Source organism: Kitasatospora sp. NPDC058162 (genome assembly GCF_042884005.1).
In the GTDB taxonomy this organism is placed as follows: domain Bacteria; phylum Actinomycetota; class Actinomycetes; order Streptomycetales; family Streptomycetaceae; genus Kitasatospora.
Genome location: NZ_JBHVUS010000010.1, coordinates 194,389 through 250,576 on the forward strand (window position 1 = coordinate 194,389; position 56,188 = coordinate 250,576).

General features: G+C 73.0%; 52 protein-coding genes (1 of these 52 cut by a window edge). 10 read left to right on the forward strand and 42 right to left on the reverse strand.

Annotation, left to right across the window (positions count from 1 at the left end):
- Positions 1–113: 113 nt before the first annotated feature.
- Positions 114–920 carry a TrmH family RNA methyltransferase gene (locus ACFVXG_RS21670; RefSeq protein ID WP_387929755.1) on the reverse strand — a complete coding sequence of 269 codons (807 nt, stop codon included), beginning with the start codon at positions 918–920 and terminating at the stop codon, positions 114–116.
- Between the two features lie 89 nt (positions 921–1,009).
- Between ACFVXG_RS21670 and ACFVXG_RS21675 the strand changes: the two genes are divergently transcribed.
- Positions 1,010–3,751, forward strand: coding sequence for a SpoIIE family protein phosphatase (locus tag ACFVXG_RS21675; protein ID WP_387929757.1), 2,742 nt, complete (start codon positions 1,010–1,012; stop codon positions 3,749–3,751).
- Positions 3,752–3,963: 212 nt separating this feature from the next.
- Here ACFVXG_RS21675 and cobA read toward each other — a convergent pair whose 3' ends face one another.
- From cobA to ACFVXG_RS21755, 16 genes are all read right to left on the reverse strand, one after another.
- Positions 3,964–5,211: a uroporphyrinogen-III C-methyltransferase gene (gene cobA, locus ACFVXG_RS21680; protein WP_387929758.1), complete on the reverse strand. Its 1,248-nt coding sequence runs from the start codon at positions 5,209–5,211 to the stop codon at positions 3,964–3,966.
- 113 nt (positions 5,212–5,324) lie between these two features.
- A complete protein-coding gene (gene cobT, locus ACFVXG_RS21685; protein WP_387929760.1) occupies positions 5,325–9,296 on the reverse strand; it encodes a nicotinate-nucleotide--dimethylbenzimidazole phosphoribosyltransferase in 3,972 nt (1,323 codons plus the stop codon).
- 483 nt (positions 9,297–9,779) lie between these two features.
- The gene (cbiE, locus tag ACFVXG_RS21690; RefSeq protein ID WP_387929761.1) at positions 9,780–11,036 is read right to left on the reverse strand and encodes a precorrin-6y C5,15-methyltransferase (decarboxylating) subunit CbiE; all 1,257 of its coding nucleotides are present in this window, start codon (positions 11,034–11,036) and stop codon (positions 9,780–9,782) included.
- Positions 11,037–11,199: 163 nt separating this feature from the next.
- Entirely contained in the window at positions 11,200–11,835 is a 636-nt protein-coding gene (locus ACFVXG_RS21695; protein ID WP_387929762.1) for a GNAT family N-acetyltransferase, read from the reverse strand.
- A 208-nt stretch (positions 11,836–12,043) separates the two neighbouring features.
- On the reverse strand, positions 12,044–12,868 hold the full coding sequence (locus ACFVXG_RS21700; RefSeq protein ID WP_387929764.1) for a MetQ/NlpA family ABC transporter substrate-binding protein: 825 nt from the start codon (positions 12,866–12,868) through the stop codon (positions 12,044–12,046).
- A 58-nt stretch (positions 12,869–12,926) separates the two neighbouring features.
- The gene (locus ACFVXG_RS21705; RefSeq protein ID WP_387929848.1) at positions 12,927–13,655 is read right to left on the reverse strand and encodes a methionine ABC transporter permease; all 729 of its coding nucleotides are present in this window, start codon (positions 13,653–13,655) and stop codon (positions 12,927–12,929) included.
- A 5-nt stretch (positions 13,656–13,660) separates the two neighbouring features.
- Positions 13,661–14,716 carry a methionine ABC transporter ATP-binding protein gene (locus ACFVXG_RS21710; protein ID WP_387929766.1) on the reverse strand — a complete coding sequence of 352 codons (1,056 nt, stop codon included), beginning with the start codon at positions 14,714–14,716 and terminating at the stop codon, positions 13,661–13,663.
- A gap of 561 nt (positions 14,717–15,277) precedes the next feature.
- Positions 15,278–15,796 (reverse strand): GNAT family N-acetyltransferase, encoded by a 519-nt coding sequence (locus ACFVXG_RS21715; RefSeq protein ID WP_387929768.1) that lies wholly within the window; start codon positions 15,794–15,796, stop codon positions 15,278–15,280.
- 239 nt (positions 15,797–16,035) lie between these two features.
- A complete protein-coding gene (locus tag ACFVXG_RS21720; protein ID WP_387929770.1) occupies positions 16,036–16,293 on the reverse strand; it encodes a hypothetical protein in 258 nt (85 codons plus the stop codon).
- Between the two features lie 108 nt (positions 16,294–16,401).
- The gene (argH, locus tag ACFVXG_RS21725) at positions 16,402–17,832 is read right to left on the reverse strand and encodes an argininosuccinate lyase (protein ID WP_387929772.1); all 1,431 of its coding nucleotides are present in this window, start codon (positions 17,830–17,832) and stop codon (positions 16,402–16,404) included.
- 129 nt (positions 17,833–17,961) lie between these two features.
- A complete protein-coding gene (locus tag ACFVXG_RS21730) occupies positions 17,962–18,510 on the reverse strand; it encodes an arginine repressor (protein WP_270148298.1) in 549 nt (182 codons plus the stop codon).
- A gap of 23 nt (positions 18,511–18,533) precedes the next feature.
- The gene (locus tag ACFVXG_RS21735; RefSeq protein WP_387929774.1) at positions 18,534–19,739 is read right to left on the reverse strand and encodes an acetylornithine transaminase; all 1,206 of its coding nucleotides are present in this window, start codon (positions 19,737–19,739) and stop codon (positions 18,534–18,536) included.
- Complete coding sequence (gene argB, locus ACFVXG_RS21740) at positions 19,736–20,611, reverse strand: acetylglutamate kinase (RefSeq protein ID WP_350507188.1); 876 nt, start codon at positions 20,609–20,611, stop codon at positions 19,736–19,738. The genes ACFVXG_RS21735 and argB overlap by 4 nt, the downstream gene beginning before the upstream one ends.
- A 155-nt stretch (positions 20,612–20,766) precedes the next feature.
- Entirely contained in the window at positions 20,767–21,921 is a 1,155-nt protein-coding gene (gene argJ / locus ACFVXG_RS21745) for a bifunctional glutamate N-acetyltransferase/amino-acid acetyltransferase ArgJ (RefSeq protein ID WP_387929850.1), read from the reverse strand.
- Positions 21,922–21,932: 11 nt separating this feature from the next.
- Positions 21,933–22,961 (reverse strand): N-acetyl-gamma-glutamyl-phosphate reductase, encoded by a 1,029-nt coding sequence (gene argC / locus ACFVXG_RS21750; RefSeq protein WP_387929776.1) that lies wholly within the window; start codon positions 22,959–22,961, stop codon positions 21,933–21,935.
- Between the two features lie 133 nt (positions 22,962–23,094).
- Complete coding sequence (locus ACFVXG_RS21755) at positions 23,095–24,303, reverse strand: methyltransferase (protein WP_387929778.1); 1,209 nt, start codon at positions 24,301–24,303, stop codon at positions 23,095–23,097.
- A gap of 83 nt (positions 24,304–24,386) precedes the next feature.
- Here ACFVXG_RS21755 and ACFVXG_RS21760 point away from each other — a divergent pair, with 83 nt between their 5' ends.
- Positions 24,387–24,791, forward strand: coding sequence for a VOC family protein (locus tag ACFVXG_RS21760; protein ID WP_387929780.1), 405 nt, complete (start codon positions 24,387–24,389; stop codon positions 24,789–24,791).
- Positions 24,792–24,828: 37 nt separating this feature from the next.
- Positions 24,829–25,206, forward strand: coding sequence for an RNA-binding S4 domain-containing protein (locus tag ACFVXG_RS21765; RefSeq protein ID WP_387929782.1), 378 nt, complete (start codon positions 24,829–24,831; stop codon positions 25,204–25,206).
- An 8-nt stretch (positions 25,207–25,214) separates the two neighbouring features.
- Here ACFVXG_RS21765 and ACFVXG_RS21770 read toward each other — a convergent pair whose 3' ends face one another.
- The 3 genes from ACFVXG_RS21770 to ACFVXG_RS21780 all read right to left on the reverse strand — a co-directional run bounded on the left by ACFVXG_RS21770 (position 25,215) and on the right by ACFVXG_RS21780 (position 27,303).
- Positions 25,215–25,721 (reverse strand): FBP domain-containing protein, encoded by a 507-nt coding sequence (locus ACFVXG_RS21770; RefSeq protein ID WP_387929784.1) that lies wholly within the window; start codon positions 25,719–25,721, stop codon positions 25,215–25,217.
- A gap of 38 nt (positions 25,722–25,759) precedes the next feature.
- A complete protein-coding gene (locus tag ACFVXG_RS21775) occupies positions 25,760–26,317 on the reverse strand; it encodes an HD domain-containing protein (protein ID WP_387929786.1) in 558 nt (185 codons plus the stop codon).
- A gap of 98 nt (positions 26,318–26,415) precedes the next feature.
- Positions 26,416–27,303: an SAM-dependent methyltransferase gene (locus ACFVXG_RS21780; protein WP_387929788.1), complete on the reverse strand. Its 888-nt coding sequence runs from the start codon at positions 27,301–27,303 to the stop codon at positions 26,416–26,418.
- A gap of 219 nt (positions 27,304–27,522) precedes the next feature.
- Here ACFVXG_RS21780 and ACFVXG_RS21785 point away from each other — a divergent pair, with 219 nt between their 5' ends.
- Positions 27,523–28,449 carry a polysaccharide deacetylase family protein gene (locus ACFVXG_RS21785; RefSeq protein ID WP_387929790.1) on the forward strand — a complete coding sequence of 309 codons (927 nt, stop codon included), beginning with the start codon at positions 27,523–27,525 and terminating at the stop codon, positions 28,447–28,449.
- A gap of 43 nt (positions 28,450–28,492) precedes the next feature.
- On the opposite strand, the gene ACFVXG_RS21790 is transcribed toward ACFVXG_RS21785, so the two are convergent.
- Positions 28,493–29,311, reverse strand: coding sequence for an SDR family NAD(P)-dependent oxidoreductase (locus tag ACFVXG_RS21790; protein ID WP_387929792.1), 819 nt, complete (start codon positions 29,309–29,311; stop codon positions 28,493–28,495).
- A gap of 285 nt (positions 29,312–29,596) precedes the next feature.
- Between ACFVXG_RS21790 and ACFVXG_RS21795 the strand changes: the two genes are divergently transcribed.
- Positions 29,597–30,466, forward strand: a complete 870-nt coding sequence (locus ACFVXG_RS21795) for a 3-hydroxybutyryl-CoA dehydrogenase (RefSeq protein WP_387929794.1) — start codon at positions 29,597–29,599, stop codon at positions 30,464–30,466.
- Positions 30,467–30,542: 76 nt separating this feature from the next.
- On the opposite strand, the gene ACFVXG_RS21800 is transcribed toward ACFVXG_RS21795, so the two are convergent.
- From ACFVXG_RS21800 to infC, 12 genes are all read right to left on the reverse strand, one after another.
- Positions 30,543–31,637 (reverse strand): sugar ABC transporter substrate-binding protein, encoded by a 1,095-nt coding sequence (locus ACFVXG_RS21800; RefSeq protein ID WP_387929796.1) that lies wholly within the window; start codon positions 31,635–31,637, stop codon positions 30,543–30,545.
- Positions 31,638–31,921: 284 nt separating this feature from the next.
- Positions 31,922–32,764 (reverse strand): chitosanase, encoded by an 843-nt coding sequence (locus ACFVXG_RS21805; RefSeq protein WP_387929798.1) that lies wholly within the window; start codon positions 32,762–32,764, stop codon positions 31,922–31,924.
- 119 nt (positions 32,765–32,883) lie between these two features.
- Positions 32,884–33,849, reverse strand: a complete 966-nt coding sequence (locus tag ACFVXG_RS21810; RefSeq protein WP_387929800.1) for a hypothetical protein — start codon at positions 33,847–33,849, stop codon at positions 32,884–32,886.
- A complete protein-coding gene (locus ACFVXG_RS21815) occupies positions 33,846–34,769 on the reverse strand; it encodes an ATP-binding cassette domain-containing protein (protein WP_387929802.1) in 924 nt (307 codons plus the stop codon). The genes ACFVXG_RS21810 and ACFVXG_RS21815 overlap by 4 nt, the downstream gene beginning before the upstream one ends.
- The gene (locus ACFVXG_RS21820) at positions 34,769–35,206 is read right to left on the reverse strand and encodes a GntR family transcriptional regulator (RefSeq protein ID WP_387929804.1); all 438 of its coding nucleotides are present in this window, start codon (positions 35,204–35,206) and stop codon (positions 34,769–34,771) included. The genes ACFVXG_RS21815 and ACFVXG_RS21820 overlap by 1 nt, the downstream gene beginning before the upstream one ends.
- 108 nt (positions 35,207–35,314) lie before the next feature.
- Entirely contained in the window at positions 35,315–37,816 is a 2,502-nt protein-coding gene (pheT, locus tag ACFVXG_RS21825; RefSeq protein ID WP_387929806.1) for a phenylalanine--tRNA ligase subunit beta, read from the reverse strand.
- The gene (pheS, locus tag ACFVXG_RS21830; RefSeq protein WP_350507140.1) at positions 37,816–38,937 is read right to left on the reverse strand and encodes a phenylalanine--tRNA ligase subunit alpha; all 1,122 of its coding nucleotides are present in this window, start codon (positions 38,935–38,937) and stop codon (positions 37,816–37,818) included. Before pheS ends, pheT begins: the two co-directional genes overlap by 1 nt.
- Positions 38,938–39,160: 223 nt before the next feature.
- Positions 39,161–40,264, reverse strand: coding sequence for an ATP-binding protein (locus tag ACFVXG_RS21835; RefSeq protein WP_387929808.1), 1,104 nt, complete (start codon positions 40,262–40,264; stop codon positions 39,161–39,163).
- A 116-nt stretch (positions 40,265–40,380) separates the two neighbouring features.
- Entirely contained in the window at positions 40,381–41,247 is an 867-nt protein-coding gene (locus ACFVXG_RS21840; protein WP_387929810.1) for a TrmH family RNA methyltransferase, read from the reverse strand.
- A gap of 134 nt (positions 41,248–41,381) precedes the next feature.
- Positions 41,382–41,777 carry a 50S ribosomal protein L20 gene (rplT, locus tag ACFVXG_RS21845; RefSeq protein WP_030055649.1) on the reverse strand — a complete coding sequence of 132 codons (396 nt, stop codon included), beginning with the start codon at positions 41,775–41,777 and terminating at the stop codon, positions 41,382–41,384.
- 109 nt (positions 41,778–41,886) lie between these two features.
- Positions 41,887–42,081, reverse strand: coding sequence for a 50S ribosomal protein L35 (rpmI, locus tag ACFVXG_RS21850; protein WP_030055648.1), 195 nt, complete (start codon positions 42,079–42,081; stop codon positions 41,887–41,889).
- Positions 42,082–42,218: 137 nt separating this feature from the next.
- Positions 42,219–42,995: a translation initiation factor IF-3 gene (infC, locus tag ACFVXG_RS21855; RefSeq protein WP_387929852.1), complete on the reverse strand. Its 777-nt coding sequence runs from the start codon at positions 42,993–42,995 to the stop codon at positions 42,219–42,221.
- Positions 42,996–43,509: 514 nt separating this feature from the next.
- Here infC and ACFVXG_RS21860 point away from each other — a divergent pair.
- A complete protein-coding gene (locus ACFVXG_RS21860) occupies positions 43,510–43,887 on the forward strand; it encodes a DUF1844 domain-containing protein (RefSeq protein WP_350507137.1) in 378 nt (125 codons plus the stop codon).
- 59 nt (positions 43,888–43,946) lie between these two features.
- On the opposite strand, the gene ACFVXG_RS21865 is transcribed toward ACFVXG_RS21860, so the two are convergent.
- On the reverse strand, positions 43,947–44,720 hold the full coding sequence (locus ACFVXG_RS21865) for an SseB family protein (RefSeq protein ID WP_387929812.1): 774 nt from the start codon (positions 44,718–44,720) through the stop codon (positions 43,947–43,949).
- A gap of 254 nt (positions 44,721–44,974) precedes the next feature.
- Here ACFVXG_RS21865 and ACFVXG_RS21870 point away from each other — a divergent pair, with 254 nt between their 5' ends.
- From ACFVXG_RS21870 to ACFVXG_RS21880, 3 genes are all read left to right on the forward strand, one after another.
- A complete protein-coding gene (locus ACFVXG_RS21870; RefSeq protein WP_387929814.1) occupies positions 44,975–46,186 on the forward strand; it encodes an amino acid deaminase/aldolase in 1,212 nt (403 codons plus the stop codon).
- 59 nt (positions 46,187–46,245) lie between these two features.
- Positions 46,246–46,650 (forward strand): hypothetical protein, encoded by a 405-nt coding sequence (locus tag ACFVXG_RS21875; RefSeq protein WP_387929816.1) that lies wholly within the window; start codon positions 46,246–46,248, stop codon positions 46,648–46,650.
- Positions 46,651–46,893: 243 nt separating this feature from the next.
- On the forward strand, positions 46,894–47,817 hold the full coding sequence (locus tag ACFVXG_RS21880) for a lytic polysaccharide monooxygenase (RefSeq protein WP_387929818.1): 924 nt from the start codon (positions 46,894–46,896) through the stop codon (positions 47,815–47,817).
- A 151-nt stretch (positions 47,818–47,968) separates the two neighbouring features.
- Here the strand turns inward: ACFVXG_RS21880 and ACFVXG_RS21885 are convergent, their stop codons facing one another.
- From ACFVXG_RS21885 to ACFVXG_RS21900, 4 genes are all read right to left on the reverse strand, one after another.
- Entirely contained in the window at positions 47,969–49,141 is a 1,173-nt protein-coding gene (locus ACFVXG_RS21885; RefSeq protein WP_387929819.1) for a DUF2510 domain-containing protein, read from the reverse strand.
- Positions 49,142–49,284: 143 nt separating this feature from the next.
- Positions 49,285–50,073: a 3-oxoacyl-ACP reductase gene (locus ACFVXG_RS21890; RefSeq protein ID WP_387929821.1), complete on the reverse strand. Its 789-nt coding sequence runs from the start codon at positions 50,071–50,073 to the stop codon at positions 49,285–49,287.
- A 7-nt stretch (positions 50,074–50,080) separates the two neighbouring features.
- On the reverse strand, positions 50,081–50,209 hold the full coding sequence (locus ACFVXG_RS21895; RefSeq protein ID WP_387929823.1) for a hypothetical protein: 129 nt from the start codon (positions 50,207–50,209) through the stop codon (positions 50,081–50,083).
- A 3-nt stretch (positions 50,210–50,212) separates the two neighbouring features.
- A complete protein-coding gene (locus ACFVXG_RS21900; protein WP_387929825.1) occupies positions 50,213–51,613 on the reverse strand; it encodes a glutamine synthetase family protein in 1,401 nt (466 codons plus the stop codon).
- Positions 51,614–51,768: 155 nt separating this feature from the next.
- Here ACFVXG_RS21900 and ACFVXG_RS21905 point away from each other — a divergent pair, with 155 nt between their 5' ends.
- A complete protein-coding gene (locus tag ACFVXG_RS21905; RefSeq protein WP_387929827.1) occupies positions 51,769–52,497 on the forward strand; it encodes a gamma-glutamyl-gamma-aminobutyrate hydrolase family protein in 729 nt (242 codons plus the stop codon).
- Positions 52,498–53,433: 936 nt separating this feature from the next.
- On the opposite strand, the gene ACFVXG_RS21910 is transcribed toward ACFVXG_RS21905, so the two are convergent.
- From ACFVXG_RS21910 to ACFVXG_RS21925, 4 genes are all read right to left on the reverse strand, one after another.
- The gene (locus ACFVXG_RS21910; protein WP_387929828.1) at positions 53,434–54,279 is read right to left on the reverse strand and encodes a GNAT family N-acetyltransferase; all 846 of its coding nucleotides are present in this window, start codon (positions 54,277–54,279) and stop codon (positions 53,434–53,436) included.
- A gap of 84 nt (positions 54,280–54,363) precedes the next feature.
- Positions 54,364–54,561 (reverse strand): hypothetical protein, encoded by a 198-nt coding sequence (locus tag ACFVXG_RS21915; RefSeq protein WP_387929830.1) that lies wholly within the window; start codon positions 54,559–54,561, stop codon positions 54,364–54,366.
- Positions 54,562–54,563: 2 nt separating this feature from the next.
- The gene (locus tag ACFVXG_RS21920; protein WP_387929832.1) at positions 54,564–55,682 is read right to left on the reverse strand and encodes a radical SAM protein; all 1,119 of its coding nucleotides are present in this window, start codon (positions 55,680–55,682) and stop codon (positions 54,564–54,566) included.
- Positions 55,683–55,890: 208 nt separating this feature from the next.
- A protein-coding gene (locus ACFVXG_RS21925; protein ID WP_387929834.1) for an ATP-binding protein crosses the window boundary here: on the reverse strand, positions 55,891–56,188 show its 3' portion. 221 nt of this gene lie beyond the right edge of the window; only the last 298 of its 519 coding nucleotides appear in the window; the start codon falls outside the window, past its right edge; it ends in the stop codon at positions 55,891–55,893.

The window sequence follows — 56,188 nt, forward strand, 5'->3', positions numbered from 1 at the left end:
GGAGTCGGGCTGGGCGACTTCTGGGGGGCGGGCGGTTGGCTGGGCGATATGGCCGGCGAGCGTGGGAAGTCGGGGCGGGCGACTTCTGGGGGGCGGGCGGTTGGCTGGTGGGGTCAGGGGGTGGTGACGGCGTAGAAGGCTACGGCGGCGGCGGCGCCGACGTTGAGGGAGTCGATGCCGTGGGCCATGGGGATGCGGACGGGGTGGTGGGCGGCGGCGATGGCTCGGGGGGTGAGGCCGTCGCCTTCGGCGCCGAGGAGGAGGGCGGTCTTGGGGAGGGTGTGGGGGGCGAGGGTGGCGAGGTCGACGGCGGTGTCGGCGGGGGTGAGGGCGAGGAGGGTGAAGCCGGCCTCGCGGACGGTGTCGAGCGCGGCGGGCCAGGGGTCGAGGCGGGCGTAGGGGACCGCGAAGACGGCGCCCATGGAGACCTTGACGGCCCGGCGGTAGAGCGGGTCGGCGCAGTCGGGTGAGAGCAGCACGGCGTCCATGCCGAGGGCGGCGGCGCTGCGGAAGATGGCGCCGAGGTTGGTGTGGTCGACCAGGCCTTCGAGCACGGCGACCCGGCGGGCCCCGGCGAGCAGGTCGGTGGCGTCCGGGAGGGGCTTGCGTTCCATCGAGGCGAGGGCGCCGCGGTGGACGTGGTAGCCGGTGACGGCTTCGGCGAGGCCGGGTTCGACCACGTGGACCGGGGCGTCCGCCTCGGCGATGACGTCGGCCATCACGTCGAGCCACTTGGCGGTCAGCAGCATCGACCGCATCCGGTAGCCGGCCGTGAGGGCACGGCGGATGACCTTCTCCCCCTCGGCGATGAACAGGCCCTCGGCCGGTTCGCGGCGGCGGCGCAGTTCGACGTCGGTGAGGCCGGTGTAGTCGGCGAGGCGGGGGTCGGCCGGGTCGGTGATGGTGCTGGGTTCGGACACCCTGTGATCTTGCCAAGCCGGGGCGGGGAAGGCCAAACGGCGGAGGTGACGGGGTGGTCCCGGGCTACTCGGAGTGCAAATATGACGGTATGGCCCGAAATCCGGGCCGATCCTGGGCTCCGTCGGCCTCTGGTGCCACCGGCGACGCCGGCTCCCCCGGTGGGCGCCCACACGGTCGGCTAGAGCTGCCACGCGCGAAGCGGTCGAGACCGGCCCGGCACTGGTCGGTGGCCGGGCAGGTGTTCGTGCTGCAGATCGTGATCGTGCTGCTGCTGGTGGCGGGGGCCGCGGTGGCGCTGGTGGTGCAGTCGCACAACGACGCCGATCACGAGGCGACCAACCGGTCGGTGGCGGTCGCCCAGGCCTTCGCCAACTCCCCGGGCATGGTGGACGCGCTGCGCTCCCCCGACCCGACCGCGATCCTGCAGCCGAAGGCGCAGTCCGCGCGGATCTCCTCGGGCGTGGACTTCATCGTGGTGCTGAACAACCAGGGCATCCGCTACACCCACCCCAACCCGTCCCGGATCGGCCAGAAGTTCATCGGCACGTACGAGCCCGCGCTGCACGGCCAGGTGGTGACCCAGCACCTCACGGGGACGCTCGGGCCGCTGGTGCAGGCGGTCGTCCCGGTGTACGCGCCGGGCGGTTCGGTGGTCGGGCTGGTCTCGGCGGGGGTCACCCTGAGCAATGTCTCCACCGCGAGCGAGCGCCAGCTGCCGCTGGTGCTGGGCGCGGCGGCGGGCGCGATAGGGCTGGCCACGCTGGGGACGGCGCTGATCAGCCGGCGGCTGCGGCGGCAGACCCACGGGCTGGGCCCGGTCGAGATGACCCGGATGTACGAGCACCACGCGGCGGTGCTGCACGCGGTGCGCGAGGGCGTGATGATCGTCGGCGGGGACGGGCGGCTGCTGCTCTGCAACGACGAGGCGCGCCGGCTGCTGGACCTGCCGCCGGACGCCGAGGGCCGCCCGGTGGCCGACCTGGGCCTGGAGCCCGCGCCGCTGGCGCTGCTGACCGCCGAGCAGCCGGTGAGCGACGAGGTGGTGCTGGCCGGGGAGCGGCTGCTGGCGGTGAACGTACGGCTGACCGACCGGGACGGCGGCCCGCCCGGCTGCGTCGCCACGCTGCGCGACTCCACCGAGCTGCAGGCGCTGACCGGCCGGGCCGAGGGCGCGCAGCGGCGGCTGCGGCTGCTGTACGACGCCGGGGTGACGGTGGGCAGTTCGCTGGACGTGACCCGGACCGCGGAGGAGCTGGCGCAGGTCGCGGTGCCGCGGTTCGCGGACTTCGTCACGGTGGACCTGGCCGAGCAGGTGCTGGCGGGCGAGGAGCCGCCGCCGATCGGCGCGCTGGGCCGGATGCGCCGAACCGCGCTCGCCGGGACCAGGGACGACGCGCCGTTCCACCCGGTGGGCACCGTCCTGGAGGTGGTGCCGGCCACCCCGCTGGCCGGGGCGCTGCACAGCGGCACGCCCGGTCTGGAGCCGCGGCTGGCCGAGGCCCTGGGCTGGCGGGAGCAGGACCCGGAGCGCTCGGCCCGGGTACTGGCGTACGGGGTGCACTCGCTGGTGCGGGTGCCGCTGCGGGCGCGCGGGGAGCTGCTGGGGGTGGCCCGGTTCTGGCGGGCGGATCGCCCTGAGCCGTTCGAGCCGGAGGACCTGGCCCTGGCCGAGGAGCTGGTGGCGCACGCGGCGGTGTGCATCGACAACGCCCGCCGGTACACCCGGGAGCACGCGATGGCGGTGACCCTGCAGCACAGCCTGCTGCCGCGCAGCCTGCCGGAGCAGACCGCGCTGGAGGTGGCGCACCGCTACCTGCCGGCCCAGGCCGGGGTGGGCGGGGACTGGTTCGACGTGATCCCGCTGCCGGGCGCGCGGGTCGCCCTGGTGGTCGGCGACGTGGTCGGCCACGGGCTGCACGCGGCGGCGACGATGGGCCGGCTGCGGACGGCGATCCACAACTTCTCGACGCTCGATCTGCCGCCGGACGAGCTGCTGGGCCACCTGGACGAGCTGGTGAACCGGATCGACCAGGAGGAGGCGGGCGGCGACGGGAGCGCGGGCCTGACCGGGGCGACCTGCCTGTACGCGATCTACGACCCGGTGTCGCGGCGCTGCACGCTGGCCGGTGCCGGGCACCCGCCGCCGGCCGTGGTGGACCCGCAGGGCCGGGTGACGTTCCCGGAGCTGCCGACCGGGCCGCCGCTGGGCCTGGCGGTGCTGCCGTTCGAGACCGTCGAACTGGAGCTGGCCGAGGGCAGCCGGCTGGTGCTGTACACGGACGGGCTGGTGGAGGACCGGGAGCGGGACATCGACGAGGGCCTGGAGCTGCTGCGGACGACGCTCAGCGGGCCGCCGCGCACGCCCGAGCAGACCTGCGCGGACGTGCTGGGGGTGATGCTGCCGGCGCACCCGCAGGACGACATCGCGCTGCTGGTCGCGGAGACCAAGGTGCTGGCGCCGGACCGGGTCGCGCAGTGGGAGGTGCCCGCCGACCCGGCGGCGGTGCGGGTGGTCCGGGCGCAGGTGGCCCGGCGGCTGGCGGACTGGGGGCTGGACGAGGCCGCGTTCGTCACCGAGCTGATCCTCAGCGAGCTGGTGACCAACGCGATCCGGTACGGCTCCGGGCCGATCCGGGTGCGGCTGCTGCGCGACCGCTCGCTGATCTGCGAGGTGTCGGACGGCAGCAGCACCTCGCCGCACCTGCGGTACGCGGCGACCGAGGACGAGGGCGGGCGCGGGCTGTTCCTGGTCGCGCAGTTCGCGGACCGCTGGGGGACGCGCTACACGGCGACCGGGAAGGTCATCTGGACGGAGCAGCCGCTGGAGTAGGGCGTGTCCGCAAGCTCCCGTCGTTCGCCCGGAGGGCGGGCGGGGCGGCGTTGGGGTGCGTGCATCGCAAGGCGGAGGAGGGAGCCACTGCGGAGCATTGGCGACCGACGACAACGCGGCGAGGTGCGTGCCCCGGCGTCGCCCCGCAGGCGGGAGCTTGCGGACACGCCCTGGGGAAGTCGGTCCGGCCGACTTCCCACTCCGCGGGCGTTCTAGCGCTGGAAGGCGGCGGCCAGCACGTTGACCACGTCGCCGACCACGATGACCGCCGGGGGCTTGACGCCCTCGGCCTGGACCACGGCGGCGACGGTGCCCAGGGTGGCGTCCACCCGGCGCTGGGCGGCGGTGGTGCCCTCCTGGACGATGGCGACCGGGGTGTCGGCCGGGCGGCCGTGCTCGACCAGCTTGGCGGCGATCGCGCCGATCTTGTCCACGGCCATCAGCAGCACCAGGGTGCCGTTCATCCCGGCGACGGCCGTCCAGTTGGTGACCGAGCGCGGGTCGTCCGGGCCGACGTGGCCGGAGACCACGGTGAACTCCTGGGTCAGCCCGCGGTGGGTGACCGGGATGCCGGCCGACGCCGGGACGCTGATCGAGCTGGAGATGCCGGGCACCACGGTGACCGGGATGCCGGCCTCGGCGCAGGCCAGCAGCTCCTCGCCGCCGCGGCCGAAGACGTACGGGTCGCCGCCCTTGAGCCGGACCACGAACTTCCCGCCCTTCGCGTGGTCGATCAGCGCCTGGTTGATCGCCTCCTGGGCCATCTGGCGCCCGTAGGGGATCTTGGAGGCGTCGATCACCTCGACGTGCTCGGGCAGCTCGGCGAGCAGCTCGCGCGGGGCGAGGCGGTCGGCGACCACCACGTCGGCGTCGGCGAGCAGGCGGCGGCCGCGCACGGTGATCAGGTCCGGGTCGCCGGGGCCGCCGCCGACCAGGGCCACGCCGGCACCGCGGGAGCGGTACGAGCGGGCGGCCAGCGAGCCGTCCCGCAGGCCGCCGACGACGGCGTCGCGCAGGGCGGCGGAGTGGCGCGGGTCGCCGGTGAGCACCGCGACGGTGGCGCCGCCGTCACGGCCGGTGGCCGGGGTCCAGGCGGTGGCGGCGGAGGCGTCGTCGCTGCGGGAGCAGAACACCCGCTCGCGCTCGGCCTCGGCGCTGACCGCCGCGTTGACCTCCGGGGCGTCGGTGGCCACCAGGACGTACCAGGCGCCGGCCAGGTCGCCGTCCGCGTACGGGCGGGCGTGCCAGGTCAGCTCGCCCGCGTCGGCCATGGCCTGGACGGCCGGGGTGGTGGCCGGGGATATCAGGTGCAGCTCGGCACCGGAGGCGATCAGCGCGGGCAGCCGCCGCTGCGCGACCTGGCCGCCGCCGACCACGACGACGCGACGGCCGGCCAGCAGCAGGCCCACCGGGTAGGGGGTCCGGCCCTCGGTGCTGGGGTGCGGGGTGGGCGCGCTCATCGGCGGTGCTCCTGATCGGGATGAGGGGTGGGGCGGTACTGCGGTACGGCGATACACCGCTCCGCGGGCCGGCGCGCCCTCGGGCCGGTCCGCGGAGCGGTGGGGGTGGTGCGTCAGGCCTTCTCGGTGACCCCGGCGGAGTCGAAGGTGGCTACATCGTGCATCGCGCGGGCCGCACTCTGCACCAGCGGGAGCGCCAGCAGGGCACCGGTGCCCTCGCCGAGCCGCAGGTCCAGGTCGATCAGCGGACGCAGGCCCAGCTTCGCCAGCGCGGCCTGGTGGCCGGGCTCGGCGGAGCGGTGACCGGCGATGCAGGCGGCCAGCACCTCGGGGGCGATCGCCTTGGCGACCAGCGCGGCCGAACCGGCGATGACGCCGTCCAGCACCACCGGGGTGCGCAGCGAGGCGGCGCCCAGCAGGAAGCCGGCAATGGCCGCGTGCTCCAGGCCGCCGATGGCGGCGAGGACGCCGATCGGGTCGTTCGGGTCGGGCTGGTGGAGGGCCAGCGCGGCGCGGATGACCTCGATCTTGCGGGCGTGGGTCTCGTCGTCGATACCGGTGCCGCGGCCGGTGACCTCGGCCGGGTCGAGGCCGGTGAACACCGAGATCAGGGCGGCCGAGGCGGTCGTGTTGGCGATCCCCATGTCGCCGGTGACCAGCGCCTTGTTGCCCGCCGCGACCAGGTCGCGGGCGGTCTCGATGCCGACCTCGATGGCCTGGAGGGCCTCCTCGCGGGTCATCGCCGGGCCCTGGGTCATGTCGTCGGTGCCGGGCTTGACCTTGCGCGGCAGCAGGCCGGTGGCGCGGCCCTGCTGGACGGCCTGCGGCAGCTCGGCGGCGACGCCGACGTCCACCACGCAGACCTCGGTGCCGATCTGCTTGGCGAAGGCGTTGATCACCGCTCCCCCGGCCAGGAAGTTCCCGACCATCTGGGCGGTCACCTCCTGCGGCCACGGGCTGACGCCCTGGGCGTGCACGCCGTGGTCGCCCGCGAAGATCGCCACGCAGGCGGGCTCCGGGATCGGCGGCGGGCACTTGCGGGACAGGCCGCACAGCTGGGCGGAGATGATCTCCAGCATGCCGAGCGAACCGGCCGGCTTGGTCATCCGCTTCTGGCGGTCCCAGGCCTCGCCGAGCGCCTTGGCGTCCAGCGGGCGGATGCCGCGCAGGGTGTCGGCGAGCAGGCTCTGCGGCTCCTCGCCGGGCAGCGCGCGGTTGCCGTACTGCTCCTCGTGGACCACCCAGGCGAGCGGGCGCTTCTTGGCCCAGCCCTGCTGCTCCAGCTCCGGCTCGTCCGGGAAGGAGTCGACGAAGCCGACGCACAGGTAGGCGACGACCTCCAGGTGCTCGGGCAGGCCGAGCTCGCGGACCAGCTCCTCGTCGTCGAAGAAGCTCACCCAGCCGACGCCCAGGCCCTCGGCGCGGGCGGCCAGCCAGAGGTTCTCGACGGCCAGGGCGGCCGAGTACGGGGCCATCTGCGGCTGGGTGTGCCGGCCGAGGGTGTGCCGGCCGCCGCGGGTGCGGTCGGCGGTGACCACGATGTTCACCGGGGTGTCGAGGATGGCCTCGATCTTGATCTCCCGGAACTGCTTGGCCCGGCCCTTCGGCAGCGAGTCCGCGTACGCCTCGCGCTGGCGCTCGGCCAGGGCGTGCATCTTCCGGCGGGTCTTCGCCGAGCGGATCACCACGAAGTCCCAGGGCTGCGAGTAGCCGACGCTGGGGGCGGTGTGGGCGGCCTCCAGGACGCGGATCAGCACCTCGTGCGGGATCGGGTCCGGGCGGAAGCCGTTGCGGATGTCGCGGCGCTCGCGGATCACCTGGTGCACGGCGTCGCGGCCGACCTCGTCGTAGCCGGGGGCGGCGGGGCCGCGGGGCTCGGCCGGCTGCTCGTCCTCGGCGGCCGGGGCGTCGGTCGGCTCGACCGGCGCCTCGGGCTGCTGGTCGGCGGGCTGCTCGGCCTGGGCGTCGGGCTGGGTCTCGGCCTGGGGCTCGGGCTGCGGCTCCTCGACGGCCGGCTGCTCGACGGCGACCGGCTCGGCGGCGGGCGCCTGCTCGGCGGCCTGCTCGACCGGCTGCTCCGCGGCCTGCTCGACGGCGGGGGCCTCCTCCTGGACGGCCTCCGGCGCGACGGCGACGGCCTCGGCCTCGGGCTGCTCCGCGGCCTGCTCGGCCTGCGGCTCCTCGACGGCGGCGGCCTCGGCCGGCTCCGCACCGGGCTCCTGCCCGGCGGCCTCGGCGGCCGGCTCGGCGGCGGGCTGCTGCTCGGCCTCCGGGGCGACGGCCTCGACGGGCTGCCCGGCCTCGGAGTCGGCGGGCTGCTCGACGGCAGGCTGCTCGGCGGCGGCCTGCTCGACGGCCGGCTGCTCCGGCTGCTCGGCGACCGGCTCGGCCGGGGCCTCGGCGGGCGTCCCGGCCTGGACGGCCTCCGGCTGGGGCTGCTCGCCCTCGGCGGCCGGCTCGGCGACCGGCTCGACAACCGCGGCCTCGACGGCGACGGCCTCGACCGGCTCCGCGGCGGGCTCCTGCCCGGCGGCCTCGGCGACGACCTGGCCGGAGGGCATCTCACCGGTGCCGGCGGCGGTCTCGGCGACCGGCTCGACGACGACGGCCTGAACAGCCGAGGCGTCCTGAACGGTCTGACCGTCCTGAACGTCCTGAACGGCCTCCGTGACCTGCCCGGCCTCCTGGACCGCCTCTACGGCCGGGACCGGCTCGGCGGCCTGCGGCGCGTCGGCGGCCGCTATGGGAGCGGGCTGCTCCTGGGCGGCCTCCCCGGCCGACGGGGCCTGCTGGGCCGCCTCGACCTTGGGCAGGCCGTGCGGGGTCGGCGCGGCGAGGAAGGCGGAGATCCGGCGCGGCGGACCGGCCGGGGCGGCGGTCTCTGACGTCTCGCCGGCCTCGGCGGCCACGACCTCGACGGCGGCTCCCTCGACGGCTCCCTCGACCACGGCGGTCTCGACGGCAGCGGCGTCGACCACAGCGGTCTCGACGGCGGCCGGGTCGACGACCACGGTCTCGACCGCGGCGCTCTCCGCCGCGACCGGCTCGACCACGGCGGCCTGGGCCTCCGGTGCGGTCTCAGGGGCCGACTGGGCCGGGACGGCCTCGCCGACCGGAGCGGCCTGAACGGGCTCGGCGACCGGGACGGCGGCCGGGGTCTCCACGGCCTCGATCACCTCGATCACCTCGATCGCGCCGACCGTCTCGACGGCCATCAGACCCTCGACCGGCTGCGAGGCGAGCGGCACCTGCTGGTAGCCCTGACCCTGCGGCACCTGCTGGACCTCCGGCCCGCCCTCGACCGTGGTGGTCACCGGGGCCGTCGGCGCGGCGGGCGCCATCGGGGCGGCCTGCGGCACGCCCCGGGGCACGACGCCCGGGACCGGCGCGGCGGCCTCGCCCATCGGCGGCCGGCCGACCACCGGGATGCCGTGCGCGGGCGTGCCGCCCTGGGTCGGGCCGCGGTCGGCCAGCGAACGGACCGGCACCTGGCCGGTCATCAGCGAGGGGTCCGGGATCGGCGGGCCGGCGTGCAGCGGGCGGCGCGGCGCCTGAGCCTGCGTCATCGGCTGCTGCGCGTACGGCTGCGCCGGGCCGGCCTGCAGCGGCTGCTGGAGGTGCTCGCCGCCGAGCACCGGCGGGTCCACCGGCGGCCAGGAGGGCTCGACCGGGGTGCCGTCCGGCTGCGCGAACGGCGCCTGCTCGGCGCCCCAGGAGCCCTGCGGGCCGGGCATCAGCAGGACGTCGTCCTCGTCGTCCAGCCCGTCCGGCTGGTCGACGAAGTGGAACGCCGGGCGCGGGGCGCCCTGGTCGACGGCCCAACCGTCGCCCGGAGCGGCCGGGGACGGCACGCCGGGGGCGGCGAAGTTCGGCTGGCCCTGCGGCGGGATCAGGCCCGCGCCGGGGGGCACCGCGCCGGGTACGCCGCCGAGCGGCGCCGCCGGGTTGGGGATCACGCCGCCGTCGGTCGCGACGCCCTGCAGGGGTGCAACGCCCGCGACGCCCTCCGGTCCGCCGAGCGGGTCGGGCCCGGCGTTCAGGTGCTCCGGCAGTCCCTCGCCCGGGACGTGGCCGCCATCGGTCATTGTCAAAGCTCCTTCCAGGCCGCTGCCGCGCCCCTTGGCGACGCGATCACCGACCGCAGCGCCCATCCGCACGGGCCGGGCCTGCACCGACCCGCCCCTCAACCACACGCGGCCGCCGCGCCGTGGCGCTGCGGCCCAAGTCCTTCCGGCGCGCTGCGGCACCCCGGCCCGGGCACCGCCGGTGAAGGCGGTGCACCATCTGAATCAACGACAACCCGGAGCAACCGGCACGACCGCACCGGACCCTACGGCATTCTCCAGGTCCGGCACGCGGCCCGTCGAATTGCCCACACTCCGAACGGAACCGGGTTGCACCACGTCAAAAAGGTGACAAACCGACCGAATCGGATGGGTCGTCGGCGGCTGAAACCGCCTGGGACGCCACACTACCGGCCCGGCGCGGTGACCTCTCGAATCGGTGTCCGGATGCGACCTGGATCACCGCGCGGTGCGACCGGCGGTCCCGGCCCGCACCCGAGGCCTTCACACGATCTGCTCACCCCAGAGCAGCAGTGCGCCGCCCGCGCCCGCCCCGAGCTCCAGTGCGCCGTCCTCCTCGCCGGCCCGCAGCGGGGTCGACTGCAGCAGCGCTCCGTCCGCCCGGTAGCCGGCCCCGACGATGGCCCGGTGGACCTCCTCGGCCTCGGCGAAGTTCCGGGCCAGGGCGACGAAGCGCTCCGGCTTGCGGGCCAGCACCGCGCGCACCACGTCCAGGCCGCCGGACTCCACCACCGCCGCGTCGGGCTCCGGCAGTCCGCCCAGCACCTCGGGCCCCTGCCCGTACACCGTCTCCACTTCGACGCCGTACCGGCGGGCGTTGACGGTGAGCCGGGCGCAGGCCGAGCGGGAGGCCTCGACCGCGACCACGGCGGCGCCGAACCGGGCCGCCTCCACCGCGAGGGCGCCGCTGCCCGCGCCGACCGACCAGACCAGGTCCCCCGGACGTGCACCCAGACGGGCCAGCACCAGGGCGCGCACGTGCGCGGGCAGCGCCTCCGACGCGCCCGGCTCGCCCTCCGTGCGCCCGGCGCCCGCGTAGGCGTCGCCGGGGAGCGCCCAGCCGCGTTCCGCGCCGGGGTAGCCGAGCGGGCGCCCGGCCAGCCAGCCGGCCGCCTCGCCGAGCGGGCCGGCCTGGGCGCCGCCGCCGATCACCAGCACCACGTTGGGGTCGCGCCAGACGTGGTCGGCGATCCGGTCGGAGGTGAGGACGGTGACGTCCTCGTCCGGGGTGCCGAGGGCCTCGCAGACCACGAAGGTCCGGTGCACCCCGCGCAGCATCAGGGCGAGTTCGCCCGGTCCGGCGCCGGGGGCGGTGAGCACGGCGACCTTGGGGTGGGCCCGGCAGATGTTGGCGGCGCGGCGCAGCCGTCCGCCGTGAGCGCTGACCACCTGGGCGTCCTCCCAGGGCATGCCGGCCCGGGCGAAGGCGGTGGCGACGGAGGAGACGGCGGGCAGGACTTCGAGTTCGAGGCCGAACTCGGGGCGGCGCAGGGTGCGCACCACGCCGAAGAAGCCCGGGTCGCCCTCGGCGACCACGACGGCGGCGCCGCGGTGTTCGGCGATCGTGCGGGCGGCCTGCTGGATGTTGCCGAGGGCGATCCGCTCGGCGTCCTCCGGCACCGGGAGGGCGTCCAGTTGGTAGGAGGCTCCGGCGACCAGGGTCGCCGCGGCGAGGGCCGCGCCGGCGGCCTCGGTCAGCGGCGTGCCGTCCCACCCGATGACCGTGATCCGGTCAGCCATCTGCGGCCGTTCTCCCTCGACTCGTGGCGTGACCCGTTGCGCGGCTCGTCGCGCCGGCTGTGCGCCGCCGTGGAGAGGCTACCGGGTGTGGTCCCCCGGAGGCCGACATCTCGTACACATGTCCGCGTCGCGCGGGTGACCAGCGGGGAAGGGCGCGGGGGGATCAGTCCCGCAGGACGTAGCGGTGGTCGCCGTGCCAGCCGTCCCGGTGCAGTTCGGGCGACTCCAGGTCCTCCGGGAGGAGGCTCCACAGGATCAGGTCACTGCGGCTCTCTTCCACGACCTCACCGGACTCGCCGCGGACTATCCAGGCGCTGCGCAGCACGCCCTCGCTGATGCCGCCGATCTTCTGGGCGACCTGCTGGGCGGCGGTGTTCCCGGCGGCGGTGCGCAGTTCCAGCCGCAGGAAGCCGCGGTCCTCGAACAGCCACTGGGCGACGCCGAGGACGGCCTCCGGGGCGTAGCCCTCGCCGCGGGCCCAGGCGGCGGTGACGTAGGAGATCTCGGTGCTGCGCAGGCGCCAGTCGGTGTTGCGCAGTTCGACCAGGCCGACCAGGCGCTGGGTGAGGTGCTCGGTGACGACGAAGACGATGCCGCGCCCGTGGGCGCGGTGGGCGGGGGCGAGGGTGCGGGCGAGCTCGGCCGCGTACTCCTCGGTGAAGGGGTGCGGGAGGTCGGTCCAGGCGAGCACGAGGTCGTCGGCCATCATGGCGGCCAGGCCCGGGGCGTCGTCCTCCGCAAGGGGACGCAGCAGCAGCCGCTCGGTGCTGATGGCGGTCTCGGGGAAGCTCGCTGCCATGCCGTCTCTCCTCGCCGGGTCGTGAACACAACACCGTACGCCTCCGGCGCGCCGCGGCTGTCATGCGGTGCACCGCGCGCGCGACGGTACGTCAGAACCCGGTCTGCCGTGGTGTCCCTGGTGCATACTGCCCGACCGGGCCCCCGCCGAGGTGCGGCGGGGGCCCGGTCGGGCGTCACAAGGTATGACCGTACGACGATCAGGTTGTTCAGAAGGCCGGGATGACCGAACCCTGGAACGTGTCGTTGATGTACTTCTTGACCTCGTCGGAGTGCAGCAGCTCGGCCAGCTTCTTCACCCGCGGGTCGTTCTCCTTGCCCTTCTTGACCGCGATGATGTTGGCGTACGGGTTGCCCTCGGCCTTCTCCAGCACCAGCGCGTCGGTGGCCGGCTTGAGGCCCGAGTCGAGCGCGTAGTTGCCGTTGATCACGGCGGCGTCGAGGTCGGCGATGGAGCGGGGCAGCTGGGCCGCCTCCAGCTCCTTCCACTTGAAGTTCTTCGGGTTGGCCGTCACGTCCGCCGGGGTGGCCGCGGTGCCGGCGCCGTCCTTGAGCGTGATCAGCTTGTTGTCGGCGAGCAGCTTGAGCGCGCGGCCCTCGTTGGTGGCGTCGTTCGGCAGGCCGATGGTGGCGCCGGACGGCAGGTCGCCGATCGCCTTGACCTTCTTGGAGTAGACGCCCAGCGGCTCCAGGTGGACGGTCTCGACCGAGACGATGTCCGTGCCGTTCTTCTTGTTGAAGTCATCCAGGTACGGGACGTGCTGGAAGTAGTTGACGTCGGCCGAACCGTCCTGCACCGCCGTGTTGGGGGTCACGTAGTCGGTGACCTCCTTGATGTCGAGCTTGAGGCCCGCCTTGGCCGCGAGGTTGTCCTTGACGAACTTGAGGATCTGCGCGTGCGGGGTCGGGCTGGCCACGACCTTCAGCGGCGCGTTCGGGTCCGAGGAGGAGGAGCCCGAGCTGCCGCAGGCGGCGAGCGACAGGGCGAGGCCGGCGGTGGCGAGGACGCTGGTGAACTTCAGAACGTTGCGCACGAAAAGTGCCTTTCTGCGTGATACGGGGAGCCGCGTCCGGTGGTCGGACGAGGGAGGTCTAGGAGGCGACGAGGTCCTCGTCGGGGGTGGTGGCGCGCGGGCGGAGCAGGCGGGTGCGTCCACCGCCGCGGCCCCGGTCGCCGAGCCGGCGCACGGCGTAGTCGCCGGCCAGCTGGATCACCGTGACGATGATCGCGATCTCGGCCACGATGATCCACATGAAGGTGGTCTCGAAGCGCAGGTAGCCGTACCGGTAGGCGAGGTCGCCGAGACCGCCGCCGCCGACCGTGCCGGCCATCGCGGAGTAGCCGATCAGCGCGATCACCGTGGTGGTGACGGAGGCCACGATGCCGGGCAGCGCCTCGGGGACCAGCGTCTTGCGCACCAGCGTCCAGGTGCTGCCGCCCATCGCCTGCACCGCCTCGATCAGGCCGCGGTCGACCTCACGGACGGAGGTCTCCACCAGCCGGGCGAAGAACGGGATCGCACCGACCGTCAGCGGCACGGTCGCCGCCTGCCAGCCGAGGGAGTTGCCGGTCAGCCACCGGGTGAAGGAGATCAGCGCGATCATCAGGATGATGAACGGCAGCGAGCGGGCCAGGTTCACGACCGCGCCGAGCACCTTGTTCACCGGCTGGTTCTGCAGCGCCCCGCCCTTGGAGGTGAGCACCAGCAGCACGCCGAGCGGCAGGCCGAGCACGACGGTGCAGACGGTCGCGACGCCGACCATCTGGAAGGTCTCCTGGGTGGCGGGCCACATCAGCTCCTGCATCTGGTCCCAGCTCAGGCCGCTCATGCCGCCGCTCCGTTCGCCGTACCGTTCGCCGCACCGCTGCTGCCGTCCGGACCGATCAGGGCCACCTGGAGGCCCTGCTCGCGCAGGTAGCCGATCGGCACCACGTTGTCCTGGTGGCCGCCGGGCAGCTCGACCCGCATCCGGCCGACCATCCGGCCCGCGATCGTCTCCACGGCCGCGCCGAGGATGTTGATGTCGATCTGGTAGGTGCGGGCCAGCTGGGAGACGAAGGGCTGCGCCGGGGCGTCGCCCTGGAAGGTGATCTCCAGCACGGTCGTCCCGGGGTGGCCGGTGCCGAACTCGCTGAGCGGGAACAGCTCGCGGGCCAGCTCGGAGCCGGGCTGCGCCAGCAGGTCGGTCAGCTCGCCGGACTCCACCACCCGGCCGCCGCGCATCAGGGCGGCGGAGTCGCAGACGGACTTGATGACGTCCATCTCGTGGGTGATCAGCAGGACCGTCAGGCCCAGCTGCTGGTTGAGGTCGCGCAGCAGCTTGAGGATCGAGCGGGTGGTCTCCGGGTCGAGGGCCGAGGTGGCCTCGTCGGAGAGCAGCACCTTGGGGTCGCCGGCCAGGGCGCGGGCGATGCCCACCCGCTGCTTCTGGCCGCCGGAGAGCTGGTTGGGGTAGCTGCGGGCCTTGTCGCCGAGGCCGACCAGGTCGAGCAGCTCGGCGGCCTTGCGGCGGCGCTGGGTGCGGTCCAGGCCGATGATCTCCAGCGGGAGCTCGACGTTCTGCTGCACCGTGCGGGAGGAGAGCAGGTTGAAGTGCTGGAAGACCATGCCGATCCGGCGGCGCGCCTCGCGCAGGTCCTTGCCGGCCCGGTTCTCCCCGCCGGACAGCGCGGTCAGCTCGACCCCGTCCACGGTGACCGTGCCGGAGGTCGGGCGCTCCAGCATGTTCACGCAGCGGATGAGGGTGGACTTGCCGGCACCGCTGGTGCCGACGACTCCGTAGACCTCGCCCGGGCGGACGTGCAGGTCGACGCCGGCGAGGGCGGTCACCTCGCGGCCTCGGGAGCGGTAGACCTTCGTCAGGTCCGTGGTGGTGATCACAGCTGCTTCCGTGGGTCGGGGGCGGGCGGCGGTGTCGACCGCCCGACCGGGGTGCGGTCGGCGGTGTCCTACGACGCCTCGCCAGGGGGATCCGGAGCTGCCACCCCTTGATCGTGGCCGCAGAACGGCCGGGCCGCGCGACGGCGTGGCCCTAACGAGTCATCGACGGCCGCGGGTGGGCGGGCACGCCGGAGGGGAGGGTTCCGGGAGGAGGACGCGCTCACGCGGACGGGAGCGACGCCGGATTCTCGCTTCGGGGCGCGAGGAGGAGGCACCCTCGACGGGGTGCCCGGGGGCGGTGGCCCTCAGCAGTGACACATTCGACGGCACATGGCACGCTCACCTGCCGGCAGCGTGCCGGTGGGGGTCCAGTTCGTCGTCGCAGTCATGTGAGCCAGTAAAACAGATCAGTCGTACAGCTCCCAATTATTCGGCAGGGCTGTCCGCATTGCGGACAACGACCACCCGGAGCTGCGCAGATGCGCCTCGACGCCGCCACCGGGCGTCCGGATGGTGGCGGCGTCGAGGATGCCCGTCGAGGATGACCGGGGCGGGCGGGGCTCAGGCGGTCGCGGCCAGCGGGGTCTCCGCCAGCGACGTCGCGGCCGCCTTCTCCAGGTGCACGAAGCTCAGCCGGTTGGTCACCGGCTCGACGGCGGTCTGCCGGTAGCCCTGGCGGGCGTACAGCCGCAGGTTGCCGAGGCTCCGGTGACCGGTGAACAGCCGGTAGGCCGTCACCGGACGGCCGTCCTCGGCCATCCGGCGCTCCAGCGCGTCCAGCAGTCGACCGCCCAGGCCGTGCCGCTGCATCCGGGGGTGGACCACCAGACGCCCTATCCGGCCGATGCCGTCGGCGTCCACGTGGCCCCGGACGGCGCCCACCACCTCGTCGCCCAGCCGGGCGACCAGGACGTGCTGCTCGGTCAGTTCGGCTCGCAGGCTCTCCAGGCTCTGTGTCAGGGGCTCGATCGCCCAGTCGCCGTACAGCTCCGCCTCGGGCTGGTAGCCCAGGTACTGGAGCTTGAGGATCTGCTCCGCATCCTCGGCCGCAGCGGCCGAGATGATCACGCTCATGCCCATGTGGAGGGGCCTCCCCAGTCGTCGTGCCCTGCGCGCAGAGGGTGGCGCGCTCACGCTCAGTATCCGAGCGTATGCGCCACCGTCAAGAGTGACGTTCGCCAGCCTGCTACCCGGGTGTCAGGTTCCCTCAACCTTCGAGGGCGCAGACGTGGCAAGGGTCACGCCGCGCCGGGAGCGGGGCGGACCGGGGGCGGGCGGCGGAAACCGGGGTGGGGAGCTCCGGTGAGGCGGGCCCGCGGTCAGGGGTAGCGCTCGGCGTGCAGCAGCAGGCGCAGGCAGGCCAGGCAGCGGGAGCGGGTGGGGCCGATCGAGCCGCGCGGCATGCCGAGGCGCTCGGAGAGCTCACGGTAGGTGGGCGGCGGATCCTCGGCGAGGGCCGCGATCAGCTGCGGGCAGCGACCGGGCAGGGCGGCGACGGTCTCGCGGACCACGCGGCGGCGCTGTTCGGCGAGGTAGACGTCCTCGGCGGAGGGGACGGGCGAAAGGGGGGTGCACACACCGTGCATGACGGGCCCGGGCGGGGCCGGTTACGCCCGGGCCGGGGCGCGCACGCGCGAGGGGCGCGCCGGTCGGACCGCCGCGCCCCTCGCACGCTGCTCCAGGGGTCAGCCCTGGGGCTGGGCCCACTCCTGCTGCCGCGCCAGGTCCGCCTTCACCTCGGCGAGCTGGACCGCGACGGCCGACGGGGCGGTGCCGCCGCGCCCGTTGCGGGAGGCGATGGCGCCGTGCACGCTGAGCACCGTACGGACCTCGGGGGTCAGGTGCTCGGAGATCGAGGCGAACTGCTCGTCCGTCAGGTCGGACAATTCGATGCCCTGGGCCTCGCAGACCTTGACGCAGGCACCGGCCACCTCGTGCGCCACCCGGAACGGCACGCCCTGCTTGACCAGCCACTCGGCGATGTCGGTGGCGAGCGAGAAACCGGCCGGGGCCAGCTCCTCCAGCCGCTCCCGGTGCACGGTGAGGGTGGCCATCATCCCGGTGAACGCGGGCAGCAGCACCTCCAGGGTGTCGCAGGAGTCGAAGACCGGCTCCTTGTCCTCCTGGAGGTCCCGGTTGTAGGCGAGCGGCAGCGCCTTGAGGGTGGCGAGCAGGCCGGTCAGGTTGCCGATCAGCCGGCCGGACTTGCCGCGGGCGAGCTCGGCGATGTCCGGGTTCTTCTTCTGCGGCATGATCGAGGAGCCGGTGGAGAAGGCGTCGTGCAGGGTGATGAAGCCGAACTCCTTGGTGTTCCAGATGATCACCTCCTCGGCGATCCGGGAGAGGTTGATCCCGATCATCGCGGTGACGAAGGCGAACTCGGCGACGAAGTCACGCGAGGCCGTGCCGTCGATGGAGTTGCCGACCGAGCCGCCCTCGAAGCCGAGCTCGGCGGCGACGGCCTGCGGGTCGAGGCCGAGCGAGGAGCCGGCCAGCGCGCCGGAGCCGTACGGGGAGACGGCGGTGCGGGCGTCCCACTGGCGCAGCCGCTCGGCGTCCCGGCCGAGGGCCTGCACGTGCGCGAGGACGTGGTGGGCGAAGAGCACCGGCTGGGCGTGCTGGAGGTGGGTGCGGCCCGGCATCGCGGTGTCGGGGTGCGCCTCGGCCAGGCCGACCAGGGCGTCCTGGAGGTCGAGCAGCAGGCCGCCGATGGTCCTGGCGTGGTCCCGCAGGTACATCCGGAACAGGGTGGCGATCTGGTCGTTGCGCGAGCGCCCGGCCCGCAGCTTGCCGCCGAGGTCGGCGCCGAGGCGCTCCAGCAGGCCGCGCTCCAGGGCGGTGTGCACGTCCTCGTCGGCGACGGTGCCGACGAAGGTGCCCGCCTCGACGTCCGCGAGCAGCTGGTCGAGGCCGGCCAGCATGCCGGCCAGCTCCTCGTCGGAGAGCAGGCCGGCCTTGTGCAGCACCCGGGCGTGGGCCTTGGAGCCGGCGATGTCGTAGGGGGCGAGGCGCCAGTCGAAGTGGACCGAGGCGGAGAGCTTGGCCAGCGCCTCGGACGGGCCGTCGGCGAAGCGCGCACCCCAGAGGCGGACGTCGGAGGACTGCTGGGCGGTCATCGCGGTGGCTCCTTACACTTGTGCAGCGGGTGGCATAAGTATGCATCACTCCGTATGAAACACAAAACCCCGGTCGAAGGGGATCCTTCGACCGGGGCTGTGGTTGCCGGGGCTGTGGGTGCTCCGGCCCTACTGCGCCTTGGCCTGGGCGAGTTGCATGAGGTGGTCGGCCAGCGCCTGGCCGCCCGCCGGGTCCCGGCTGATCAGCAGCACGGTGTCGTCGCCCGCGATGGTGCCGATGATCTCGAACACCTCGGCCTGGTCGATCGCCGAGGCGAGGAACTGCGCGGCCCCGGGCGGGGTGCGCAGCACGACCAGGTTGCCGGAGGCCGTCGCGGAGACCATCAGCTCGCCGGCCAGCCGGGCCATCCGGCCCTCGCTGGCCGACTCCCCCATCGGGGCGCGCGGCGTGCGGTCGCCGCCCTCGGCGGGGACGGCGTAGATCAGCGCGCCGTCCCGGTTGCGGATCTTGACCGCGCCCAGCTCGTCCAGGTCCCGGGAGAGGGTGGCCTGGGTGACCACGAGTCCGTCGTCGGCGAGCAGCTTGGCGAGCTGGCTCTGCGAACGCACGGGCTGGCGGGTGAGCAGGTCCACGATCCGCCGGTGGCGCGCGGTGCGGGTCTGCGGGACCTGCGGCGTCGGGCCGGCGGCGGACGGGCCGGAGCGGGAATCGGTCATGTGATTATTCTCCCGGACGATGGTCAACTCGCATCGGCCGGGGCGCTCTCGCGCGCCGTCCGGAGGATCTCCGGCAGTGCGGCGAGGAAGGAGTCCGCCTCCTGCTCCGTGAGCACCAGCGGCGGCGCCAGCCGGACGGCGTCCGGGACGGCCGCGTTGACGAGGAAGCCCGCCTGCTGCGCGGCCGCCTGGACCTGGGCCGAGAGCGGCCTGGTCAGCACGATGCCGAGCAGCAGTCCGACCCCGCGCACGTGGGAGACCAGCGGGTCGCCGATCGCCTCGACGCCGTGCCGCAGCCGGTCGCCGATCTTGCGGACGTGCTCCAGCAGGCCCTCGGACTCGATGGTGTCCAGCACCGCGAGCCCGGCCGCGGCGACCACCGGGTTGCCGCCGAAGGTGGTGCCGTGCTGGCCCGGGGTGAGCAGCTCGGCGGCCGGGCCGAAGGCCAGCACCGCGCCCATCGGCAGTCCGCCGCCGAGCGCCTTGGCCAGGGTGACCACGTCCGGCTCGACGCCCTCGACGGCCTGGTGGGCGTACCAGTAACCGGTCCGGCCGATGCCGGTCTGGATCTCGTCCAGGACCAGCAGGGTGCCGGTGGCGCGGGTGATCTCGCGGGCCGCCGTCAGGTAGCCGTCGGGCAGCGGGATCGCGCCGTTCTCGCCCTGGATCGGCTCCAGGAAGACGGCGGCGGTCTCGGTGGTGACGGCCGCGCGCAGCGCCTCGACGTCGCCGAAGGGGACGTGGGTGACGTCGCCGGGCAGCGGCTGGAAGGGCGCCTGCTTGGCGGGCTGGCCGGTGAGCGCGAGGGCGCCCATGGTCCGGCCGTGGAAGCCGCCCTGGAGCGCGACCAGGTGGGTGCGCCCGGTCCGCCGGCTGATCTTGAAGGCGGCCTCGTTGGCCTCGGCGCCGGAGTTGCAGAAGAACACCCGGCCGCCTTCCCGGCCGTCCAGCGCCAGCAGCCGCTCGGCGAGGGCGATGGTCGGCTCGGCCATGAAGAGGTTGGAGACGTGGCCGAGGGTGGCGATCTGCCGGCTGACCGCCTCGACCACGGCCGGGTGGGCGGTGCCGAGGGCGTTGACGGCGATGCCGCCGAGGAGGTCGGTGTACTCCTTGCCGTCGGCGTCCCAGAGCTTGACGCCCTCGCCGCGCACCAGCGGGATCCGGGGGGTGCCGTAGTTGTCGGTGAAGGCGTGCTGCCACCGGCCGGTGAGCTGCTCGTTGTGCGTCATGCCAGTCCCCCGGTCACGGTCGGCTCGTCGTCCGGCACGACCATCGTGCCGATGCCCTCGTCGGTGAAGATCTCCAGCAGCAGGCTGTGCTGCACCCGGCCGTCCAGCACGCGGGCGGTGCCCACGCCGGAGCGGACGGCGCGCAGGCAGCCCTCCATCTTGGGGAGCATGCCGCTGGCCAGGCCAGGCAGCAGCTCCTCCAGTTCGCTCGCGTTGAGCTGGCTGATCACGTCGTCGGAGTTCGGCCAGTCCTTGTACAGGCCCTCGACGTCGGTCAGCACCACCAGCATCTCGGCGCCGAGCGCGACCGCCAGGGCGGAGGCGGCGGTGTCGGCGTTGATGTTGTAGACGTGGCCGTCGGCGCCGCGGGCGATCGAGGAGATGACCGGGATCCGGCCGTCCCCGATCAGCGCCTTCACCGCGCCGGCCTCGATGTTGACGATGTCGCCGACCAGGCCGATGTCGACCTGCTCGCCGTCCACCACCGCGTAGCGCTTGACCGCCGTCATGGTGTGGGCGTCCTCGCCGGTCATCCCGACGGCGAACGGGCCGTGCTCGTTGAGCAGGCCGACCAGCTCGCGCTGCACCTGGCCGGCCAGCACCATCCGGACCACGTCCATGGTCTCGGGGGTGGTGACCCGCAGGCCGTTGGTGAAGCTGGACTCCAGGCCGAGCTTGTCCAGCTGGGCGCTGATCTGCGGGCCGCCGCCGTGCACCACCACCGGGTGCAGGCCGGCGTAGCGGAGGAAGACGACGTCCTGGGCGAAGGCCGCCTTGAGGCTCTCGTCGACCATGGCGTTGCCGCCGAACTTGATCACGATGGTCTTGCCGTGGAAGCGCTCCAGCCAGGGCAGCGCCTCGATCAGCGTCATGGCCTTGGGCAACGCGGTGTTGTTGCGGGCCTGTTCGCCCTTGGGTGCGATCTGCACGGGTTTCCCTCGTCGATGGGGTCCCCCCGGCCGCAGGCTGGGGGAGGATGTCGCGGCTCGGCGGAGCAGCGGTCAGCGGCTCGGCTTCGGTCAGCGGCTCAGCTGGAGTAGGCGCTGTTCTCGTGGACGTAGTCGGCGGTGAGGTCGTTGGTCCACAGCGAGGCGCTCGCCGTACCGGCGTTGAGGTTCGCGGTGATGACGACGTCGCGGGCCTTCATGTCCACCAGGTCGCGGTCCTCGCCGACGCCGCCGTCCTTGCAGACCCAGACGCCGTTGATGGCCACGTCGAGCCGGTCCGGGTCGAAGGCGGCGGCGGTGGTGCCGATCGCGGAGAGCACCCGGCCCCAGTTGGGGTCCTCGCCGTGGATGGCGCACTTGAGCAGGTTGTTGCGGCTGATCGTGCGGGCGACCTCGACGGCCTCGTCCTCGGTGGCCGCGCCGGTGACGTCGATCCGGATGTCCTTGCTGGCGCCCTCGGCGTCGCCGATCAGCTGGCGGGCCAGGTCGGCGCTGACGGTGCGGACGGCCTCGGCGAACTCGGCGGCGTCCGGGGCGATGCCGGTGGCGCCGGAGGCGAGCAGCAGCACGGTGTCGTTGGTCGACATGCAGCCGTCGGAGTCGATCCGGTCGAAGGTGGTGCGGGTGGCGCCGCGCAGCGCGGCGTCCAGGGCGGCGCTGTCCAGGTCGGCGTCGGTGGTGAGCACCACCAGCATGGTGGCCAGGCTCGGGGCGAGCATGCCCGCGCCCTTGGCCATGCCGCCGACCGTCCAGCCCGCCGGGCTGGTGAACTGGGCGGTCTTGTGCACGGTGTCGGTGGTCTTGATGGCGATGGCGGCGGCCTCGCCGCCCTCGGCGTCGAGCTGCCGGGCGGCCAGGGTGACGCCGGGCAGCAGCACGTCCATCGGCAGCCGGACGCCGATCAGGCCGGTGGAGGCGACGGCGACCTCGCCGGCGTTCACGTCCAGCTCCGCGGCGACCTTCTCCGCGGTGGCGTGGGTGTCCTGGAAGCCCAGCGGGCCGGTGCAGGCGTTGGCGCCACCGGAGTTGAGGACGACGGCGGAGACCCGGCCACCCTTGAGGACCTGCTGGGACCAGAGCACGGGGGCGGCCTTGACCCGGTTGGCGGTGAAGACGCCGGCCGCGGCCAGCGAGGGGCCGTCGTTGACCACCAGGGCGAGGTCCGGGGTGCCGGAGGCCTTGATGCCCGCGGTCACGCCGGCGGCCCGGAAGCCCTTGGCGGCGGTCACGCCGATGTTCGGGGTGGTCACGGTGCGACTCCGTTCAGGGGAAGGCCCAGCTCCTCGGGCAGGCCGAGGGCGATGTTCATGCTCTGCACCGCGCCGCCGGCGGTGCCCTTGACCAGGTTGTCGATCGCGCTGATCGCGATGATCCGCCCGGCGGTGGCGTCCAGGGCGACCTGGACCAGGGCGGTGTTGGCGCCGTAGACGCTGCTGGTCTGCGGCCACTGCCCCTCGGGCAGCAGGTGGACGAAGGGCTCGTCGGCGAACGCCTCGGCGTAGGCGGCGCGCAGGCTCTCGGCGCTCACGCCCGGCTTCGCCTTGGCGGAGCAGGTGGCGAGGATGCCGCGCGGCATCGGGACGAGGGTGGGGGTGAAGGAGACGGTCAGCGGCTCGCCGGCCAGCGGGGTGAGGTTCTGCACCATCTCCGGGGTGTGCCGGTGCACGCCGCCGACGCCGTACGGGCTGACGCTGCCCATGACCTCGCTGCCGAGCAGGTGGGTCTTGGCGGCCTTGCCCGCGCCGGAGGTGCCGGAGGCGGCGACCACCACGGCCTCCGGCTCGGCGAGGCCGGCCGCGTAGGCCGGGAAGAGCGCCAGGGAGACGGCCGTGGGGTAGCAGCCGGGCACGGCGATCCGGTTGCTGCCCTTCAACGCGGCGCGGTGGCCGGGGAGTTCGGGCAGGCCGTAGGGCCAGGTGCCGGCGTGGGCGGAGCCGTAGAACTGCTCCCAGTCGGCGGCGGCCTTGAGCCGGAAGTCGGCGCCGCAGTCGATCACCAGGACGTTCTGGCCGAGCGCCTCGGCGACTGCGGCGGACTGGCCGTGCGGCAGCGCCAGGAACACCACGTCGTGGTCGGCCAGCACCTCGGGGGTGGTGGGTTCGAGGACGCGCTCGGCCAGCGGGATCAGGTGGGGCTGCAGCGCGCCCAGCTTGGTGCCCGCGTTCGAGCCGCCGGTCAGCGCCCCGATCTCCACCTCCGGGTGGCCGAGCAGCAGGCGCAGCACCTCACCGCCCGCGTACCCGCTCGCGCCGGCGACGGCGACTCGCAATGCCATGGCGTTCCTCCTTGGTCGTGGCATGAATATACGCGGGAGGGAAAATTCATGCAAGGCTGAGCCCGAGCACCCGGGGTTTACCCCGGCGCGACGGGTCGGGGCGCCGTCGGGCCGCGCCGTCGACGGCCGCCGTTCAGCGCTTCACGGCCCGCAGCACGACGAACTTGGGGTTCCCGGCGACGAGTTGGCAGTTGCCGAACAGCTTGCGCAGCTTCACGTGGTAGCCCAGGTGCCGGTTGCCGACCACCCACAGCTCGCCGCCGGGCCGCAGCGCCCGGCGGGCGCCGGTGAACATCCGCCAGGCGGTGGCGTCGGTGGTGGCCTGGTGGGAGTGGAACGGCGGGTTGTTGAGCACCAGGTCCACCGAGCCGGGGGCGAACACCGCCGGGTCCAGCGCGTCGGCCGTGCGGAACTCGGCCGGGGCGTCCGGGCCCAGGTTGGTGCGGAAGGTCTCCTCGGCGGAGGCCACCGCCTGGTGGGACTCGTCCACGAACACCAGCTCCGCGCCCGGCCCGGCCAGCGCGGCGGCCGTGCCGACCACGCCGTTGCCGCAGCCGAGGTCCACCACCCGGTCGCCGGGGGCGGGGGTGGGCAGGTGGGCCAGGAAGAAGCGGGTGCCGATGTCGAGCCGCTCGGCGCAGAAGGTGCCCGCGTGGTTGACCACCGTCCGGCCGGCGGCGGGGCCGATGTCCGGCGGCAGCGCGTAGCGGTGCGGCCACGGGTTGGGGCCGGGGTCCAGCGCCGGGTCGGGGGTGCAGAAGATCAGCCGGGCCTTGCGGACCGCGAGCGAGGTGCGGGTCGGGCCGAGGACCTTCTCGAAGAGCTGCAGGGTGGAGGTGTGGATCTCGGTGACCATGCCGGTGCCGATCACGACCGTGCCCGGGTGCAGCGCCGGGGCGAGCCGGTGCAGCTGGTCCTCCAGCAGGGCCAGGCTCTTGGGCACCCGCACCAGCAGGACGTCGATCCGCTCCGGCGGGGTGTCCCGGGTGGTGCGCAGCCGGGCCTCGTCGACGGCGGAGCCGGCCCGGGCGAGGTTCTCCCGGGTGGCCTGCCGGCCGAGGTGGGAGTCGCTGATCTGGACCGGTTCGTACGGCGCCAGCGCGGTGGTCAGCGCGCCCCAGCGGTCGCCGAGGACGGCGATCCGGCGGCCGGCCAGCTCGGTGGCGGCGCCGTCCGCGGCGGCCTCACCGGCCAGGTGGCGCAGCAGGTACTCGTCGGCGGCGTCCCAGGCGCGCAGCCGCTCGCGGGGGTCCACCGGGAAGCGGGTGAGGTCGAGGGTGCCCCAGGGGGTCGCGAAGGCGGTGGCTGAGGGTGACGAAGCGGGCGTGGTCTGCGGATTCATCGTGCTCTCAGGCTATCCGAAGGTCCGCCGGGGAACGGTTTCGGGCAGATACTGGAAGAGCCCGACCGAGAGGGGTGAGGGCGATGGACTGGAAGCTCGAAGTCGTGGTGGTCCCGGTGTCGGACGTGGACCGCGCGAAGCTCTTCTACGAGGAGCAGGCCGGCTTCACCGTGGACCACGACACCCGGCTGCGCGACGGGGTCCGGGTGGTCCAGCTGACTCCCCCGGGCTCACGCTGTTCGATCGTGGTCGGCTCCGGGGTGATCGAGTCGCCGCCCGGCTCGGTGAAGGGCCTCCAACTGGTGGTGCCGGACATCGAGAAGGCGCACGCGGAGCTGGCCGCGCGGGGCGTGGCGGTCAGCCCGGTCCAGCACTTCGTCGCGGGAGCCCGGGTGAACGGGCACGGCGAGGCCTGGAACAACTTCGTGTTCTTCAACGACCCGGACGGCAACGGCTGGGCGGTCCAGGAGGCTCCGTCCGCGGCGTAGGGCGTGTGACCCTACGGGCGCTGGATAGGCTCGGAGGATGGCTGAAGAACAGGGAAGCGTGCGGCTGGACGTCTGGGTCTGGTCGGTCCGGCTGGCCAAGACCCGCGCGCTGGCGGCGGCCGCCTGCAAGGCCGGGCACGTCCGGGTGAACGGCGAGCGGGCCAAGCCGGCGCAGACGCTCAAGCCCGGGGACGAGGTCCGGGTCCGCGAGGAGGGGTACGAGCGGGTCGTCGTGGTGACGAAGCTGATCCGCAAGCGGGTCGGCGCGGCGGTCGCGGCGGAGTGCCTGGTCGACAACAGTCCGCCGCGGCCGCCGCGGGAGTTCGTGGCACCGGTCTTCGAGCGGGACCGCGGCGCCGGCCGCCCGACCAAGCGGGAGCGCCGCGACCTGGAGCAGCTGCGCGGGGGCCGGTAGCCCCGCGGCTACGCCGCCGTGTCGGTGAGCACCTTGGCGAGGAAGGCGTCGAGGTTGCCCACCGTACGGGCGACCTGCAGCTCCAGCGGCAGCGACTCGTCCGGCCTGGTCACCGCGGCGGACTTCTTCCGGCCGCGGACGTAGAGCGAGCAGGCGAGGTCGGCGCAGATGTAGGTGCCGACGGTGTTGCCCTCGCGCCCGGAGGCGCCGGCCCGGCGGGCGGCCAGCAGCGAGACCCCCGAACCGGCGTGCGCGGTGATGCACAGCGAGCACACGTTGGTCTTGGTCAGGCTGCGCCGGACCATCGGCGAGCGCATCGTCACCCCGACCAGCTCACCGCCGTGCGGTGCGACCAAGTACGCCCGGTCGGGCGCGCCTTGGTCCCGCCAGCCGAGGAAGTCCAAGTCCGCCCACGGCAGTTCGGCCAGGCCGCGGGGCAGGTTGAGGCGACGGGCCTCGCCCTTGGAGCAGTTGACGAAGGACGCGCGGATCTCCGGGTCGGTGAGGGGTTCCATGTCGCGGAACCTAACACCGGCCGTCGCGCCCTGTCGCGTCATTTTCTCCCGGTACGCACCGGATGGGCGGCCTGCAGCGCGAGCCGCCGCGGGGCGCCCTCGCCGATCCCGGTGAGCAGGTCGTCCAGGGCGAGGAAGGCCTCCCAGCGTTCCCGGCCGGTGGCGGCGGCGAACCGCTCGACCACCCGGTCCTCCAGGTCGCGGACGCGCTTGTTCTTCCAGGCCTTGTCGGCCAGGCTGACCAGCAGGTCCTCGGTGGTGGTGCCGGGCTCGCCCCAGCTCGCGTGGGTGCGGGCGAAGCGGGCCAGCCGCTCGGGGACTCCGTGGGCCAACAGCAGGGCGTGGCCCGCGGGTTCGTGTGCGGAGCCGGGGCCCGAGAGCTCCTCGGGGTGGACGGCCTTGCCGATGTCGTGGGTGGCGGCGCCGTAGCGGACGGCCTCGTGGTCGAAGAGCAGGCCCTCGGCGGCGCAGAACTCGACGATCCGCCCGGCGACCTCGTGCACCAGCGCGAGGTGGGCGACCAGTCGGGGCGGGGCGTCGACGGCCCGCAGCAGCTCGGCGACGTCGGGGGGCAGCGGCGGCAGGGCGGTGGTCACGCCGCAGGGCAGCCGGACCGGTGAGGGATTGTCAGTGGCCGGACCTAGTCTGCGATGGCTGGTCCCGGCGCCGGAGGGGGGCGCCGGGACCGGCTCCGTCACGGCTTGAGGGCGACGCCGGCGTAGGCCGAGACGTCCTGCCAGCCCTCGGGCAGTTCGGCGGTGCGGATGTGGCCCGCGGTGGGGCGCCAGAGCGGGAGTTGGACCAGGCCGGGGCCGACGAACTCGAAGTCGCCGAAGAAGGGTTCGACGTCGGCCCGGGGCCGCAGGACGAGCGGCGCGCTGGCGCTCCGGTAGATCCGAGTGCCTTCGGCGGCGCTCTCGCGGGAGGCGAAGTCGGGGCTGCCGTGGGAGAGGATCAGGGCGCTGCCGGGGGCGAGCACCTCGCGCAGGGTGCGGACGATCTGCTGGGCGCCCTCCTCGTCGCGTATGAAGTGCAGGACGGCCACGAGCATCAGCGCGACCGGCTGGGAGAGGTCGACGGCGGCGCCCAGCGCGGGGTGGCGCAGGATCGCCTCCGGGTCGCGCAGGTCGGCCTCGATGACCGAGGTGTGCCCGGCCGGGTGCCCGGACAGCAGGGCGCGGGCGTGGGTGGCGACGATCGGGTCGTTGTCGACGTAGACCACCCGGGCGTCCGGGGCGACGCGCTGGGCGACCTCGTTGGTGGAGCCGACGGTCGGTATGCCGGTGCCGATGTCGATGAACTGGCGGATCCCCCGGCCCGCCGCGAACTCGACGGCCCGGCCCAGGAACTGCCGGTTGGTGCGGGCCAGCAGCGGCAGCGCGGGGTAGGCGGCTATCGCGGCCTGGGCGGCCTTGCGGTCCGCCTCGAAGTTGTCCTTGCCGCCCAGGTAGTAGTCGTACATCCGGGCGGTGTGCGGGATGCCGGTGTCCAGCTCGCTCGGCGGCTGCCAGTCATCGGCTCTGGCCCACTCCCAGCCGGTGCGGGTGTCCTGGTCGACGGCCGCGGTGTCCTCGTGCATCATGTTCCGCCCCCAATGCGCAATGCCGGAATGTGCCTACTGCCCCGTAACACGCGGTGCGCGGTGATCGTATCCAACGACACGCCGTGGAAACAGCGGGAGTTCAGGTTTACGCAACACCGCACAAACGGAGTGTGTGCACGTCAAAGACGGTGTGACGAACCGCGCCGGACGGCGCTGCCGGATCGCCCGGAGGGTCCGCCCTCTCTATGCTGGCTGCCGATGACTGCCGACCGCCGCACCGTACTGCGCACCGCCGCCAAGCTGGCCGCCCTGTCCGCCGCGGGAGGACTGCTCACCTCCTGCGGCAGCGGCGCGCCCCGCCGGGCCGACACCGGGGCGCTCGCCGCGCACCCCGGCAGCGTCGACCCCCAGCACACCACCGACCCGGCCTGGAACGGCGGCGAGGGGCCCGTCTCCCCCGCCCCGACCACGCCGGCCGAGCCGCAGCCCGACGGCGGGGCGACCCCGGCCGCCGCCCAGACCTCCGCTCCGCCGACCCCGCCGACCCCGCCGACCCCGCCCGTGCTGACGCCGCTGGCGGCCGGCACGCCGTACGAGGTGGTGTACGGGCCACGCACCGGCAAGAACGTGGCGCTCACCTTCCACGGCAGCGGCGACCCGAAGCTCGCCACCGCCCTGCTGGAGGCCGCCGAGCGGCGCGGCACCAAGGTGACGGTGATGGCGGTCGGCAGCTGGCTGGACCAGCAGCCGCAGATGGCCCGGCGGATCCTGGACGGCGGCCACGAGCTGGGCAACCACACCCAGAACCACCTCAACATCTCGGCGATGACCCCGGACCAGGCCCGCGCCGAGATCGCCCAGTGCGCCGACCGGCTGCAGCGGCTGACCGGTTCGATCGGCCGCTGGTTCCGCCCCTCCGCCGCGCAGTACGCCACCGCGATGGTGCGCGACCAGGCCAAGGCCGTCGGCTACGAGCACGTGCTCTCCTTCGACGTCGACCCGCGCGACTACAACGACCCGACCGCCGCCGAGCTGCAGCGCCGGGTGCTGGGCTCGGTGCGCGGCGGCTCGGTGGTGGCCCTGCACATGGGCCACCAGTGCACCATCGACGCGCTGCCGGCGATCCTGGACGGGCTGGCCAAGGCGGGGCTCAAGCCGGTCACGGCCAGCCAGCTGTGCGCCTGACCGGCCTCGGCCGCTGACCCGTCCGAGCCGCCCGGGCCACTGATCAGACCATCGGGTCGTCGTCCTTGTACGGGCGCAGCCGCAGCGTCCGGGCGTCCGCCTCCCGGATCTCCTCGGCCCGGGCGACCAGCTCCGCCAGGTCGTCCCGCCCGGCGTGGATGAACCGCCCGTGCAGGGCGTCGAAGCGGCCGCGGGCGGCGTCCACGGTGACCGCGACCACGTACGGGATCGAGCCCCAGGCCTTCATGTCCCGGAACATCGGCATCGCCGCGGTCATGTCGGTGGCCACCGCGCCGGGGCTGATGTCGAGCACCACGACGTCGTGCTCGGCCAGCGAGTCCGCCATGTTGTCGGAGAGCTGGAGCAGCGCCCCCTTGGAGGTCGCGTACGCCGTGTAGTGGCCGTCGGGGCGCAGCGCGAAGCCGGAGTTGAGGTTGACCACCCGGCCGCTGCGGCGGGCGACCATGCCGGGCAGGACGCAGCGCAGCAGGTTGTAGGGGCCGCGCAGGTTGGTCTCGATCACCTGCCACCACTGGTTGGGGTCGGTCTCCCACAGCGGCACCTCGGCCCGGTCGATCAGGCCGGCGTTGTTGACCAGCAGGTCGATCGGGCCGAGGTCGCGCTCGACCAGCCGGACGGCCTCGCGCACCGAGCCGGGGCGGCAGACGTCGGCGGTGACGGCGACGCCCCGGGAGCCGTGCTTGACGCACTCCTTGAGGGTGTCGGTCAGCGTCTCGTGGGTGCGGCCGAGCAGGCCGACGGCCATGCCCTCGGCGGCCAGGCCGATGGCGATCTCCCGGCCGATGCCCCGGCCGCCGCCGGTGACCAGGGCGACCTGTCCTGTGAGCGATCCCGTCGGCACCGTGTGCTCCCTTCCCGTCCCCGGCCCCCGTCTGCGGCATTCTGTCGGCCGACGGGCGGCGGCGGGCCCGGGTACACGCGCGGGCGGCCCGGCCTCACCCGTTCGGGGGGCCGTCCGCGCTGGCACTCTGCCGGGGAGGGGGTGACCTACTGGCCGGTACGGAGTAGTAACGTCGTCGGGGCGGTGACCGGTGCACCCATTCCGGTTCACCGACCCCGTTGACCAGCGAGCTCGCTGGGTCACCAGTTCGCTGGGCGACCCCCAGCACCACCGAAGGGCAACTGAGTGAGTGACATCGCGCGCGTCGGAGTAGTCGGCTGCGGTCTCATGGGGTCGGGCATCGCCGAGGTCTTCGCCCGGGCCGGACTGGACGTCCTGGTGTCGGAGGCCAGCGGTGAGGCGCTGGAGTTCGGCCGCACCCGGCTGACCAATTCCCTGGACACGGCGGTCAAGCGCGGCAAGCTGAGCCCCGAGCAGCGGGACGAGGCGATGGCCCGGCTGTCGTTCACCACCGAGCTGTCCGACTTCGCCGACCGCGACCTGGTGGTGGAGGCCGTCGCCGAGCGCGAGGACATCAAGGTCAAGATCTTCCAGACCCTGGACCAGGTCGTCGAGCGCCGGGACGCGATCCTGGCCTCCAACACCTCCTCGATCCCGATCGTGAAGCTGGCCGCCGCCACCTCCCGCCCGGAGCAGGTCATCGGCCTGCACTTCTTCAACCCGGCGCCGGTGCAGAAGCTGGTCGAGGTCATCCCGACCCTGACCACCTCGGCGGCCACCACCGAGCGGGTCGAGGCCTTCGCCTCCCAGGTCCTCGCCAAGGAGCCGATCCGGGCCCGCGACCGGGCCGGCTTCGTGGTCAACGCGCTGCTCGTGCCGTACCTGCTGTCCGCGGTGCGGATGTTCGAGTCGGGCGTGGCCACCGCCTCCGACATCGACAAGGGCATGGAGGCCGGCTGCGCCCACCCGATGGGCCCGCTGCGGCTGTGCGACCTGATCGGGCTGGACACCATCGTCTCGATCGCCGAGTCGATGTACGACGAGTACAAGGAGCCGCTGTACGCCGCTCCCCCGCTGCTCTCCCGGATGGTCGACGCCGGCCTGCTGGGCCGCAAGTCCGGCCGCGGCTTCTACGACTACACCGCGAGCGCCTGAGCCCGGACGCGAGGGGCGCGCCCGTACCGGTCTCCGGTACGGGCGCGCCCCTTTTCCGACCGCCTGACGTGCCGCGTTACTTGACCCCGGCCTCGGCGCAGGCGTCGGCGTACTGCGGGGTGCAGATGTCGGACGCCTTGTAGAGCCCGCCGCCGACGACGGTGGCCTCCACCTTCGACTTGGTCACCACGATCGGGGTGAGCAGCAGCGAGGGGATCTTCAGCCCGCCACTGTCGGTGAGCGTGGAGGCGGTCGTGCTGATGTCCATGCCCTCGGCCAGCTGGACGGCGATGCTGCCCGCCGCGTCCGTCTCGGGCTTGTACGGCTTGTAGATGGTGTACGCCTGCTCGCCGCTGAGCACCCGGCGGACCGCGTCGATGGAGGCGTCCTGGCCGCCGACCGGCACGTTCTTGATGCCCGCGGCCTTCAGGGCCTCGATGACGGCGGCGGCCATGCCGTCGTTGGCGGCGTAGACGGCCTGGATGCCGTTCTTGCCGAGGCTCTGGATGGCCTCGTTGGTCTTCTGGGTGGCCACGTCCGGCTTCCACTCGCCGGACTGCTCGTAGGCGATCTTGACCCGGCCGTCCAGCGCGAGGTGCGCGCCCGTCTTGAACTGCGCCGCGTTGGGGTCGGATTCGGCACCGTCGATCATCACGACGTTGGCCGAGGAGGCCTTCGAGCCGAGCGCGTCGAGCAGGGACTGGCCCTGGAGCTGGCCGGTCTGCTGGTTGTCGAAGGAGACGTACGCGGCGACCTTGCCCTGGGCCAGCCGGTCGTAGGCGACGACCTTCACGCCCTTGGCGTTGGCGGCGTCCACCCACGGGGCGGTGAGCTTGGCGTCGACCGGGTCGAGCAGGATGACCTTCACGCCCTTGGCGAGCAGGTCGTCGAACTGCTTCTTCTGCACGGTGGCGTCGCCGCCCGCGTTGGCGTAGCTCACCGTGCACTTGGTGCACAGGCCGGTCACCGTCTGCTGGATCAGGGGCTTGTCGAACGCGTCGTACCGGGTGGAGGACGCGCTCTCCGGCAGCAGCAGACCGATGCCCTCGCCACCTCCGCCGCTGCCTGCCGCCGGCGTCTGGCCCGCCACCGTCTGGCCGCAGGCCGTGAGGGCGAGTGCGAGCGACACGGCGGCCGTGCCGGTGGCCGCGAGACGCATGGGTTTGCTCATGATCGGTGGTGCCTCCTGTACTGCGCCGCAACCCTGCGGCAGGGGACGGAGTCAAGCGCCACCAGGCGAATGCGTCAATGCGGGAGGGATCGTTCGTTATGCCCCTGCTCGATTCGTTACGGGATGAACAGGAATTTCACAGTCCCTTGGGTTTTTCGCGGGGGGGGGGGGTGAGAACCCGGGCGATCGAGAACCCGGGTGATCGGATACCGGGGGGGTGATCGAATGCCGCCGTGGCGGGAGACCCGGGGGAACGGGCTCCCGCCACCGCGCCGACCCGGGCGTCAGCCGTTGATGGCGTAGCTGTCGCCGTAGACCTTCCACTTGAGCGGCGGGTTGAGGTCGAAGTTCTTGGCATTGAGGAACACCGACTGCTCGGTGTCGACCCGGCTGGTGTCGGAGTGCGCGGCCTCCTTCTTCATGACCACCTTGCGGGCGTCCAGGAAGGCCTTGAGGTAGGTGGCCTCGTCGCCGCCCTGGGCGGGCGTCTTCGCCTTCTTCAGGGCGGCCGCGCGGATGCCGCCGAAGCTGTCGGAGCTGTTGCCGGGGCCGTGCATCACGATGGCGTCGTAGTAGGCGAACTGGCCGAGCGCGCGCAGGCCGTCGGCCTTGGCCTGGTTGACGGCGGGGTTGAAGTACACCCGGTCGCGCTCGTCGTTCTGGGCCTGCTGGAAGGCCGGGTCCTTGGCGGCCGCGGCCCAGTCCTTGACGAAGGGGGTGCCGAGGCCGGAGTGGGAGGCGCTGCCGTTGACCTTCTTGAGCGCGGGCAGGTACTTGGCGAGGACGTTGCCGGGCTTGAGGTCGGTGTAGTGCTGGACCAGGTCCAGCATGTCGCCGGTGCCGGAGCAGAAGCCGATGATGCCGGCGGTGTAGCCGCGGCCGTCGCCGATGTCCTCGATGTACTTGTACTGGGCCTTCCAGTCCAGCGAGGAGTTCTCCGCGCTGGACACCAGCTGCATCGCGATGTCCTTCTTGTGTGGGTCGTCGAGGCCGACTCCGTTGAGGTGCGCGGCGGTTGCCGGGGCCGGCGCGGCCTGGGCGGCCGTGGTGGCCGCGACCGTGAGGGGCGCGGCCACCAGGGCGGCGGCGAGGGCTATGCGGAGGGCACGACGGGGCTGAGGGCGCATGGGGATGCTCCGGTTCCTCGTTGGGTTAGGTAACCTTCCTAACGAGAAGCAAACGCCCGGGACCGTCGGTCCCGCAAGGGTTTTGACGAAAACACTTCAAACAGCGGGGAGCGGTCCGGTCAGGCCGCCCGGCGCCGCACCCACCAGACCGCCGCCGCGCACAGCGCCACCGCGAGCAGGGTCGTCCAGCCGAACTCGATCCACTGGAACGGCCAGAACCGGTCCGCCGGTTGGTACACCTCGTGCATGGTGTACCCGCCGTCGTGCACCAGGGACTGGAGGTGGGTGTAGTCGCCGCCGAGGTTGTAGAAGTCGGACTCGGAGAGCCGGTTCCCGGCCGGGTCCGAGTACCAGGCGCTCAGCACCCAGCGGTCGTCCACCGCCAGGGACGTCATGGCGCGCACCGGCTCGTCCAGCGGAGTCATGTAGTGCGAGCGCACGGCCTGGGCCAGGAGGAGCAGGGCGACCGAGGCCGCCAGACCGAGGCCCACCGCCAGGACGGTGCGGCGCAGCACCGCGCCGGCCAGCGCCGCGACCCCGAAGGCCACCAGCACCCGGCCGATCAGCGCCGGTGGCGCCGCCACGAAGAGGTCCGGGTGGAACTGTCCGCCCAGGCGCGTCAGCGGTGCGTTCCACCAGCTCAGCACCAGCCCGAACAGCGCGGCCAGCACGGCCAGCACCGCGCCGACCAGCACCAGGCCACCCGCCGTCCAGCGGGTCCGCCCGGCGCCCTGGGTCCAGGCGAAGCGCACTGTGCCGTGCTCGAACTCCCGTGCCAGCAGCGGGCCGCCGAGGAACGCCCCGAACACGCCGCCGAGGATGTAGACCACACTGCCGAGCATCGGCATGCTGTCGGCGTACTGGTGCAGGAACCGCTTGAACGTGGCCGCGCAGGCGGCGGTGCTCGGATCGCAGGAGCCCGCGCCGGTACGGTCCAGGCCGTCGTGCATGTACCAGCCGTGCAGCAGCAGGGCGAGGGAGACCGCGCCCATCACCGCGAGCAGGGTCAGCAGCGCCGGCCGGTGGCGCAGCCCGGCGGCCCGCAGCACGGCCGAGCGGGGCGGGGCGAGGGTGGTCGAGCTCACGACAGTACCTTCTGGTTCGTACGGACGGCCCCGCGCGGGCCGGGCAGGGCGGAGGCGGTCGGCTCACGCAGGTAGGCGAGCACCAACTCCTCCAGGCCGACGCGCTGTTGGCGCCAGCCGCCGGAAACCGGCGCGTCCGGGCCGCCGGTGCGCACCAGCAGGTGGGACTGGACGCCGGCCCGGCGGTCGCGGACCACCGGCAGCCGTTCGGCGACCGCGTCCGCCTCGGCGGTGGGGCCGGTGAGCATCCGGTGGCCGCCGACCAGGTCGTCCACCTCCCCGGACACCTGGACCCGGCCGCCGGCCAGCACCACCAGGTAGTCGCAGCTCTGCTCCAGCTCGTTGACGGCGTGCGAGGAGAACAGTACCGAGAGGCCGTCCTCGGCCACCGCGGTCAGCAGCACGGCCATGAAGTCGTGCCGGGCGAGCGGGTCGAGCGCGGCCAACGGCTCGTCCAGGAGCAGCAGTTCGGGCCGCTTGGCGAGGGCCAGGGCGAGCGAGACCTGGGCCTGCTGGCCGCCGGAGAGCCGGCCGTACTTGCGGTCCAGCGGGATGCCGAGGCCGTCCAGGTGGGTGCGCGCCCGGGCGTCGTCCCAGCGCCGGTTGAGGTGACGGCCCATCGCGAGCAGGTCGCGCACGGGCAGGCCCGGGTAGAGCGCGGCGTTCTGGGCGACGAAGCCGATCCGGTCCAAAGCCCGCGGGGAGCCGGGGAGTTGGTCGCCGAGGACGGTCATCGCGCCCTCGCTGGGCAGGGTCAGGCCGGCCGCCAGGCTGAGCAGGGTGGTCTTGCCGGCGCCGTTCGGGCCGACCAGGGCGACCACGTGCCCGGCCGGGACGGCGAGGTGGCAGTCCCGCAGCGCCCAGGAGCGGCGGTAGCGCTTGCCGATCCCGCCGCAGTCGATCACGGTGTCCGCGGCCATCACGCCACCACCCCGTCGCGGCCTTCGCGCAGGTCGCGCAGCGCGTCCTCGAACACCGCCACCATTCCCCCTTCGTCCAGCCCGGCGGTCCGCGCCGAGCGCATCCAGTCCAGCAACCCCCGCCGCAGCGCGGCCCGTTCGCGCAGCGGCACGACTCCGGCGGGCAGCCCGCGCACGAAGGTGCCCTGGCCGCGCCGGCCGGCCGCCAGACCGCGGTGCTCCAGCTCCCGGTAGGCCTTGAGCACGGTGTTGGGGTTGATCGCCAGCCCGGCCACTACCTCGCGCACCCGGGGCAACTGGTCCCCCTCCGCCAACCAGCCCATCCGCAACGCCTGTTCGACCTGCTGCACGAGCTGCAGGTAGGTCGGGACGCCGGAGGCCGGGTCCAGGCGGAACTCGATCGGAGAGGGCTGGTCAGCGCCTTTATCTAGTTCCATAGGTAAAGAGATAAACGACCGGATGACGGGCCGTCAACCCAAGGAAAGGCAAAGGGCCCCGCCCGGACCGAAGCGGTCCGGACGGGGCCCTACAGGCCCTGACGGGGATCAGGCGCCGCGCAGCACCGCGCCGGTGCGGCTGACGGCCTCGGCCACGGCCGCCTCGCGGGCGGCGGTGGCCTCGTCGGCGGTCAGGGTGCGGTCGGCCGCGCGGAAGCGCAGCGCGTAGGCCAGCGACTTCTTGCCCTCGCCGACCTGCTCGCCGGTGAACACGTCGAACAGCCGGATGGCCTCCAGCAGTTCACCCGCACCCGAACGCAGCGCGGCCTCGACCTCGGCGGCCGGGACGGCGGTGTCGACGATCAGCGCGACGTCCTGGGTGGCCACCGGGAAGCCGGAGACCGCCGGGCCGTCGACCCTCGTCGGGCCGTCGGCCGTCAGCAGGTCGATGTCCAGCTCCATCGCCGCCGTACGGGCGGGCAGCCCGAGCGCCTTGAGCACGCGCGGGTGCAGCTCACCCGCGTGGCCGACCACCCGGTCGGTGCCGGCCACGACCAGCTCGGCGCAGCGGCCCGGGTGCCAGGGCGCCAGCTGGCCCTGGCGGACGGTCAGCTCGACGCCGGCCGCACGGGCCACCGTACGGGCCGCCTCGACCGCGTCCGCCCAGGAGGCCTGGTCGCCCTTGCCCCACCAGCCGGACGGCAGCCGCTCGCCCGCGAGGGCGACGGCGACCCGGCGCGGCTGGTCCGGCAGCGCGGCGTCCAGCTCGGCCAGCTCGGCGTCGCTCGGCCGACGGTCGACGGCCGGGCGCGGGGCCACGGAGAGCTCGTCCTTCGGCAGGAACACGGTGCCGGTCTCGAAGACCGCCAGGTCGGTGTTGCCCCGGCCGATGTTGCGGCGCAGCGTGCCGAGCAGGCCCGGCAGCATCGTGGTGCGCAGCGACGGTTCCTCGTCGTTGAGCGGGTTGACCAGCTTGACCGTACGGCGGCGGCGGTCATCCGCCTCCAGGCCGAGCGCCTCGAAGGCGGCCTCGCCGACGAACGGGTAGTTGTTGACCTCGACGTAGCCGGCCGCGGCCAGCGCCACGCCGATCCGGCGGTGCACCCGCTGGGCCTCGGTCAGGCCCTTGCCCGGCGGGACGTTCGGCATCCGGGCGGGGACGTTGTCGTAGCCCTCCAGCCGGATGACCTCCTCGGCGAGGTCGTACGGGTCGGTGAGGTCGGGCCGCCAGGTCGGCGGGGTGACCTCCAGGACGTCGGCGCCCGCGACCGAGCAGCCGATCTCCTGCAGCCGACGGGTGACGGTCTCGCGGCCGTACACCGTCCCGGCGACCCGGTCCGGCAGGTCGGCGGCGATGGTGATGGTGCGCACCGGGTGCGGGGCCGCGATGTCGGTGACCCCGGCCTCGGCGGTGCCGCCGGCGATCAGCACCAGCAGGTCGACGGCGCGCTGCGCGGCGGCACGGGAGGCCTCCGGGTCGACGCCGCGCTCGAAGCGCTTGGACGCCTCGGAGGGCAGCTTGTGCCGCTTGGCGGTGCGGGCGATCGCGACCGGGTCGAAGTGCGCGGCCTCGATGATCACCTCGGTGGTGCCCGGACCGGCGGCCGGGTCGAGGATCTCGGTGGAGGCGCCGCCCATGACCCCGGCCAGGCCGATCGGGCCGCTGGTGTCGCAGATCAGCAGGTCCTCGGCGGCGAGCTTGCGCTCGACCCCGTCGAGGGTGGTGAGGGTCTCGCCCTCGGCCGCCCGGCGGACCGTGATCGGGCCGGCCACGCGCTGCTTGTCGTAGGCGTGCAGCGGCTGGCCCACCTCCAGCATCACGTAGTTGGTGATGTCGACGGTCAGCGAGATCGGGCGGATGCCCGCCTTCTGGAGGCGGCGCTGCAGCCAGATCGGCGACTTGGCGGCCGGGTCGACGCCGACGACCGTGCGGGCCACGAAGCGGTCGCAGCCGGCCGGGTCGTTGACCTTGACCAGGTAGCCGAAGGAGTTGGCCGGCGGCACGTCGAGCAGCGCCGGGTCGGCCAGCGGCAGCCCGTACGCGGCGGCGGCCTCACGGGCCACGCCGCGCATCGACAGGCAGTAGCCGCGGTCCGGGGTGACGGCGATGTCGAGCACCTCGTCGACCAGCTGGAGCAGCTCGATGGCGTCCGTGCCGGGCTCGAACTCCGGCGGGAGCACGATGATGCCGTTGTGGTCGTCGCCCATGCCCAGCTCGCGGGCGGAGCAGATCATGCCGGCCGAGGTGTGGCCGTAGGTCTGGCGGGCCGCGATCGGGAACGGGCCCGGCAGGACGGCGCCCGGGAGCACCACGACGACCTTGTCGCCGACGGCGAAGTTGGTCGCGCCGCAGACGATCTCCTGCGGCTCGCCGGTGCCGTTGGCGTCGCCGACGTTGACGAAGCAGTGCCGGATCGGCTTCTTGAAGCCGGACAGCTCCTCGATGGAGAGCACCTCGCCGACCACCAGCGGGCCCTTGAAGTCGGCGCCGAGCTGCTCGACGGTCTCGACCTCCAGGCCGGCCCGGACCAGGCGCTCGGCCACGTCACGGCCGGTCTCGCCGGCCGGCAGATCGACGTACTCGCGCAGCCAGGAAAGCGGGACGCGCATCAGATCTCCATCCCGAACGGGAGGGTGAAGCGCACGTCACCCTCGACCATGTCGCGCATGTCGGCGACGTTGTGACGATTCATCAGGATCCGCTCCAGGCCCAGGCCGAAGGCGAACCCGCTGTAGCGGTTCGGGTCCACGCCGCAGGCGACCAGCACCCGGGGGTTGACCACGCCGCAGCCGCCGAGCTCGATCCAGCCCTCGGAGGAGCAGGTGCGGCACGGGCGGTCCGGGTTGCCGACGCTCTCGCCGCGGCACACGAAGCACTGCAGGTCGATCTCGGCGCTCGGCTCGGTGAACGGGAAGTACGAGGGGCGCCAGCGCAGCTCCAGGCCGCCGCCGATCAGCTTCTCGACCAGCACCTCGATGGTGCCCTTGAGGTCGGCGAAGGTGATGCCCTCGTCGACGGCGAGACCCTCGACCTGGCGGAACACCGGGGTGTGGGTGGCGTCCAGCTCGTCCGTCCGGTAGACCCGGCCGGGGCAGACCACGTACACCGGGGGCTCGCGGTCGAGCAGGGTGCGGGCCTGGACCGGGGAGGTCTGGGTGCGCAGCACCACGCCGGAGTCGGCGGAGCCGTCCGGGGCCTGCACGAAGAAGGTGTCCTGCATCGAGCGGGCCGGGTGGTCCGGGCCCAGGTTGAGGGCGTCGAAGTTCAGCCACTCGGCCTCGACCTCGGGGCCCTCCGCGACCTGGTAGCCCATCGCGACGAAGGTGTCCTCGATGCGCTCCGCCAGCGTGGTCAGCGGGTGCCGGGCGCCGCGCGGGGTGCGGTCGTACGGCAGCGTGACGTCCACCGCCTCCTCGACCAGCACGCGGGCGTCCCGCTCCGCCTCCAGCTCGGCCTGCCGCTTGGCCAGCGCCTGGTTGACGGCGCCGCGGGCCTGGCCGATCAGCTTTCCGGCGGCGGCCTTGGCGTGCGGCGGAAGGGCGCCGATCTCGCGGTTGGCGAGCGAGAGCGCGGAACGGTCGCCGGTGTGGGCGACCTTGGCCTGCTTCAGCTCGTCCAGGGAGCCGGCGGCGGCGAAGGCGGCGATCGCTTCGTCCCGCGCCTGCTCCACCACCTCGGGCTTGAGGGCCTCGACCTCGACCGGGTCGTACGACTTGTTGGGTGCCGACATCTCTATCTTCCCGTGCTCCTGCTCGTCCGTGCTCAGGTGTGTGGGCTCGCCTTCGCGTCACGCCCGGCGGGGCCGGGGCGCGGGCAGCCGTCCTCCGTGGTCACTGGGAGTGGTGTCCGCGGCACAGCCGCACAGGGCGTTGCGCAACGCCAAAGGTCGAGTGTAGTCGCAGCGCGTAGCGCGGCTGCCGTCAAGCCCGTCCGGGTCCGACCTCAGGGGCTGCTCAGAGCATGAAGTCAGGGATGCCGGCGGGCAGGATAAATCGGAACCGGGCCCCGCCGCCGGGCGCGCGGTCGACCCGGATCGAGCCGCCGTGGGCCTCCACGATGCCCTTGACGATATAGAGCCCCAGGCCGGTGCCACCGCGCTTGGACCCCCGCCAGAAGCGGGTGAAGACGCGCGGCATCGACTCCTCGGGGATGCCGCTGCCTTCGTCGCTCACGGTGACCGCTGTGCCTTCCACGATGCGGGGCGGGGTGCCGGAGCGCTCCCAGACGGGCGCCTCGACGACCTCCTTGGCCGGTGCCACCTCGATGGTGACAGTTCCCTCGCCGTGCCGCACCGCGTTTTCCAGCAGGTTCGCCAGCACCTGGTCGACCTTGTCCGGGTCCGCCCAGAGCACGGTGAGCGGCTCGGTGATCCGGATGTCGAAGCGCTCCTCGGGGATCCCGGTGGCGACCTTGCGCTCGACGTGCCGGCGCACCGCGGCCGCCAGGTCGACCACCTGCTTGCGCAGCTCCAGCCGCCCGGCGTCGATCCGGGAGATGTCCAGCAGCTCGGCGATCAACCGGGTGACCCGGTCGGCGTCGGCGTCCACCGTCTCCAGCATCAGCCGCTTCTGCCCGTCGGTGAACCGCTCCCACTTGGCCAGCAGCGTCGCCGTGAAGCCCTTGACGCTGGTCAGCGGGGAGCGCAGCTCGTGCGCGACGGTGGCGATCAGCTCGGCGTGGCTGCGCTCGGTGCGGCGCCGGGCCTCCGTCCCGCGCAGCGCGATCACCAGGCGCTCCAGCGGCCCCAGCGGCACCGCCCGGACGTACCGGGCGGACACCAGCACCTCGCGGCCGCCGGGCAGCAGCAGGTTGCGCTCCGGCTGACGGGTGCGGATCGCCAGGCCGCCGTACGGATCGGTCAGCTGCCACCAGCGGCGGCCGTCCAGGTCCTCCAGCGGCAGGACGTCCTCCAGCGCGCTGCCCAACGCGGCGTCCGGGAGCACGCCGGTGAGCCGGGCCGCGGCCCGGTTGAAGCAGACCACCCGGCCCAGCGCGTCGGCGACCACCAGGCCGTCCGGAAGGTCGTCCGGGTCGAGCTCGGGTCCGCTGCCGACCATGGGTTGCCTCCCCGATTACCCACCGTGCCGTTCCCCCCACCGAGGCAGACCCTAGCGCCTCCCAGGCCCCCACAGTAGGGCTTGCAACGTGAGAACGCCGCGCGCCCGGGCGTGTGTCAGCCGTTCGAGCGGCAACCGCCGGGCGAGCGCTGCGCCCGGGCCGAGGCGTACAGGCAGACGGCCGCGGCCGTGGCCAGGTTGAGGCTCTCCGCGTGCCCGTGGATCGGGACGCGCACGACCTCGTCGGCGAGCGCGCGGGTCTCCTCCGGGAGCCCCCACGCCTCGTTGCCGAACACCCACGCGCCGGGCGCGCCCAGGGTGCCCTCGTCGAGCTCCTGGTCCAGGTCGCGCTCCCCCGCGCCGTCCGCGGCGAGCACCCGGACGCCGGCCGCGCGCAGCTGCCCGACGGCCTCCTCGACCGGCACGCCGACCGCCACCGGCAGGTGGAACAGGCTGCCGACGGAGGCCCGGACGGCCTTGGGGTTGTACAGGTCCACCGAGGCATCGGTGAGCACCACGGCGTCCGCGCCGGCCGCGTCGGCGGTGCGCAGCACGGTGCCGGCGTTGCCGGGGTCGCGCACGTGGGCGAGGATCGCCACCAGCTTCGGCCGGGCCGCCAGCACCTCGGCGAACGGGGTGTCGATGAAGCGGCAGAGCGCCACGATCCCCTGCGGGGTCACCGTGTCGCAGATGTCGGCGATCACCTCGTCGGTGGCGGTCAGCACCGGCAGCCCCTCGGCCAGGGCCGCCTCGACGATGTCAGCGTGCCGCTCCGCGGCCTCCAGGCCCACGTACACCTCGACCACGGCGTGCTCGGCCGTCCCCGGCAGCTTGCCGAACGCGATGGCCTCCCGGACGGCCTGCGGGCCCTCGGCCAGGAAGCGGCGCTCCTTGGTGCGCTGGTTCCGCTTGGCGAGCCGACGGGCGGCGACGACGCGCGGCGAGCGCAGGGAGGTGAGCAGGGGGGTCTCGGTGCTCGACATGGTCTCGTTCTCTGGAGGCGCCGACGGCTGACGGGGGCTGACGAAGCTGACGGAGGCTGGAGGTGGGGGGAACGCAGAACCGGACCCGCAGGCGAGCCTGCGGGTCCGGTCAGAGCTCAACCGATCTCGGAAGATCAGGCGGCGTCCGCGGCGGCCTTCGGGGCGTTCACGTCGGCCGGCAGCGCCTTCTGGGCGACCTCGACCAGGGAGGCGAACGCACCCGGGTCGTTGACGGCCAGGTCGGCCAGCATCTTGCGGTCGATCTCGACGCTGGCGGCCTTCAGGCCCTGCACGAAGCGGTTGTAGGTGATGCCGTTGGCACGGGCCGCAGCGTTGATGCGCTGGATCCACAGCTGACGGAAGTCGCCCTTGCGCTTCTTGCGGTCGTTGAAGTTGTAGACCAGCGAGTGGGTGACCTGCTCCTTGGCCTTGCGGTACAGGCGCGAACGCTGGCCACGGTAGCCGCTGGCGCGCTCCAGGATGACCCGGCGCTTCTTGTGGGCGTTGACTGCCCGCTTGACGCGTGCCACTTGATTACTCCTTGGGTTGGACCACGGACTACTTCACGTGGTCCGTCATTCGAATGGGTCGGGAAGGATCAGCTGCCCCGCACACGGCTCGCGCCGGGCGGGAGGGCGATCACTTGCCGAGAAGCTTCTTGATCTTCTTGGCGTCAGCGGGGGCCAGCTCGACGGTCCCGGCCAGCTTGCGGGTCAGCGTCGAGGGCTTGTGCTCCAGGAGGTGGCGGCGGCCGGCGCGCTCGCGCAGCACCTTGCCAGAGCCACTGATCTTGAAGCGCTTGCTGGCGCCACTGTGCGTCTTCTGCTTCGGCATTTCGCCGTATCTCCTCGTCAGTCCCGTCCACGCCCGCGCGACCTGCGCCGCGCGGGCGTGAACTGGATGGATCTGTGGTGACCGGGCGGGACGCCCCGTCACCCTGGGGGCCGAACCCGGACCGTGAGCCTTGCGGCTCAGGCGCCCTGGGAAGCGGCCGGCTGCTCGACCGGGGCCTCGGCCTCGGCGGCCGGCGCCTCGACCGGGGCGTCCTGCGCCTCGATCACGGCGTCGTCGTCCGCCAGGTCCTCGGCGACCAGGTCGTCGGCGACCAGGTCGTCAGCGGCCAGGTCCTCGGCCAGCTCGTCGTCGTCCGCGGCGGCGTCGGAGCCGGGGGTCCGGCCCAGTCGCTCGGCCTTGCGGGCGTCCGCGAGGGCGCGGGCCTCGGCCATCGCCTCGGTCTTCTTCTTGTGCGGGCCAAGAACCATGATCATGTTCCGGCCGTCCTGCTTCGGCGAGGACTCGACGAAGCCCAGGTCCTGGACGTCGTCGGCGAGCCGCTGCAGCAGACGGAAGCCCAGCTCGGGGCGGGACTGCTCACGACCACGGAACATGATCGTGATCTTGACCTTGTCGCCCTGCTTGAGGAACCGGACGACGTGACCCTTCTTGGTGTCATAGTCGTGCGGGTCGATCTTCGGCCGGAGCTTCATCTCCTTGATGACCGTGTGCGCCTGGTTCTTGCGCGCCTCACGGGCCTTCATGGCCGACTCGTACTTGAACTTGCCGTAGTCCATGAGCTTGCACACCGGCGGCCGGGCGGTCGCCGCGACCTCGACCAGGTCGAGGTCGTACTCCTGCGCAAGCTCCAGCGCCTTGGCAAGCGGCACGATGCCGACCTGCTCGCCGCTGGGACCGACGAGTCGCACCTCCGGAACGCGAATCCGGTCGTTGATGCGGGGCTCGGTGCTGATGGGGCCTCCTCGGTTGCACCTTCTGCGATGCGGCCGTCGGACGGCGGTCGCACGTAGTGGACTCGACCACTGGGCGGGGCTTCATTCGTGCTGCGCTGCCCGGCACCTCTCGGTACCGCGTGCACCGCCACACGAAAAAAGCCCCGCTCGGTACAAGCGGGGCTCCACACAACCGGGGGCCGCGTCCGGTGAGGGACGCTGCAGGCGACTCGGCGCCGTGGCGCCCGTCGCGGACCGGGACCCGTCGACCGTGAAGCCGATCAGGTGGGAGACTTTCGCGGTTGCCCTCTCGGGCCTCCTCGCAGTGGAGCCTCCACTTGCTGGCCAGGCGCCCATGCGGGATCCCGGCCGGTCAGTCTCGAAGCTTACAGCGTCGCGCTGTCGAACGCTATTCCGCCGCCGCTCCACCACTGTCCCGTCCCGGCGCACTGCCTCCAGCACTGCCTTCCCGGCGCCCTCCGGGCCCCTTGTACGCTCCACCTGTACCCACACCGCACGACGGAAGAGCCCCCCTGTGAGCAGCGACCCCACCCAGACCCCCGGCGCGGACGACGACGCGATCGGCTTCGACGACCTCACCCGCGACATCGCCGAGGTCCCGGCCGTCGAGGTGATCACCACCGTCGCGGTGCACCTGATGAGCGCGGCCGCGGTCAAGTGCGGCCTGGCCGAGGGCGGCGACAAGGACAAGGACCTGGACGAGGCCCGCAAGCTGATCACCGCGCTCGCCGGGCTGGTCACCGCCGGCGCCCCGGAGATCAGCAACTTCCACGCGGCGCCGCTGCGGGACGGGCTGCGCTCGCTGCAGCTGGCCTTCCGCGAGGCCTCGCTGGTGCCGGACGCGCCGGGCACGGGGCCGGGCGAGAAGTTCACCGGGCCGGTCTACAGCTGAGCAAGATCAACAAGAGGACCACCTACCAAATTTGGTAGGTGGTCCTCTTTGCGTTGCGTCTAGCTCCGATAGAGCGCTTCCCCCGGCAGCTGCGCGTCGGCCGGCAGCACCGCGAGGTCCAGCCCCCGGTCCAGCCGCACCCGCAGCACCGGGTCCCCGGCCACCGCCCGGCCGACCCGCTGCGCGGCCTCCTGCAGCCCCGCCTGGTCCAGCGCCGGGTCGAACACCACCGCGAGCACCCCGTCCGAGTCCTCCGACGGCGCCAGCAGCCCGCTGACCACCTGCGGCTCGGCCGCCAGCACCGCCCGGACCGCCTCCCGCACCTCCGGGTCCCGGACCGGCGGCAGGTACGGACGGTTCTCCGCCAGCGCCCGCAGCCGGGCGCCGGACAGCAGGAACGGCACCGGCCCGGCCGGGTCGATCAGCAGGGTGTCGGCGCGCTCGGAGAAGGCGACCATCGCGGCCTGCGGGGCCGCGGTCGGCGCCGGGCGGGCGTCGGCCCGCCAGCGGGTCAGCGTCTCGAGTGACGTGAAGGCCGGCAGCGCGCGGCGCCCGTCCGGGGCCTCCAGCACCGGGACCGCCATGTCGCTGGACTTGTCGTGCTTGTGCCCGTGCTCGTCCACCTCGACCTCGCCGAGGAGCGCCACGATCGGGACCATCAGCCGGGTCGGGGTCAGCGCCGCCAGCACCTCGGGCTCGGCCGTACGGTCCTGCGACCAGCGGGCCAGGGCCGCGGTCAGGGCCGCGTCCGCCGTGCCGTCGTCGTCGGAGAAGCCGGGATTCGGGATGCTCTTGCCGACGAACGCCGGGTTGGAGAAGTCTTTGCGGTCCACCCGGCCGACCCTATGCCACCGGGCACCGCCGCCCGCATTTCCGTGCACTCGACCTGCAGGGCCTGCGCCTCGGATCCTTGCCGGGGCCGCGACGCCGGGGCACGCACCTCGCCGCGTTGTCGTCGGTCGCCAATGCTCCGCAGTGGCTCCCTCCTCCGCCTTGCGATGCACGCACCCCAACGCCGCGGCCTGATCCGACAAAATCCGAGGCGCAGGCCCTACCCACCGGTAGCGCACTGTGGCACCCTGCGGCCATGCCGATCCTCGTTGCGCCCACCCCGGTCTCCGACCGGCACCGGTACGACCGGGCCACCGCCCACCTCGACGGACCGGTGGCCGTCGTGGACCTCGCCGCCTTCGACGCCAACGCCGCCGACCTGGTGCGCCGGGCGGGCGGCAAACCGATCCGGGTCGCCAGCAAGTCGCTGCGCTGCCGGGCCCTGCTGGAACGGGCGTTGGCCGTGGACGGCTTCCTCGGGGTGATGAGCTTCACCCTGGACGAGTCGCTCTGGCTGGCCCGTACCGGCGCGCGCGACATCCTGCTCGCCTACCCCTCCACCGACCGCGCCGGCTACGCCGAACTGACCGGCGACCGGGAGCTGGCCGAGCGGGTCACCGTCGTCCTGGACGACCCCGCCCAGCTGGACCTGATCGACAAGGCCCGCACCGGCGACGCCGAGGTGCGGGTCTGCCTGGAACTGGACACCGCGCTGCACCTGTTCGGCGGCCGGGTCCGGGTCGGCGCCCGGCGCTCACCGCTGCGCACCCCGGAGGAGCTCGGCACCTTCGCCGAACTCGTCCAGCGCCGCCCCGGATTCCGGGTGGTCGGCCTGATGGCGTACGAGGGGCACGTGGCCGGCGTGGGCGACCGGCTGCCCGGGCGGCCGGTGCGCTCCCAGCTGATCCGGCTGATGCAGGCCAGGTCCCGGACCGAACTGGCCGAGCGGCGGGCGGCGGTGGTCCGGCGGCTGCGGGAGGTGGCCGAGCTGGAGTTCGTCAACGGCGGCGGCACCGGCAGCGTGGAGTCCACCGTGGCCGAACGGGCCGTCACCGAGGTCGCCGCCGGCTCGGGGCTCTACCAGCCGCAGCTGTTCGACAACTACCGCGCCTTCCGGGGCCGTCCGGCCGCACTGTTCGGCCAGCCGGTGGTGCGGCGCCCCGGCGTCGGGGTGGTGACGGTGCTCGGCGGCGGCTACCCGGCCTCCGGGCCGGCCGGGCCGGACCGCCCGCCCGTGCCGTACCTGCCGCCGGGGCTGCAGTACGACCCGATGGAGGGCGCGGGCGAGGTGCAGACCCCGCTGATCGGCCCGGCCGCCGACGACCTGCTGATCGGCGACCGGGTGTGGTTCCGGCACGCCAAGGCGGGCGAACTGTGCGAGCGCTTCGCCGAACTGCACCTGATCGAGGGGGACCGGATCGTCCGGACCGTCCCCACCTACCGGGGCGAGGGGAAGACGTTCCTCTGACGATTCGTCCGGCTCTGCCCTACCGTGGTCGCAGACACGACGAACGACGAGGGAGCAGCATGGAAGCCGAGATCGTCCAGCAGATGGTGACGTCGGGCGCCTCTTCGCTGGCCGGGCTGATGGCCACGGCGGCCTGGCAGCAGGTCAGTTCGCGGGTCTCCCGGATGTTCGGGCGCGGCGAGGAGGACGAGGCGACCAGCGCCGAGCTGGAGGTGATCCGGTCCGAGGTGGTGGAGGCCGGTGACGACGAGGACGCGCTGGCCGACCAGACGGCCGTGCTGCGCACCCGGCTGCGCCGCCTCTTCCGCGAGCACCCGGAGGCGGTCGTCGAACTCCGGGAGATCCTCACCGAGTTCGTCCCCAAGCAGGAGCCCGGCTCGACGTACATCTACAACACGATCGAGAACGGGACCTACAACCAGAGTGTGATCCAGGCCGGCTTCTACAACGACGGGAAGCGCTGACCCTTTCCGGAGCCTTAAGCGGGCCCGATGGAACACCTAACCCCGGTGTCCCGTCGGGCCTTTGCGCTGTTCGGGAGCCTACAGTCCGTCAATAACCGCACCAGTCCAGGCTATTGCCATCTGGTCCAGACCAATCCTACGCTCTGGCCGGGGGCCAGCGATCCGGGCCGGCGGCCCCCGAACGGGCAGGCGTGTCCGCTCCCCCACACCCGCCCGGAACGACGGTCAAGGAGTCCCCACCCCATGTCCATCAAGCGAAGTGCCCTGTCCGTGGGCGTGGTCGGCGCCGCGGTCCTCGCGGTGGCGGCGACCACCGCCGGTACCGCCAGTGCCCACGGCACCATGACCGGCCCGGTCAGCCGGATCGCCGCCTGTTACGCCGAGGGCCCCGAGCACCCGGTGTCCCAGGTCTGCAAGGACCTCGTCGCCGCGAGCGGCACCCAGCCGCTGTACGACTGGAACGAGGTCAACATCGCCAACGCCAACGGCAACCACCAGGCGCTGATCCCGGACGGCAGGCTCTGCTCGGCCAACCGCGACAAGTACGCGGCCCTGGACTGGCCGCGCACCGACTGGCCGGCCACCCAGGTCAGCGCGGGCGCCTTCACCTTCCAGTTCCGCACCACCGCGCCGCACGTCGGCACCCAGACCGTCTACATCACCAAGCCGGGCTACGACCCCACCAAGCCGCTGAAGTGGTCGGACCTCGACCCGACCCCGGTGGCCCAGGTGCAGGTCGACCGCACCGCCACCAACGGGTACTACACCTACCCGGGCACCCTGCCGCAGCGCACCGGCCGCCAGCTGCTCTACATGATCTGGCAGCGCAGCGACAGCCCGGAGGCGTTCTACAGCTGCTCCGACGTCGACTTCGGCACGTCCGGCACCGCCGCCGGGACTCCGGCCGTCTCCTCGTTCGCCGCCCCGGCCGCGCCCAGCGACGCCCAGATCGCCGCCGACGCGTCCAAGTCCACGGTCGCCCACCACGGGCACGGCGGGGACCCGAACGCCCCGGCCGGCCAGCCGCTCCCGACCACCTCGGCGGCCGTGGGCGGCACCTCCGCCACCGGTCCGTTGCTGCTCGCCGGTGCCGCCGCGCTCGGCGTCGGCTGGGCGGGCATGGTGCTCCGGCGCCGTCGCATCGAGGCTGTTCGACGCGACTCCTGACGCCGGACGGCGCGGGGCCGGGCCGGCCCACCCCCGTCCGGTCCGGTTCCGTGACCCCCGTTCGCACCGAACGCCCTGACGGACCGAACGGCGAGGCCCACCCGGGAGGATTCCTCCCGGGTGGGCCGTCGCGGTGTGAGGAGCGGGGGGCTCAGGTGGTGGCCGTTCCGGAGCCGTCGGGGCTGCCGTCGGAGCCGCTGCCGGAGCCGGGGGCGGAACCGCTGCCGGACCCACTGCCGGAGCCGGAGCCCGGCAGGCCGGGCAGGCTCGGGATCTTGCCCTTGAAGTCGGCGATGCCCTTGACGATGGTGTCCATCACGCCGACGTCCGGCGCCTTGTCGGCGATGTCGAAGCCGAAGTGCACCGAGACCAGCGCCTTGCCGTCGCTGGACGGGAAGACCACGGTCTCGACGTAGCCGGGGTTCCCCTTGGCCACGTCCACCTTCCAGCGGACCAGGTAGCCGTCCTGGCCGTTGACCTTCACGGCCTCGGACTTGAGCTCCTGGTGCCCGGTGAGGTCGCCGTAGGCGTCCTTGGCGGCCTGCGCGATGTCCGCCTTGGCCGCCGCCTGGGCGTCCGTGCCGCCGCCGGAGATCCGGCCGGTGTTGACGCCGCCGAGGGTGCAGCTGTTGGTGCCGTCCGGGCACTTGTACGCGCCGACGGACAGCGAGGCGTAGCCGTCGTTGGTGGTGCCCGCCTGCCAGCCGGAGGGGGTGGGCAGGGTGAGACCGTTCACCAGGTCGATCGCCTTGTTGGCGCCCGGCCTGGCCTTCCCGTTGCCGCCGCCGGTGCCGTTCCCGCCACCGTTGCCGCTACCGCCATTGCCGTTCCCGCCACTGCCGCCGTTCCCGCCGCCGAAGCCGGGGAAGCCGAACGGCCCGTCGCCGTTCGGGGCCGGCTGGCTCCGGGCCGCGCTGCGCTGCTGCGAGCCGTTGTCGTGGCCGTCCATCGCCAGGTAGGTGATCCCCGAACCGGCGCCCAGGCCGAGCACGGCGGCGACGACGGTGGCCACGACCAGCTTGGACGGCTTGCGCCGGGCCTTGCGCGGCGGCTCGCCGGGGGCGCCGTAGGCGGTGCCGAAGGGCGGCGGCTCCGGGTAGCGAACCGTCGGCCCGCTGTCCAGGACCTCGCCCTCCAGCACCCTGGGCTGCTCGGCCGTCTCCGGCCCCGGGGCCGTCGCGGCCGGGGGCTCCGGCTGCGGGGCGTCCGAGGGTGCGGGCCGGGTGTCGGCCGTCCAGCCCTTGCCGTCCCACCAGCGCTGCGGTCTCGGGTCGCCGGTGTTCTTCGGGTCCGGGTACCACCCGGCGGGGATCTGCTCACTCACAGCAAAGAATCTAAAGGTAGCCGGATAAACGCGAAATCAGCGCAGCCGGGAATTCCGGTGGTTTTCGATGAGATTACGGTGAGAAGGCACCCCGGCTCCTCCGCCGACGCCTGCTGCAGGCCCACAGCGGACCTACTGCGGGCCTACTGCGGGGTGACGTACGCCCCGGAGATGCCGCCGTCCACCAGGAACTCGCTCGCGGTGATGAACGAGGAGTCGTCGCTGGCCAGGAAGGCCACCGCGGCGGCGATCTCCTCGGCCCGGGCGAACCGGCCGAGCGGGATGTGCACCAGCCGGCGGGCCGCCCGCTCCGGGTCCGCGGCGAACAGTTCGCGCAGCAGCGGGGTGTCCACCGGCCCGGGCGACAGCGCGTTCACCCGGATCCCCTCCCGGGCGAACTGCACGCCCAGCTCGCGGGACATCGCCAGCACCCCGCCCTTGGAGGCGGTGTACGAGATCTGCGAGGTGGCCGCGCCCATCCGGGCCACGAAGCTGGCGGTGTTGATGATCGAGCCGCGTCCGTGCCGGCGCATGTACGGCAGCGCGGCCTTGCAGCACAGGTAGACCGAGGTCAGGTTGACCTCCTGGACCTTTCGCCAGGCGTCCAGCCCGGTGGTCAGGATCGAGTCGTCCTCCGGCGGGGAGATGCCCGCGTTGTTGAAGGCGACGTCCACGCTGCCGCAGGTCTCGTACGCCTCGTCGAACAGCGCCTCGACCATGTACGGGTCGGTGACGTCGGTGTGCACGAAGAGCCCGCCGACCTCCTTGGCGGCCGCCCGTCCGGTCTGCTCGTCGAGGTCCGCGCAGACCACCTTGGCCCCCTCCGAGGCCAGCCGGCGGGCCGCGGCCAGGCCGATCCCGCTGCCCGCGCCGGTGACCACGGCGGTGCGGCCGACCAGGCGGCGGCAGACCATTTCGTCCTGTGCGGTCATCGGGCGCTCACTCCTCGGTGTGGATGAAGACGTTCTCGGTCTCGGTGACGTGGCGCAGCGCGTCCGGCCCCGGCTCGCGGCCGACCCCGGGGTCGCCGAAGCCGCCGAAGGGCGTCCGGCCCGTCCGCTCGGTCACGGCTCACATCCGTTCGAAGGAGCGGTAGCGCTCCCAGTCGGTGACGGCCCCGTCGTAGGCGGCCTGTTCGACCCGGGCCATGTTCAGGTAGTGCTCGACCACGTCGCCCCCGAAGGCCGTCCGGGCCAGTTCGCTCCCCGCCCACAACTCGGCGGCCTCGCGCAGCGATCCGGGCACCCGGGGGTACTCCTCCACCGCGTAGGCGTTGCCCAGGCAGGGCGTGGGCAGGTCGAGCTTGCGCTGGATCCCGTGCAGTCCGGCCGCGATCATCCCGGCCACCGCGAGGTACGGGTTGACGTCGCCGCCGGGCACCCGGTTCTCCATCCGCAGGCCCGGGCCGTGGCCGACCACCCGGTAGGCGCAGGTGCGGTTGTCCCGGCCCCAGGCGACGGCGGTCGGGGCGAAGGAGCCCGGGCGGTAGCGCTTGTAGGAGTTGATGTTCGGCGCGTACAGCAGGCTGAACTCGCGCAGCGCGACGAGCTGCCCGGCCAGGAAGTGCCGCATGGTGTCGGTCATCCGGCCGTCCCGGTCCGCGAAGGCGGGGGCGCCGACGGCGTCGCGCAGCGACAGGTGGATGTGGCAGCTGTTGCCCTCGCGCTCGTCGTACTTGGCCATGAAGGTGAGCGCGCAGCCCTGTTGGGCGGCGATCTCCTTGGCGCCGGTCTTGTAGACGCTGTGCTGGTCGCAGGTGGTGAGGGCGTCCGCGTAGCGGAACGCGATCTCGTGCTGGCCGAGGTTGCACTCGCCCTTGGCGGACTCGACGGTCAGCCCGGCGCCCGCCATCTCGTTGCGGATCCGGGAGAGCAGCGGCTCCACCCGGGCGGTGCCCAGCATCGAGTAGTCCACGTTGTAGAGGTTCGCCGGGGTCAGGCCGCGGTAACCGCCCAACCAGGCCTGCTCGTAGGTGTCGCGGAAGACCAGGAACTCCAGCTCGGTGCCGATGTCCGCGGCCAGCCCGTACTCGGCGAGGCGGGCGATCTGGCGGCGCAGCAGCTGGCGCGGGGCGGCGTCCACCGGGTGGCCGCCGTGCCGGGCCAGGTCGGCGGTGACCTGGGCGGTGCCGGGCTGCCAGGGCATCAGGCGCAGGGTGTTGAGGTCGGGGCGCATCGCGAAGTCGCCGTAGCCGGTGGCCCAGGAGGAGAAGGCGTAGCCGTCCACGGTGTTCAGGTCGACGTCCACGGCCAGCAGGTAGTCGCAGGCCTCGGCGCCGTTCTCCGCCACCTCGTCGAGGAAGAAGCGGGCGGCGAACCGTTTTCCCTGCAACCGGCCCTGCATGTCGGTGAAGGCGAGCGCGACGGTGTGCACCTCGCCCGCGTCCACCAGGATCCGCAGCTCGTCCAGCGTCAGTGGCGGCCGGGGCCGCGAACCCGCGGGGGCGTTCTCGGGCATGGCGTTCTCGGGCATGCCGAAACCCTCCTCCTCGATCACTCTTCGAGATCAAGCGGTCACAGCGAACCGTACGGCCTGCGGCTCACGGGGCGGAAGAGGGCGGACGGGTGTGGCGCGCCGAGGTGCGTGATTGACGAGGTACCGGACGGTACGGGAGGAGAATGCGCGCCATGGATCGCAGGCCTTTCATCGGTGTCAGCACCTACCTGGTGGACGCGAGTTGGAGCGACTGGCGCGGCCGTCGCGTCGCCCTGGTGCCGGAGCGGTACACCGCCTACGTGCAGGGCTCCGGCGGGATCGCCGTCCTGCTCCCGCCCGACGCCCCCGAGCGCGCCCCCGAGGTGCTCGCCCGGCTCGACGCCCTCGTCATCGCCGGCGGCCCGGACATCGACCCGGCCTACTACGGGGAACCCGCCCACCCGTTGACGGACGTCGACTCCCCGGAACGCGACGCCTGGGAAGTCGCCCTGCTGCGCGGCGCCCTGGCGGCGGGCATGCCGGTGCTGGGCATCTGCCGGGGCATGCAGGTGCTCAACGTGGTCTGCGGCGGGACGCTGGTGCAACACCTGCCGGACGTCCTCGACGTCGACGTGCACGCCGGCTCGCCGGGCCACTACGGCGCCCACCTCGTCCGGCCGGTGCCGGGCACCCTGCTCGGCGGGCTGCTCCCGGAGACCGAGCTGGAGGTGCCCACCTTCCACCACCAGGCCGTCGACCGCCTCGGCGCCGGCCTGCGCGTCAGCGCCCTCGCCCCGGACGGCACCGTGGAGGCCGTCGAGGGCCCCGGCTTCACCCTCGGCGTCCAGTGGCACCCCGAACAGGGCACCGACCTCCGCGTCATGCAAGCCCTCGTCCGCGCCGCCACCGCCGCCTCCCTGGACGCGGTAGCCCTCGCCTGAAAGTGCGATAACCACCCTTACCTCGAAGGGCAGTTGCGGACCTCGGCGACGTGTTACGTTCCGCACTCAAACAGAAAACAGTTGACCCCGGCGGTGCTTCCAACACCCCGGGGTCCGGCACCAGGAGCGAGACCTCCCGATGCGAGTACATCGTACCCACCACGCACGTCACTTCACCGTGTTGCCCAACACCGTGTTGCAGTACCGGAAGTTGAGCTCCACCGCCCGAGGCCTCCTCGCCGACCTCCTCTCCCGCCCCGACGGCCGCCACATGGCCGACACCAGCCCCCAGGGCCGGGGAGCGATTCGCAAGGCCCTCAAGGAACTCACCGACGCCGGCTTCTACCGCGTCGAGACGATCCGCATGCCCGACGGCACCGTCCGCACCGAGAACCACGTCTACGACACCCCGTTCTCCCGGTCGAGCACACCGACTGCCACCCGTCCGGCACCCGGTGAACCAACCACCGGCCCCGCAGACCACCCCGTAGTAAAGAAACCGGACCGAGAACCCACCCTCCCCCCGGCCCTCCGCGAGGCGGTCGCCACCCTGTTCCGGGTGATCCGCCCCGAACCCCGGCTCCGCCTCGGCCAATCAGAGGCGGAACAGCTCGCGCCCCTGGTCGCCCAATGGCTCCAACGCGGCAGTACCCCGGCCGACCTGGCCCAAGCCCTCCTCCCGGGCCTGCCCACCCCCATCCACTCGGCCCCAGCCGTCCTCGGCTACCGCCTCCGCCACAAACTCCCGCCACCCCGAACCCCGGAACGCCCTCCGACCCCCCGCTACACCGAATGCACCGAGTGCCGAGACCCCGTCCCCCACCCCGGCACCTGCCCCACCTGCACCGCCCCCGCACAACGCCCCACCCCTCGTGGCTGCGCGACGTCCGTAACCACCAGAGGCGCCACCCGCGCCCGCTCCGCTCTCCTGGCCTCTCAGGCATCCAGGACGCAGACGAAGCCGAGATCGAGCAGCCCCTCACTCCGGCACAGCCGGTCGGACGGGCCACCGACGGTGGTCTGCAGCAGTTGGTAGTCCGCGCCGTGCTCCTGCCCCCAGTGCATCGCGGCCCGCCACAGCCGACGCCCGAGCCCGAGGCCCCGGCACTCGGGCAGGACACCGAAGTACTGCGGCAGAAGCCGGACTTGACCGATCGGATCAGGCATCGTCTCCATCGGGCCGATGGCACCGGCCACCCGGCCGTTCCGTACCGCGACCAGGACCGGGCCGACGGTGTCGAGCCTGGAGTTCAGGAAGGTGAACCCCTCGTCGGCGAGATTCGCCGAGAAGTCGTCGAAGGTGCCTGCCACCCCTGCGGCCGCCTCGGACAGAACCCCGATCCCGTCCACGGCGGGAGCGGGACGGTCGAAGCTCCTGAGTTGGACCCGGGTACATGCGGCAGAGGCGTCCGGGCCCTCTTGGAACCACACGACGCGGGCTTTCCCGGCTCCGTGGACGGCGGCAAGCTTGGCGGCCGCCTCCTGGGCTTCGAACAGGTGTCCTCGGGACCCGTAGAGGTGAACGCGTAGGACTCCACGGTCGGTGAGGGTCGGGATCAGGGTTCGTTCCCGGTCCTGGATGATGTCGTCCACCACGACCCACTCGCCCTTGCGATCGGACCATCGCCGGTCCTTGTCGTGCGGCAGGAACTCCCCGGTGCCGGCGACGGCGAACACGTCCTCCATCAGCTCCGGGCTCAGGGCCTCGGAGCGCAGGGGGCCGAGTGTCGGCAGGTACGGCACGGACATTCGGGGGCGCATCCAGTCCCAATGGAATCCCATGAACCCACGCTACTCGGCTCCCGCACAGGCCTCAGGCCCTGACGCGAACCGCGCCAGGGCCTGAGCGTTACTGACCGAACGCGATCAGTGCGGGTTGTCGTCGCCCGCGGAGCACGAGCACTTGATCGACTCCATGATGTCGTCCAGGTCGGCCACGGGGGTGATCTCGGTGACCGGCTGGGCGGGGGCCTGGAGGGGCCGCGTCAGGTACGGCAGACGCTGGGACGGGCCGTCGCCCGGCAGCGGGCGCCTCGGGGAGAGTTCGACAGCTACAGCGGTCATGGTCATCCTGCTTTCTTGATCCCGTGCTGGCAGTAACTTGCGAGTGGTGCCTTCGCCTCCTGGTAGTGCTTGGCCAGCGGCCGGCACACAGTGCACGATCCCGAGAGCTGGCAGCCGGAGCAGCCACCGGTGCGAAGCATGAGACGGTCGGCGATGGCGCCGAGCCGGGCGAGGCCGTCGATCCCCTCGCTGGGAAGGCTGATCTGGTCGTCACGGCCGATCTTGCAGATGGACACCAGACCGTGCGGGTCGGTGTGGAAGAACGAGTGGCCCGCATTGCACCCGGCGAACGGTCGTCGCATCCGCAGGTGCTCCTTGGACTGCGCGGTCAGCGACTCGGCGCCGCCGTAGATCGTCGGCGTCATGTTGGTGAAGACGTTGTACTCCAGCCCCCACGACCGGCACAGATCGATCATCGCCTGTTCCTCGTCCGCGTTGTCCTCGGTGACGACGATGCTCATCCGCAGCGGCAGCTTGGCATGGCGTGCCGCGTTCATCCCCTGGACGAACAGGTCCCAGGCGCCCGGGCGCTGCGTCAGTTCGTCGTAACTGGCCTTCGCGGCGCCGTACATCGACACCGTGACCCGGTAGGGCGGGCACTCCCTGAAGAGGCCGAGAAGGTTCTCGCGCCACAACAGCGAGGCGTTCGTCGAGACCGTGATCATCATGCCCAGCTCGAACGCGGTCCGGTAGGAAGCGATGAAGTCCTTGTCCACCGTGGGTTCGCCGCCGGTGATCTGGAGCCACAGCACACCGGCTTCGGCCATGATGCGCAGGCAGGTGAGCTTGTCCGCCAGGGCCATGCCCGAGTTGACCTTGAGCCCCAGATAGCAGTGCTTGCGGGCGTAGTTGCAGCCGAGATTGATCTCCCACGATGCCCGGGAGTACCCCCACGAGGACGGCTGCCGGACCAACAGGAACTCGGCCGTCGGCAGTCCAGCGACGTCCAGGTCGGCCCACTGTGCGCCCACTGCCTGCACGAGCCACGAGGGGGCCACCTGGGCGCGGTCGTGGACGCGCAGTTCGTCGTAGTCGGCCTGCGACAGCCGAAGGCCGCCACGGCTACCGGGTCGCACCAACACGTACTCGTCCAGGAACGGGCTGGCGATGAGGTCGTGCACTTTGCCTCCTCTGAATAGTCCATCAGGCGCAGGTAGGCCTCGGCGGCCGACTTGGTGTAGAAGCGCCTGATCCGGCCCGAGGAGCCCGGGACGCGCACGTATTCGTGCTGCTCGCGGTCGTAGATCCCCCAGCACTCCAGCAGGACGAAGTGGGGGCTCCGGGAGTCGACCAGGCGGATCTCGTGGCGGGACAGGGCCGCGGGCGAGATCACCGCACGGCCTCCGCCCTCAGGTCCTTCTTGGATGTCCGCCCCACATGCTGTGCCCGTGGCTGAGCCGCGAGGACGAGTGCGGCGAGCCGCGCGTCTCCCGTCACGCCCTCGTCGCGGGCCACCTCGAACCACACCACCTTGCCCGCCTCCACTGGATGCCAGCCCCAGGAGTGAGCCAGGGCCCCAACCAGGAGAAGGCCGCGGCCGCCGGGGGCCATGTCGTCCGCCGGCTTGCTCACCGGCGGCTGCGGACTGCAGTCCGCGACCTCGACCCGCAGCCGGGTGCCGGTCCAC

Coding starts and splice junctions, on each gene's coding strand:
- ACFVXG_RS21675 (WP_387929757.1), top strand. CDS start 1,010: ATGGCCCGAAATCCGGGCCGATCCTGGGCTCCGTCGGCCTCTGGTGCC.
- cobA (WP_387929758.1), bottom strand. CDS start 5,211: ATGAGCGCGCCCACCCCGCACCCCAGCACCGAGGGCCGGACCCCCTAC.
- cobT (WP_387929760.1), bottom strand. CDS start 9,296: ATGACCGATGGCGGCCACGTCCCGGGCGAGGGACTGCCGGAGCACCTG.
- cbiE (WP_387929761.1), bottom strand. CDS start 11,036: ATGGCTGACCGGATCACGGTCATCGGGTGGGACGGCACGCCGCTGACC.
- ACFVXG_RS21695 (WP_387929762.1), bottom strand. CDS start 11,835: ATGGCAGCGAGCTTCCCCGAGACCGCCATCAGCACCGAGCGGCTGCTG.
- ACFVXG_RS21715 (WP_387929768.1), bottom strand. CDS start 15,796: ATGGGCATGAGCGTGATCATCTCGGCCGCTGCGGCCGAGGATGCGGAG.
- argH (WP_387929772.1), bottom strand. CDS start 17,832: ATGACCGCCCAGCAGTCCTCCGACGTCCGCCTCTGGGGTGCGCGCTTC.
- ACFVXG_RS21730 (WP_270148298.1), bottom strand. CDS start 18,510: ATGACCGATTCCCGCTCCGGCCCGTCCGCCGCCGGCCCGACGCCGCAG.
- ACFVXG_RS21735 (WP_387929774.1), bottom strand. CDS start 19,739: ATGACGCACAACGAGCAGCTCACCGGCCGGTGGCAGCACGCCTTCACC.
- argB (WP_350507188.1), bottom strand. CDS start 20,611: ATGACGCTGATCGAGGCGCTGCCCTGGCTGGAGCGCTTCCACGGCAAG.
- argC (WP_387929776.1), bottom strand. CDS start 22,961: ATGGCATTGCGAGTCGCCGTCGCCGGCGCGAGCGGGTACGCGGGCGGT.
- ACFVXG_RS21755 (WP_387929778.1), bottom strand. CDS start 24,303: ATGAATCCGCAGACCACGCCCGCTTCGTCACCCTCAGCCACCGCCTTC.
- ACFVXG_RS21760 (WP_387929780.1), top strand. CDS start 24,387: ATGGACTGGAAGCTCGAAGTCGTGGTGGTCCCGGTGTCGGACGTGGAC.
- ACFVXG_RS21765 (WP_387929782.1), top strand. CDS start 24,829: ATGGCTGAAGAACAGGGAAGCGTGCGGCTGGACGTCTGGGTCTGGTCG.
- ACFVXG_RS21770 (WP_387929784.1), bottom strand. CDS start 25,721: ATGGAACCCCTCACCGACCCGGAGATCCGCGCGTCCTTCGTCAACTGC.
- ACFVXG_RS21780 (WP_387929788.1), bottom strand. CDS start 27,303: ATGATGCACGAGGACACCGCGGCCGTCGACCAGGACACCCGCACCGGC.
- ACFVXG_RS21785 (WP_387929790.1), top strand. CDS start 27,523: ATGACTGCCGACCGCCGCACCGTACTGCGCACCGCCGCCAAGCTGGCC.
- ACFVXG_RS21800 (WP_387929796.1), bottom strand. CDS start 31,637: ATGAGCAAACCCATGCGTCTCGCGGCCACCGGCACGGCCGCCGTGTCG.
- ACFVXG_RS21805 (WP_387929798.1), bottom strand. CDS start 32,764: ATGCGCCCTCAGCCCCGTCGTGCCCTCCGCATAGCCCTCGCCGCCGCC.
- ACFVXG_RS21815 (WP_387929802.1), bottom strand. CDS start 34,769: ATGGCCGCGGACACCGTGATCGACTGCGGCGGGATCGGCAAGCGCTAC.
- ACFVXG_RS21820 (WP_387929804.1), bottom strand. CDS start 35,206: ATGGAACTAGATAAAGGCGCTGACCAGCCCTCTCCGATCGAGTTCCGC.
- pheT (WP_387929806.1), bottom strand. CDS start 37,816: ATGCGCGTCCCGCTTTCCTGGCTGCGCGAGTACGTCGATCTGCCGGCC.
- pheS (WP_350507140.1), bottom strand. CDS start 38,937: ATGTCGGCACCCAACAAGTCGTACGACCCGGTCGAGGTCGAGGCCCTC.
- ACFVXG_RS21835 (WP_387929808.1), bottom strand. CDS start 40,264: ATGGTCGGCAGCGGACCCGAGCTCGACCCGGACGACCTTCCGGACGGC.
- ACFVXG_RS21840 (WP_387929810.1), bottom strand. CDS start 41,247: ATGTCGAGCACCGAGACCCCCCTGCTCACCTCCCTGCGCTCGCCGCGC.
- rpmI (WP_030055648.1), bottom strand. CDS start 42,081: ATGCCGAAGCAGAAGACGCACAGTGGCGCCAGCAAGCGCTTCAAGATC.
- ACFVXG_RS21870 (WP_387929814.1), top strand. CDS start 44,975: ATGCCGATCCTCGTTGCGCCCACCCCGGTCTCCGACCGGCACCGGTAC.
- ACFVXG_RS21875 (WP_387929816.1), top strand. CDS start 46,246: ATGGAAGCCGAGATCGTCCAGCAGATGGTGACGTCGGGCGCCTCTTCG.
- ACFVXG_RS21880 (WP_387929818.1), top strand. CDS start 46,894: ATGTCCATCAAGCGAAGTGCCCTGTCCGTGGGCGTGGTCGGCGCCGCG.
- ACFVXG_RS21890 (WP_387929821.1), bottom strand. CDS start 50,073: ATGACCGCACAGGACGAAATGGTCTGCCGCCGCCTGGTCGGCCGCACC.
- ACFVXG_RS21900 (WP_387929825.1), bottom strand. CDS start 51,613: ATGCCCGAGAACGCCATGCCCGAGAACGCCCCCGCGGGTTCGCGGCCC.
- ACFVXG_RS21905 (WP_387929827.1), top strand. CDS start 51,769: ATGGATCGCAGGCCTTTCATCGGTGTCAGCACCTACCTGGTGGACGCG.
- ACFVXG_RS21910 (WP_387929828.1), bottom strand. CDS start 54,279: ATGGGATTCCATTGGGACTGGATGCGCCCCCGAATGTCCGTGCCGTAC.
- ACFVXG_RS21915 (WP_387929830.1), bottom strand. CDS start 54,561: ATGACCGCTGTAGCTGTCGAACTCTCCCCGAGGCGCCCGCTGCCGGGC.